The sequence below is a fragment of the Lysinibacillus sp. EB271-A1-10B genome (assembly GCF_058791335.1).
Window position 1 is genome coordinate 255,583 of record NZ_JBYTDL010000003.1, and the last position, 57,671, is coordinate 313,253.

A 57,671-nucleotide genomic window follows, 5' to 3' on the forward strand; every position below is an offset into this window, starting at 1 on the left:
CCTGGATTGAATTTTCCGTTTTGATCACCCGTAAAAACGCCGATTTTTCTAAGTGCTTCTGCAGCACCCGCATATTTAGACGATGGTGTTATATCTGGAAAACTTGAATTAGTGTTACTAGTATCTAACTTTAACTGCTTAGCTAGTTTAAGAGCTACCTCTCCACGTGATGCATAAACGCTAAAGTCGATTTCTGCATCTTTTACTTCTCCTTCAGAGAAGTTTGCTACGCGTTTTGCCCCTACGTAACGAGATCCCCAGTAATAAGGATCATTAAGTTTGTCGATTTTTACTCCAGAACTTGTAGTAGCTGAAATAAAATTGCTGTCACCTATGTATATGCCAACATGGGAAACGCCGCTTCCCGAAGTATTAAAGAATACAAGATCTCCAGACTTTAACTGAGCTTTCGCAATCGAAGTACCTTGCTGATATTGAGAACTCGATGTACGTTGTAGTGAAATACCTAACTTAGAATAAACGATTTGTGTATATGCTGAGCAATCTACACCTGTCTTAATATCCGTTCCTCCATATTGATAAGGTACACCTATATATGATTTTGCTGTATTCGTTAAATCTTCTACTGTTGCTGCTTTCGCATCATGAACACCCATGCCTGTGAAAAACATAAACGATGCAAAAATGGGAAGTAACCATTTTTTCTTCATGTAAACTTACTCCTTTCAAAAAGCTTTCAGTTTTTAATAAAGTAAGAATAGCATGAAACAGCCATGAGTTATTTTTCAATCATATTACTGATTACCGTTAAACAGCAAAATTGAAACCTTATTTTTAAATGTGTAAAACTTCTGCAATAATCATGGGCAATTTTACTAAAAATATTTTAAATAAATGGTTATTGAGGGTTTAAAGGGTTAATTTAGCGGTTCCATCCAACATAAAAACGTTAAGTGATTCATTGCTTTTCCACATATAATCCAATCTAGTGCTTTATGGCACTGTTGTCCTTTTTAGTTTATCGCCTCGTTTAATAGCTAGATTTTTATACTTATATACGAAGACTTTCTTTACGAGCTAGTTTACAAAGGGGGAAAAAGCAACTTTCATCCCCATTGTATTTTCATAAAGACAATTGGACATTCTCCATAAATTTTTCATATTTTTTATTTATACTAAATAATTGATGTGTTTAATTAAATAAGGAAGGATTGGTGAATGGCTTTGGCAGGAGAATTGAATTTGTTTCTTTCCTTTGCAGCAGGGTTATTATCGTTTATTTCCCCTTGTTCATTACCACTTTACCCAGCATTTCTGTCGTATGTTACGGGGATGTCCTTTAATGAACTAAAGGATGACAAAGGCGTATTTCATCGGAAAGCTTTGATACATACACTTTTATTTTTATTTGGTTTCTCTATAATTTTTTTGGCATTAGGACTCTCTACATCTTTTATAGGCACTCTTTTTATTATGCATAAAGATTTGCTGAGACAAATTGGCGCTATTATTATCGTAATATTTGGTTTGATCATTTTAGGTGTTTTGAAGTTCGATTTTTTACTTTCAGATAAGAGAATACAGTTTTCGAAAAGACCTAAAGGATATTTTGGTTCTATTCTTATCGGTGTGGGCTTTGCTGCTGGATGGACTCCGTGTACTGGTCCAATTCTTGCCGGAGTGATTGCATTAGGCATATCCGATCCTAGTAGAGGAATGTTATATATGCTATTTTATGTACTTGGTTTCTCTATTCCATTTTTAGTTATGTCTCTATTTATTGGGAATATGAAAATGTTTCAAAAACGAAGTTCTCTCTTTATGAAAATAGGTGGTGTGTTAATGGTTATTATGGGAATCATGTTATATTTTGATATGATGACTAAAGTGATCGCATTTTTAACACCGTTTTTAGGAGGATTTACAGGATTTTAGACGATATATAACGCGAGATAAGGAGGAGCATGCAATAAGGTGAATAAAATCTCTACTAAATTAGCAGCTAGTTTTTTTGTTGTCGTGCTAATTATGGAATTATTTCTTATGTTTTACCTACATCGAAATATTATTAAGTCGAAAGTTGAAGAAGAACTAGTCAGTTTATTAGCAAATGGAGAAAATCATAGAGATGTATTACTCGAGAATTATTCAGATATGACTATAAAGCATATCGTGTTAATGGAAAAGAATAAAGATCGAGAAGTCATGATCACAGATAAAAATGGGCGTATTATTGGTCGTTCCACTTTAAATAACACAATAATAGAAGAATACATGCCTTTAGTAAAAAATCTAAGTAAAAAAAAGGATCAAATACTAGTAGCAGACTGGCGAAACTCCCCATATATAGTCAGCGCGCACCCTTATAAAATAAATAACAACCAATCTGGTTATGTGGTCATGTTTCAAAGTACAAGTGCTATCAAAGAAATGGTTCATAATTTGAATAAACACTTTTTCATATCTGGTATTACTAGCATTGTTGTTCTTCTTGCTATATACGCATTATTATCGAAAGTTCTAACGAGACCATTAATCCGTATGAAAGCAGCTACTGAAAAATTAAGTCATGGTGACTTTAATGTAAGTCTAGCTGATATAGGAAAAGACGAACTTGGTGAGTTAGCAAAATCGATTCAGAAGTTAGCCGATGATTTAGAAAGGTTACAAAAAGAAAGAAATGAATTTCTAGCATCAATAGCGCACGAATTAAGCACACCCTTAACCTATTTAATTGGGTATTCAAAAGTAGCGATGAGAGAAAATTTGAACGAAAATGATCGAAATCACTATCTTGAAATTATTACAGAAGAGTCAAATCGAATGAAAGAACTTGTGAAAAACTTATTAGAATTAGCAAAAATGGATCAAAACACGTTTAGTGTGTTAAAGGAATATTTTTCTGCACATCTATTTTTAGATCATATATGTAAACGAGTTGCTCCTTCTTTTGACATGGATAACATAAAGTTAATTCTTGTTTGCGAAGAGGATTTTGACATATACGCAGATTCCATACGACTGGAGCAAATCATGCTAAATTTATTAGATAATGCTATGAAGTATTCAGATAAAAACACGAGAGTAATAATAGAAGCAATGAAACAAGAAGAAAGAACAGTAATAAACGTAATTGATGAAGGGATCGGTATTCCTTCAGACGAACTGGAATTGATTTTCGAAAAATTATACAGAGTGGAAAAATCACGTTCGCGAACTTTTGGGGGTTCAGGAATAGGACTTGCTGTAGTTAAAGAACTAGTCGAGGCCCATGGAGGTACAATTAAAGTGAAAAGCAATTTAGGCAAAGGCAGTACATTTACAATCACAATATAGAAGGGGATAGGAATATAAATGAAAACAATTTTATTAGTTGATGATGAACTAAGAATGTTGGATTTAGTAGAATTATTTCTATTGCCATATGGTTTTAATTGCATAAAGGAAACAAGTGGCATTAACGCAATTGAGCTCGCAAAGAAAGAAGGCATAGCTCTTATCATCTTAGATGTTATGATGCCCGAAATGAATGGATGGGAAGTTTGTGAAGCGATCCGCGAATTCTCAAATGTTCCAATTATTATGCTAACGGCACGATCCGATAAAGTAGATTTAGCAAAGGGTCTAAATACAGGAGCGGATGATTATATTTCGAAGCCTTTTGACGAACGAGAGTTGGTTGCAAGAGTAAATGCGATACTACGTCGAACTTATCGTGATGAGAATAAAATTATTCGTTACAAAGATTTCACATTGGATAAAGAAACATACTCCTTACACTATCAAGATTTAACTGTTCAGCTGACATTAAAAGAATTTAATATTATAAAAACTTTAATTTCTCGACCATCTAAAACGTATACTAGAGAAGAATTATTACGTTCTGCATGGGAATATGATGCTGATATCGATACACGAACAATAGACTCTCATATTCGAAATTTAAGAGAAAAATTAGTGAATGCTGGTTCTCCAAGTGATAATTTTATTAATACCGTTTGGGGAATCGGATATAAATGGGGGTAAAGAAGCGCAATGTATCTATAAAATAATGTTATTTAGATGTCCATTAGTCAATTTTGACATGGATATCTTTTTTTATTGTCCGAAGGGCTATCATGATGTTTTTTAAGTATGATCTTGTAACTCCATAATTTCTTCATATTTATTTGCTACAGTTAGTTTGTATTGAAATGCAAGGAGGAAACATCATGAAACCTAAATTTTTGATTACTTCTCTATTAGTGAGTAGTGTGATCATTGGAGGATGTAGTGCTAGTAGTTCAAAATCAGATGAAACGATGGACCATTCTAAGATGACAAAAGAAGAAATGTCGAATATGGAGGGGATGGATCATTCCAATATGTCGGGAAAAGATATGGAAGCAATGAATGGACACGAAAGCCACACGAATCCATTAGCATTAAATCATTCGACTGGAGAAAATGAACTAGCTCTTCCACCTTTACTAGAAGCTAAAGATGGCATTTTTACCATTACTGCACAAGAAGGAACAAGTGAAATTTTCAAAGGCATTAACACCGAAACATATGGCTATAATGGCTCGTATTTAGGTCCTGTCATTAAAGTGAATGAAGGCCAAAAAGTAACGTTTAAAACAAACAATCAACTATCAGAGCCAACGACATTTCATTGGCATGGTGTAGATATACCAGGAGAAGCAGACGGAGGTCCACACCATCTATTACAACCTGGAGATACGAAAAATGTGAAGTTTACAGTAAAACAAGGAGCATCCACATTATGGTTTCATCCTCATCCTGTAGGAGCGACTGCAGAACAAGTATATAAAGGGTTAGCAGGATTAATATACGTGGAAGATGAACATTCTAAAAAGCTAGACTTACCGAGTGAATATGGGGTGAATGATTTCCCTTTAGTATTTCAAGATAGAAAATTTGACGATAATAAACAATTAAACTTTAAAGCTGCAATGAATGAGGATGGTACTATAGGTGATACTTTGTTAATAAATGGCACAGTTAATCCTAAGCTAACAGTTGGCAAAGAAAAGGTCCGTTTACGTTTATTAAACGGTTCAAATGCTCGTAACTATACATTTAAATTAAATACTGGAGATTCATTTCAACAAATAGCTACTGATGGTGGTTTTGTAAATAAACCAATTTCGATGAATGAACTATCATTAACGCCAGGCGAACGTGCAGAAATTATTGTTGATTTTTCAACATACAATGAGTCAACGGATATAGCTTTAATGAATGAAGAAGACACTAAATTACTGTTATTTAATATCGTCGATAAAAAATCAGCAAACTCTAGTAATTCTCCAAAAAACTTAAATAATTATGTAGTAACCGATGAAGAAAGAAAATTGCCTGTTTCTAAAAAGCTGGAACTTTTCGGAATGGGGAAGATGGTCACTATTAATAATAAACAATTTGATATGAATCGAATCGACTTTACGCAAAAACAAGGAGAGACTGAGATATGGGAAATTTATAACAAACCAGATATGATGGGTGGCATGACACATCCATTCCATATACATGGTACTCAATTTAAAATTCTCTCCATCGATGGGAAAGAACCACCGACAAACGAATATGGTTGGAAAGATACTGTCGCAATAGATGCTGGAGAAACAGTAAGATTAGCTGTGAAATTTAATAACAAAGGCATTTACATGTTCCACTGTCATATTCTTGAGCATGAAGAAAATGGTATGATGGGGCAAGTTAAAGTGGAATAGTACTAAATAATTAATGGAACGAAATGTCTTACGGTTTGAAGCCCTTTACAAAATGATGATTTGTAGAGGGCTTTTTCTATTGAAAATTAATAAAAATGCTAACATAAGACCAATTTACTATATTTTAACAAAATGGTTTTGTGGTATAATATCCCTAAGAAAGGAGTGGTAATTTTGGGAAATCGAAATCATTTTAACGTAATAAAATTTCTAGTCAGCTTATCTGTTATATTATGCATGATAAGTTATCCGGTTATTACCTTTGCTGAAACACTTGATACTCAGCCTAGTGAAAAAAGCAATTCGAATGACATTGACACGGGTATAGCAAACTTGAACTACAATAACAACGAGGTTTTAGCAGCGAAAGGAGAGAAGATTGATAGTTTCGTTCCAAGAGAAGGTATTAACTCAAATGATAAATTTATAGTGGTGGAACGAAATAAAAAATCACTTACAACCTCACCAGTGGATATTTCAATTATCGATTCTATGGCGAATCGAACTTATCCAGGTGCATTACAACTTGCAAATCAAGCTTTTGTAGACAATCAACCTAGTTTATTAGTGGCGAAAAGAAAACCGCTAAATATTAGCATAGATTTACCTGGCATGAAAAGAGAAAATACTACGACCGTGGATAATCCTACATATGGTAATGTTTCTGGTGCAGTAGATGAGCTAGTATCTACTTGGAGTGAAAAATATTCAACAACCCATACTTTACCCGCTAGACTACAATATTCAGAGTCTATGGTTTATAGCAAATCACAAATAGCAAGTACGCTAAATGTGAACGCCAAAGTTCTTGATAATTCACTAGGAATTGACTTTAATGCCATCGCTAATGGAGAGAAAAAAGTGATGGTTGCGGCATATAAACAAATATTTTATACCGTAAGTGCAGAACTACCTAACAATCCATCAGACCTTTTTGATGACAGTGTGTCTTTTGAAGAGTTAACACGTAAAGGGGTAAGTAATGACGCTCCTCCCGTTATGGTGTCAAATGTAGCTTATGGCAGAACAATTTATGTAAAATTAGAAACAAGCTCTAAGAGCAAAGATGTACAAGCTGCATTTAAAGCCTTACTAAATAATGTGAATACGAATGTAGAAACTAGTGGACAGTATAAAGATATTTTTGAAGAAAGTTCTTTTACTGCTGTAGTATTAGGTGGAGATTCACAACAGCATAATCAAGTTGTCTCAAAAGACTTTAATGATATTAGAAAAATAATTAAAGAGAATGCAGAATTTAGTCTTAAAAATCCAGCATACCCAATATCCTATACAAGTGTTTTCTTAAAGGACAATTCAATTGCTGCTGTCCATAATAATACAGATTATGTCGAGACGACATCTACAGAATACTCTAAAGGCAGCATCATCCTTGATCATTATGGAGCATATGTCGCTCAATTTGAAGTTGCATGGGATGAATTTTCATATGATGAAAATGGTAAAGAAGTGCTATCTCATAAAACTTGGAATGGAAACTGGAAAGACAAAACAGCTCATTTCTCTACTGTAATACCACTTCCACCTAATTCGAAAAATATAAGAATTTATGCGAGAGAATGTACAGGTCTCGCATGGGATTGGTGGAGAACAATTATTGATGAATACAATGTTCCATTATCTAAAGAAATAAAAGTTTCAATTGGAGGAACTACATTACACCCAACAGGTACTATTAATTAGGTACCTATCATGATTCAATCTAAACTAGGACTTGAAGCGGGTGAATTGTCAAACTAAGTATTAAAAATACGATCATCCATCCTGGATAAACAAACGGCTGAGACTCTTGTTATACAAGAACTCAGCCGTTTCTATGTTCACAATTAGAAAGAACACCCACAAAGAATGTAGCAAGTGTTGTAGAAAGAAATTTTACCTTTATTACATAATACGGAAAATGTTTTGTAACGTAGTTTAAACGAGCTCGTCGAATGGTAAGGAGGGATGTGCATGAAAACATATTTTTTATATGTAGTAGCTCTTTTAGGACTTACTTTTATAATGGGATGTTCAAATGGATTGTCGGGAGAAAAGCCTCCTAAATCCTTTATAGAGATTGAAAATAAAAAATTTGAAACTACACTCGGTACTTATTGTTGGCAAAATGGATGTGTTGATACTGCTGGACCAATTGAACTTTTAGAAGGCCAAAAGCCCATAAAAGTTCAATCAGGTGAAACTATAACGCTTGTAATGGACTATGAAATAAAACCGAATGAATTTCATGTTGCACAAATAAGTGGTAACAAGGAAACTGATGTCGTGGTCAAAGACAATCGTTTTACTGCACCTACACAACGTGGCGTATATTATTATTCTTATGGCGTTTGGTGGATGGATGAAAAGCAGGCGAATGTATCTAATGGCGACGCTTTCTATGCCTTTGTTTTAGAAGTAGAATAGCTATAAAGCGCGGTATGGATCAACTACAGGTGAAAAAGTTGTGAATATGAATGGGGGAAGCGATGATCTCGAAGCGGTGTTATGGTTAATACCTAAAGAACTATTAAGCCACCCCCATTTAAAGGAAAGCATTAAACTTGGCATGCGTTGATTCAAATTCATTTGTCATCACTGCTTTAAATTAATCATAGAAGTAAAGTAGTTATACATAAATGGAGGGCTTTGTAATGAAAAAAAGGATATATATTGTAAGACATTGTGAAGCACAGGGGCAACCACCAGAGTCACAACTTACGGAAAAAGGATTGATACAAGCAAACTATTTATCTGAATTTTTCTCAAATAGAGAAATTGATCGAATTATTTCAAGTCCTTTTTTACGTGCAATTCAGTCAGTAGCACCGATTCGTGAGGAAACAAACATAGACATAGAGATTGATGAACGTTTATCAGAACGTACACTAAGTACTACGGATTTACCTGATTGGTTTGAAAAACTTAAAGCAACATTCAATGATTTGGAGCTGAAATTTCAAGGTGGAGAGTCAAGTAAAGAAGCTATGAGCCGAATAGTAACAGTTGTAGATGAAATTTTTAAAAGTGAAGCTGAAAACACAATAATCGTTACTCATGGAAATATAATGTCTCTTCTGCTAATGCATTATGATAACAGCTTTGATTTTGATTGCTGGAACAGCCTTAGTAATCCTGATGTGTTTGTATTATATTACACAAACAATGAAGTAAATATGGAACGTTTATGGCAAGAAGAACTAATAGAAAAATAGTAAATTTAGGAATGTCTCCACTCACCAAAGTTTAAAACAAAAAAGCAGATTTATTCTACCCGTTTTGTAGAGTAAATCTGCCTTTTAGTTTTAGCCGCAATGACCTTTGGGAAAGACTGTTTTCTCAAATCTTCAACTAAGCACCCGGGCTATACGTTTATATAGCTAGCAAAAGTGAAAATAGTGTAATTCTTAATTTTGTCATACTCTATTTTGTACTAACGATGATTTCTTGGGTATTTCGAAAAGTGGAACAGAAAATAAAAGCGGTTCGAAAGCTATAGTTACTATGATAGAAGAATAGGAGCCGATGCAAAAGGTGAACGACTTTATAAGGTTCATCTAGCTGGGGTAAAATGTCTATTTTCGTGAAGATTAATCTTGGTCTAAGGCAACTTATTTTTACGCTCGAATTTTATTTAGTAATGGTGAAAAAGATTGCTGTAGACCCACTCGATATTCGTCTGATATCATAGTTGAGTATTAATTGGAGGAAGAAGAGTAAAGAGTATTTGAAAATAATTCTTCCCACATTTTTTATGGATAAAACTCTTACTCGGAGGAGATATAAATGGTTAGTGAGAGAGAACAAATTAGCAAAAAGGTTGCATGGATTGCACTTATATCCAACGTAATTCTTATGGTAGGTAAAATCTTCTTTGGTCTTTTTGGGGGAAGTGAGGCCGTTTTTGCAGATGGTATTCACTCTGGAGCAGATGTAGTTGCTTCGATTGCTGTGCTAGCGGTGGTTGGTATTTCTAATAAACCACCTGATAAGGATCATCCCTTTGGGCATGGTAAGGCGGAGGTTATTAGTGAAGCAATCGTTGGAATTATTTTAATATTAGTTTCACTATATATTTTAGTAGAAGCAATTTTAGCATTTTTTGATAAACCTAGCGTACCACAATACAGTGCATTGATTGCAGCTATTATTTCTTACATAGCGAAAGAAATACTATATAGATACTCTATAAAACAGGGGAAAAAGTGGAATAGTAAGGCGATTATAGCGATTGCGTTAGATCATAAAGGTGATATTGTTGCTTCACTTGCTGCATCTATTGGTGTCCTCTTAGCGATAATAGGAAATGCCATTGGATGGACATTTTTGTTATACGCTGACGCTATTGCCAGTGCTTTAGTAGCTTATTTTATTTTTAGAATCGCAATGGAATTAGTTAAACCTTCTGTTGACGTTTTAATGGAAAAAAGTGTAGATCAGGAACTTTTAGACGATTATGAAGCTACTATTCATGAATTTAATCAAGTGCAACGAATAGACAAAATTCGTGCAAGAGAACACGGTCACTATAAGCTTCTCGATATTCGTCTATCCCTTAATCATGATTTAACAATTAAACAAGGTCATGATATTGCTCGTGACATTAAAAATGCGATATTAAAAAAATACCCCGATGTCGGGGAAGTCCTTATCCATGTAAATCCATACTATATGGAACCTAATCAAGAGTAGTGCTACCGAGTTGCACAGCTTGAACTGGTGGCCCTACTATCTATGCAGCTATTGCTTGTTTTATAGCTTAAATAAATGTTGCGTCCATATGATAAAAACAAGAAGCCTTCGAATAAAAGGCTTCTTGTTTTTCTTTGCTTATCCTGATGGTAATACAATTGTAGAGCGCTTAGAGGGATTCAGGGTAGAGAGTACTACTTCACATATTTATATATCTACCGCTAAACTGTTAATACCTTATCGAAAACTATTCATATAATAGAACATGATTGTAGGAAGGTAAAAAAACGATTTATTGAGCGCAGTTAGGGAGTCTTTTAGCAATGCTCATTACGTATGGATTGTTGCTATATTAGAAATAAGATAATTTCTAGATATCCAAATAGCCTTGATCAAGTTTTTTAGAAGTAATTTATTTTTGTTCTTGATAATTAATGGCCTCTTTAAATTCTTCGGTAGTGTAGATATTATAAAACATATTTCTACTATTTACGTTTGCTATTGTCCCTGTAAATGTATTGTCTATCCATAAATAGTATTCATCATCGTTTAGTTTGATCTTATATTGCGGGACTACATTGTTATCTACTTCACCAAACTCTCTAGCCTTTTTAAACGTTTTCTCTATAATTTTAATATCCTTTGCATCGGATATTAACTGTAATGTGTCGGATTTTTCTTCTTCGAAATTAATTAATTCTTGAATTTCTATCGTTTTTGATTTTTCTTCATTACTGTTACAAGCCACTAACCACATAGTACAAATAAATAAAAACAAAATTGTTTTTAACTTCACCTTACCTTCACCTCTTATATACTATTTCTTCGCCATAATCGTTGAATTAATATATTCCCTTATAAGCACTTCTTCACATTGTAAGAAAACACCTGCTTTATCCGACAATTTAAAATTCTACTTATCTAAAATCAGGGAGCAACAACCTATAGTAAAAGAGCTATTAAATAGTTCTTCTAGATTTTATTTAGTTTCTTCATCAAATACTTCATTCAAAATAATCTTATCAACATTTTTTGCTTTCATTTTTGATGTAATTGATGGAAAGTAGCAGTTAACTTAATTGCTTATTGATGTATCTGTATGTATATACGTATGCATTATTGTATTGTTTAAAGGCTGCCAAGATACTTTGAAAAAGCAAGTATCCGTGAGAAACAGTGTTTGAAAGAAGTGGTTATGGTGTTATGTAGTTAGAGACTACTTTTTGTAAATATCAAAAAAGAGTATAAAAGCGAATTTTTTCATATTAAAATTCCAAAAACATTCGTGTTATTGCTATAAAAGTGCGATTTGTCCATCGGCTGTATACTTTTCAGATGAAATAAAACACGAATATTAAATTTGAAAATTATTTAACGTAATTAAAAAATGCCATAAGTGATGTAACGTGAAGCGGGTGGGTGGAAGGTCTGTCTTTTTTATCACATTTTTAAAAATATCATGCAAATCGTGCGGATCTAATGATTTGAAACTAGTTCTGATGGATCTGAACTTGAACTGATCTTAAAGTTGCTTGATCAGTTACTAGAAGCGGGATAATGTGTGGGTGAAGAGACAATATCCAAATAAGTTCAGAACGGCTCAGACGTAGGGATGCAGCTGTACCTATATGCTGACCCAATTGAGAATGGATGTCTTTTGGGGGCATTCAAAATCGTCTGTCCATTCAGCAGTATAGTAGGATAAGATCAGACGCTCCTAAAAAGTGAGTACCTGGTCTTTTTGTGTTTAATTTATCTAGCTTGCTTTTTTTCAAAATTGCTACGAACCTTAATGAAGGGTTAATGATAACCCGACCAAAAAAACATCTTCGTAGATTAAAGCGCACAGATGTAATTGCGTTGGAAATAATCAATCTTTAGTTTTATTAAGGCGTAAAATCAAATTGGAATTTAAGGGGTAAACCGTTTTGAAATTAAGCCAACGATAAAAGTATAAATCGCCCTAAAACGGACAATTTAATAGTTATTGGAGGAACGTACATTGGCAAAAGAAAAGCTAAAGAAAGAATTAGAAGTACCTGAAGAAAAAGAGCAAAAGAAAGAACAAAATGAAAATAAAGAAAAGCAGTAAAAAATGAATGCTATCATAAGCTTCAGATCGTGGTAAATAACAAAAAAGCCATAACGCGGTCGTTATAGCTTACGTATTGTTTACACTATATATTATTTTGTTCTAATTTCAGTTTATTTAGCTATGAAGGATAGCAGAGTGCATTAACAACTTGGGGCGATGCATGCAACAGATTGCTATCCCAAAACAAGTGTATGTACTTGTATTTAAAAACATTACAACCGTGGAAATGTAAGAAATGAAATTCGAGCTTTTTCTTAAAATTAGGCTGTTTTCGTATAGATTGTTGCTTATACGAATTTGATAAATGTCGAATATAATGCGGGTTCAAGGAAGCGTTTGATATTGTAGAGATATGTTTATGAAGTGGCTATGGAAATAAAGAATGCAGACCAAAAAACTTTATTTAAGACACTAGAACAAGGTCTCTATCTAAAAGATGTGATTAAAACGTCGAAGTGCAGATATAAAAGAATTAACGGCTGAATTATCATACCAATACCGATCATCATCAACGTCTTATTATTCTCTCTTAAATCACCCGATTCTTTTTTCATCGCTTTGTAATATTTTGTCGTCATAAACACGCCGCACATCAATAAAAAGGCGACAACAATAAACGAAACGTTGTACGCTCCTAAGTCTTTACTCGTTTGGAAAACCGCTACTGCATTAAAATATATAAAGGCTGCAAGTAAATAAGGGGCTCTTTCTTTCCTATGTAATTTTCTACTTTTCTTATTCGCCACTTTATACCGATGCATCAGATCTTCTTGCGACACATACTGCGTAACAAAGGCTTCCGCTTGTTTTGCATATTTTTTTTGAACCTTGACCGTATAAAAAAGCTCGTATACTTCAGACGACGGCTTTAAAAAGGTTTCGATATCTACTTCCAATGGGACATTACTTTTCTCTAAGTATTCGAGAATTGTCTGGACAGTATCTTCAAATGGAATGTTACTTGTCTCTAAGTGTTCGATCATTGCCTGGACGGTCTCTTCTGGCGGAACGTTCCCTTTTTCTCTGTGTTCAATAATTGCCTGGGCAGTATCTACTGAATGTCCAATCAATATTTTCTTTTTAAACATACTAAGCACCTCTTACGAAATAAGTTAAATAACGCTTAATTATACTATTTCATTCGACCTTTCTTGCAATCCAAAATATAACATACTCTTTTAAATATAGGCCCCTCGTTCGATTAACAACAATCATTAAGAAATCAGCCTAAAATTAAAAAGGCCACTTCCTAAAAAGAAAGTGACCAATACTAATTAAACACTCGCCATCTGGTTTTTCAATTTAAAAAAATCCTTATGAACAATGTTATACAAATTATAACCAATAGAATTAAAGTTATAATAATTGTGAGAAGTCCTCTAACGATAGCAGTTAAATTTTTTACATTCTTCAATCCATAATTGGCAAGAAAAAAAGTAATTATTGTTGCTACTAATAAAAATATTAGGGGATCTACGTGAAAGTAAGATTCAAAAAATAGTGTGAATTGAGTAGAGTTAATTGTGATAAAGAAAACTATTAGCCAGCATAATGACAGTAGGAATGACAATAAATTTAGATGTATAACTGTGGATTCCTCCTTTTAATATAAAGTGAATTGAAGAAGGAGAAGCGTATAATAATTATTGCGTCCATAAGGAACTGCTTTATCTTAACACTACTATTTATATGATTTAATAACTAAGGTTGGTTAGTTCATGGCCTTAAGAAATGAAAAAAGAGTGACAGTACTATAGCTCTTTATTCCAGTTATAAAGGCAAAGAAAAAAAGCAGAATAGAATAATCTATTCTGCCTCTGGTTTTTCGCTTTTTTCCATTTCCTCTTTCTTACTTCTAAGTAGCAATGCAATGAATAAAAAACTTGCTACCCAAAAGGAAAAGAAAAAATTCTCTAGTAAAGGCAAATTATTATTTTCGAAATAATCCCAAACCGATGTCAATAAAAACAGTGTTACAAAAAAAGCGATGTATAAACATTTTCCGAATTTAGTCATTTAAAGCACCTCGATATGTAATATAAATAAATTTTTACGTTTATAGGGGCAGTGGATGGATTGACCCACAAATGGGGAGGTCGTGACGGTCAACTAGCGCCACAACCTAAGTGCGTGCGAATACACTCAATACTAATGTGTACATATTTATGTTTTCTATACATAAAGAAGCCGCAACGTCGTCACACCCACAATGGAATGCTAAATACTCGATTTAATACAGTTATTACAAATCAAACCATTGACATTAAAAAAATTTTTTACTATTATTTAAAAATAGACCGGTCATTATAGAAAAAGGGAGGAGAACAATGAAAAAAAGTTCGACACGTGATCATTTGCTTGAAGTAGCTACAAGACTTTTTCATTTGCAAGGTTATCAGGCTACAGGTTTAAATCAAATTTTGAAAGAATCAGGGACACCAAAAGGTTCTCTTTATCATTATTTTCCTGATGGGAAAAATCAACTCGTTAAGGAAGTTGTTGAGTCGTCATCTCAACGTTTACTTGCTAACATTCAAATACACTTAAATTCTGATCCAAATCCAACAATCGCGGTGCAAAATTATTTGAATCATTTGAGTGAAAACTTTAAAAACCTAGACACCCCCGATATGTTAAATATGCCACCATTTGCATTGATTTCAATGGAGTCAGCTTTTGAGAACGAAGAAATTCGGGTAGTTTGTCAAGAAAATTACAGCAAGGTGCAACAGCACTATTATAATAAGTTTGTTGAATCAGGTATGGCTACAGATAAAGCAAAGATACTTGCAGTATCACTTAACGCAGCTATCATAGGTGTTTTAGTATTATCCATTACAGAGAAATCGAATGAACCTATTAAAATGCTTCAAAAAACAGTTCCAAGTTTCTTTTTATAAGAGCTTAGGACTTATTTTTTGAACTTAAAATATATAGACTGGTCTAATATTAGGATCGTTAATACGATTTATAATAAAATTATATAGACCGCCTTAAAAGGAGTAATTATGAATACAGAACAGCAACGAAACCCAAAACCAATGATTGCATTATTAATGATTGCAGCATTTGTTGGCCTTTTTGGAGAAACAGCCATGAATATGGCTATGACTGATGTGATGAGAGACTTCGGCATCAGTGCGCCGAGTGCACAATGGTTAACAACAGGTTATTTATTAGTATTGGGGATTTTAGTACCCATTTCTGCCCTTATTATTCAATGGATCTCAACACGTTGGATTATTATTATAGCAATTTCATTCTCCATTGTTGGTTCAATTATTGGGGCATTAGCACCAACATTTTCAATTTTATTACTATCACGTGTAATTCAAGCAGTTGGTACAGGATTAATTTTACCACTTATGATTAACGTTATTTTCATGGTTGTACCATTCGCAAAGCGCAGTGCAACAATGGGGATTATGGGAATGGTCATTACACTTGCTCCAGCAACTGGGCCAACAATCGCTGGCATTATATTTTCTGGATAAGCATTGCCCTATATATCGTTATTTTCTTTACCTTTATGCCAAAAGTGTACAATGTCACAACACTAACAAAACCGAAAATCGATTTTTTATCTATCGTTCTTTCAACAATTGCATTTGGTAGTATTATCTATGGATTAAGTACTATTTCAGAAGATTCTACACTGGCAACAATCATTATAGTTGTAGGTATTGTAGCTCTTTTACTTTTCATATGGCGTCAACTTACAAGTAAGCATCCGATGATTGATTTACAAGTTTTCAAATATCGCAATTTCACTATTGGGTCAGTTTTAATATTTATTGTATTCTCATTACTTTTAGCAATTGCGATTCTTATGCCTTTGTATTTAAAAGGATCTTTATTACTTTCAGCGACGAATGCTGGGTTAGCGATGTTACTTGGAAACATATTGAACGCCGTCTTTGCTCCAATTGTTGGTAAAACTTTTGATCGTGTTGGTCCAAAATTTTACTTGCGATTTGGGTTCTTATGCTTAGTTATTTCAACAAGTATATTATTCTTTGTCATTAGCGCCACAACACCACTTTGGTTAGTTATAGTTTCATGTATGATTTTCTACGTAGGTGTATCAACAACTATTATTCCAGCGCAAACAAACGCACTTAATGATTTACCAAAAAAATTGTATTCACACGGTTCCGCTGTCATAAACACACTTCAGCAAATTGCAGGTGCAGCAGGTACCGCATTAGCAATTACACTTATGACAAGAAGACAGCACAGCTATACAGTAGAGCATTCTACTGCAACCCCTGAAACACTAGTTGCAGTAGGCACTCAATTTGCATTTGGGGCTATAGTGATTGTGGCCGTAATCGGTCTACTATTAGCATTTTTTGTGAGACGCCCAGAAAATAACTGAACACATATAAAATAATAGAATCAAACGCTAGGATCATTGGTAAATCATTGATCCTGGCGTTTTTAGTTACCCTTAAATTTGAAAAACAGCGTTATGGTATTCTGATATACATACGAATAAATGACAACAAGAAGATCGCGGGTTATTGTAGGCGGTCATTCAGCTATCAATACTTTTTTATTATCTCTGGTTGAATTACAAAAAGAGAATCCTTCAGCGAAACTTTCTTGGATTATGCGTAAAAATTTTGTTGAAGAAGTATATGGTGGGGAAGAGAAAGATGCCTTGAAAGTATGCGGGGCGCTAGGTATACGTATTCATGAATTAGTAGATGCAGGTAAGATTGAAGTAGTGACACCATTTTATATGGCAACAGGTTTTGAACAAGTTTTATAGATATAAATTTTTCACCTAAATATTACATTGACAACGATAATCTTTACTGATATTCTTTTTGAGAATGATTATCATTGTCGATTAAAGAGGGTAAGTATTTCGAAAAGTAGTTGTGGCATGTACATAAAAAAACCTGGAAAAATGGCTATACCCTTATCGGAAAAGAGGGAAGATCTTTGAACTCGTCAAGTTGAAAATGTGAAAGAGTTTAAAAACCAAAGGAATAAAAATTAATAGTAAGCAAGAATTATACAGAGGAGGGCAAACCTTCCCAAATAAACGGTAGAGGACAATTAAGCATATGAAATTATTATCAACACGATTTGGAGAGCAAGCCTTTCAATCACTAGTTACTTTAATGCGACTGCTTTTTGGGATTGGCTGGCTTTTTGCGGGTATAACGAAAATTACAGAGAAAAATTGGTTTAGTGAACCAGGAATATTTATTAAAAATTACTTAATGATGGCACTAGACAAACCGAATGTGCCAGAATTTTATAAGTATTTCATCGAACACTTCGCATTAAAGCATATTATGTTTTTTAATTACACGATTCCAATCGTTCAAATTATTATCGGGATTGTTCTGATAGTAGGATTAATGATCATTCCCTCTGTTCTTATTTGTCTTTTTATGCATATAAATTTTATTCTTTCTGGGAATATGAATTTAATTAGTTTAACTCTTTATACTAGTGCATTTTGTATATTGCTATTTTTAAACAAAAGTTATGTTTTAAGCTTAGATCGTTACCTTGGGATTGAACATCGATTTAAAAACATAAAACAAAAGGTTAGAAAAAACATTACGTATACACCATCAAAGGCTTCTTAGAGTAAACTGCTAAAGTGTTTTTAGTAATGTCCTACCTATATTTGCTGAAGCCAAAGGTGGGAGTATGGAATGAAGCACATTCTCCAACTTTACACTTAGTAGCAGAAGAACATAATTAGTAACTGCATAATTTTAATGCCCAGGTTTCAATTATTATTGAGCCTGGGCATTTGTGTTGATTATAACTTCTCTAAAATTTTTATTAGGGCTGTTAAAACAATTGTAGTGATAGCTGCAATTATTAAAATTCCAATGGTAGATAACTCAACAGAAGTAAGGTGGAGAGTTTTCATCCAATAATATCCTACAACTATAGAGATAAATGACGTCAAAACAGTGATAATAAAACCTAGAAAGCCTAATTCTTCTATTTTTTGTTCAGTTAAACCTACAAGGCTTAATACTTTAGTGAAAATACCAGCAATTATAAATAGCGCAATTGATAATATAAATAATGAACTTATTCTTGAGTGAGTAATTTCATTAGGCATGAAATTAACTAGGACCATCATTATAAATGCAGGTAGAAAGATTGGTAATATTAAACCAGCAATAATAGCTAATGAAGATAAATATTTATTTTTATTAGGGTTGCTCATAAATCCTCCGAAAAAATAATATAAAAATGCTGATTCATTATATCAAATCGCAGTAATCAACTGGACTTTATTATTTTTTCTGATAAGAATCACATTTTGCATGTATAGTGGGTTGAAGGAAATCATGCAACGTTGCATTTTTTGTTCTAGGCATTTCACAACCTGTAGTTAGTCAGCATCGCGAAAATTAAAGGATGCAGGTATTATTACTGAACGTGTTATAGTTTAGCGAAGGTTCAAATGCAGTTGATAAAGGGCATTTTAGTTCAGATTGAGTCTTTAAGTGGATGTAATTGTGGCACCGATTGGGCTAATTATGATGATGTATCCACCGTTGGCAAAAGTAAAATATGAGGAAATGTGGCGTGTGTTTAAAGATTAGAAAGTTCTTTTTCTTTTCATTTATAGTTAGTTGTATTATAAGAGCCATGTACATGTATAGCGTAGCATGGCTCTTTTGGTTTTTACAATAAATAACTGTTCCATTAAAAAACAAAAGTTGGATAATTTAATGGTTGTGTCCTTCATAGTCTTTTTTTATTGAGATGAGACAAGCAGGAACTTAACTGGTTTATCTCGGTAATTGTACCAATAATGTGTTTTTCGAGCATCAAACATTTTAGATTCGTTTTCTTTTAAAACATATTCTTGTTCCTCAATAATAACGGTTAATTCACCTTCTACAATATAAAGAAATTCATGACCGTCATGTGAAAGAGCATTTCCCTCATTTTCTCCAGCTTTTAACGTAACAAGGATCGGGAAATAGGAAGCACCTATACTACCATCTGATAAGTCCGAATAATGGAATTGGGAACGTATTTCGTTTAATTCTTCATTGTTAGTAGTAAAGAAAACACTTGGATTTACTCCTAAAGCATCTGAAATTTTCTTCAAAGAGTCTAATGTTACATTGGATTTTCCTCTTTCAACCTGAGATAAGAAGCTAATAGAAACTCCTGTTTGAGAGGCAAGCATTTTTAAAGTAAATTGTTTTTCTTTACGTATTCTTTTTAATGTCTCCCCTAGAAAATCTGATGTCATTTTATCAAGCTCCTTTATTGCTTATAATATTTTATTCTATACACGTTTCAATAGAAAGTCATAATAAAAAAATAATCTACATTATTGACAGATAATTCAGGCGATTGTAAAGTAAGAACAAGGAGAAATTGAAGTTCCACTTCAATTTTGAACAAAGGGGGAAACTATATGGGTGCAAAACAAATGAGAAAGATTTGGATTGCTAGTTTAGTAGGGAGTTCAATTGAATGGTTTGATTACTTTTTGTATGGTACAGTTGCTGCACTCGTTTTTAATCAATTGTTTTTTGTGAATGAAGATCCAACAGTAGGTTTGTTACTTGCTTACGCATCATTTGCTTTATCATTTTTTATTAGGCCGTTTGGTGGAGTAATTTTCAGCCATATTGGAGATAAGATTGGCCGTAAAAAAACATTAGTATTAACGTTGAGTTTGATGGGGATTGCAACTTTTGGGATGGGGTTACTTCCTACATATCAAGCCATTGGCATCTGGGCTCCAATATTATTGATTACTTTAAGATTAGTGCAAGGGTTAGGTATTGGTGGCGAATGGGGCGGAGCACTTTTACTTGCTGTAGAATACGCACCAAAAGAAAAAAGAGGATTATATGGAGCTATTCCGCAAATGGGTGTAACGATTGGTATGGTATTTGGAACTGTTGCATTGTCTATTATGACTTTACTTCCTGAAGGTTCTTTTATGACATGGGGATGGCGTATACCATTTTTAATAAGTGCATTTTTAGTTTTATTTGGTTTATGGATTCGTAAAGGAATTGATGAGACGCCTTCATTTAAAAAAGTTCAAGAATCAGGTGAGATTCCAAAACTACCAATTATAGAGACGTTGAAAAACTATTGGCGTGAAGTATTAATTGCTATTGGAGCCAAGGTTGTAGAAACAGCACCTTTTTATATTTTTGGGACATTTGTTGTATCCTATGCAACATCAAATTTAGGTTTTTCTAGAACAGTCACGCTAACTGCCGTAATGATTGCAACAATTATAACGACGATTTTAATTCCAATAATGGGGAGCTTATCAGATAAATATGGTCGCAAAAAGTTATACATTATTGGAACTATTGGAATGATCCTATTTGCATTCCCTTATTTCTGGATGTTACAGCAACAATCGGCCGTATTACTTGTAATAGCTACAATCATCGGTCTAGGCGTTATTTGGTCGCCAATTACAGCCGTACTAGGTACAATGTTTTCAGAAATTTTCGACGCAAAAATTCGTTACACAGGGATCACATTAGGATACCAAATTGGTGCAGCTGTAGCAGGAGGAACAGCTCCATTAGTAGCAACAGCTCTTTTAGTTAAATTTGATAATTCTTATGTACCGATTGCGCTATATATTATCTTTACAGCAATCGTTTCATTAATCGCTATTTGGGCTGTTAAAGATCGTAGTCAAGAGACTTTAGATACTGACATACAAAAAGATTCTAAAATAGAAGATACGGAAAAAATCCCAGTCGGGACTATGGAGTCGTAATGATAAAATTCATTGGAGGGTTTTTGATATGTTGATATTAAATGAAGATCAAATTATGAAAAGCTACAGTATGAAAAATGCTATAGAGGACATTAAGAAGGTATTAATAGCAAAAGAGGAAAACAAAATTGTGAACATGCATCGTACTGTCATAGATTTTCCTGATTATGATGCGTCTGCACTATATATGCCAAGTGCCGATTTAGTAAGTGAAGTTGCAGCTGTAAAGGTGGTTACCATTTTCCCTAAAAATTCTCCAATGGGGTTACCAACAACTCAAGGTGTCTTATTACTAACTGATGCAGAGAATGGTACACATATGGCTATGATGAATGCCTCGTATTTAACTCGACTTAGAACGGGTGCTTTGAGTGGAATTGCTACTGATTATTTATCTAAAAAAGATGCAACTATACTAACAGTAATCGGTACAGGTGGGATGGCATTTGAGCAAGTACTAGGGGTATTAGCTGTAAGATCTATAACTAAAATATTACTAGTCAATAAAACAACATCAAAAGCACATCGTTTTGGTAATAAATTGGAAGAGCACGGTGTGGAGATCCCTTTTGAAGTAATAGAAGAAGTATCTGAAGCAGTAAAGCTAGCGGATATTATTTGCTGTGCTACTAGATCAACTAGTGCCGTTTTAGATGGAGATCATTTAAAGCCAGGCGTTCATATTAATGGCATAGGTTCATATTTACCAAGTATGCGCGAAATTGATGAAACATCGATTTTGAAGGCTAAGAAAATTGTAGTAGATGATTATAATGGTGTAAAAAATGAAGCTGGAGAATTTATTCATGCTGTTGAAAAAGGTATATGGTCATTCGATAATATATATTGTGAACTTGGTAAACTTGTCACAGAAACTAGTAAAGGTAGAGAAGATGAAAACGAGATAACCATTTTCAAATCAGTAGGTGCAGCTTACTATGATTTAGCAGTCGCAAAAGGAATATTTCAAAAGGCAAAGCAACAAGGAATCGGTATTGAAATTGATGTGTAATTTAAGGTACAAAAGCTCTTAAGGAGATGCTTAATAGATAATAAAGTTCGTTGAAAGTAACCTCTTTGCGTATTATATCTGCAAGAGGTTATTTTTTTATTTTTCGAAAGAGAATGGAATCAGGGTTTAGAGAATTTATTTAGATTAAATTACGTGGATAATCATGAAAATTATAAGGAGAGCATTACAATGCTTCATGCTGTCGAGGATGTTGGAATTAATCATATTAATTCTAATGGTGGTCATAACTAAATGCTGATCACCCAAAATGATTTTTAGTTTACATAATATTTATATCTTATTCACATATTACTAATTATCGGATTCTTCTCATAGTCTTAGATTTTTCGACTTATTAGCAATGAGAATTAGCGATACATACGTCGAATACACTTTAAAAGTGATCATTAAACAATGTTAAAATTCCTTAAGTAATGCTCTTTGAAAAGAGAGAAATTGAAGTAATATATAGTTAGAGACGATTGATTGCAAAAATTCCTGGGAAACGGTAATTAACGAACAACTATCAATAAAACTACATAGAATATTCGTGTATATATAATGAAAGTGCCATTCGTCTAGCAGCTAGATGCTACATCAATCGACACGAATATTATCTTTAGGGAAAAGTCTCGAATGGAACTTTTTATGACCTGACCCATAACATTAATGAAACGGAGGGAATCGTAATAAAACACTTTAAAAATAAGCGTTATTGGATACTTATGCCACCATTTTTTATCATTACAATATTACTTATTGTGCAACTTCCTAGCGAATATAAACACTATTCATTTTTAGTAGTCATTATATTTTGGGTGGTTTTAAAAAGTTGGGATTTCTACTCAAAAATTAAGAACGAAGTAAAAGAAGAGAACTCATCTAAAAAATAGGAACGTTCGAGCGCTTTTGTTATGTTCTTCAAATTGACCTGAGCGTAATCCATGTAACCAAGTACCCGTCAATATGATTCTCGAATCGTCTGAGCGCTGTTCTGTGGATCACTAAAAAATATAACCAGTTTCGTAAGGCACTGATTTTATCGAAAACAGTTCTTTAGACTGCAGCTTTCTACTCGAATGGAATTTATACTATGCTAAGCAAATGGAGGAGAGGCATTTATGGTTAAACAATTGATTGTTGGCGACGCAATGCATGAATTGGCTACTACACGTCGCATTCTGGAACGCTTATCCGAGGAACATATGCCATGGAGACCACATGAGAAATCGATGATGCTTGTCGAGCTGGCCACACACCTGATCAACCTGCTGAACTGGCAAATCGCAATTCTTCAGTACCCAGAGTTTGATCTTTCGACCGTGCCACTGCGACGGAAGCCTTTGGAAAAACAATCTGACGTTCTCGATGAGTTTGACGCAAACATCGGTAAATTGAAAAATTTTCTGACCGAATGTGACGAGAAAACGCTCGGTGAGGAATGGACGCTGCGCCATGGTGACCAAATCATCCGCCGCGAGCCCGAGCAACTGCGTTCCGCACTTTCGGATTAAACCACATGGTCCACCACCGGGCATAGCTCGGGGTATACTTGCGCCTACTTGATATTTCGGTGCCGGGCATCTACGGTCCCTCGGCCGACGAGGAAGCCCAATGAACTAAGTTTTTCTGCAAAATGTATGACAATAAGTGCATCTACTAATAAATGGCTGTTCTTCAACGACAAAATTAACAACTACTGATAACTGAAACAACACAATACGAGGAGTATATTGAAAAAAAGGAATTTCTGATGATGGAAATCGTTTTTTTTACTTTAAAAAGGAATATTGCAATTTTGTTAGAGTCTAAAACATGGTATTTAGAACGGATTTTTCAATCGCTAAGTTATAACTAGTATTATGATTTAAACTTTTATAATCAAAGTTTAAATAATATTAATTAGCGTAAATTATACATTAAAGTGTAATAATGGTATTGTATAAAAAGATAGACTTTTCACTTAATTCAAAAAAGGAGGAGTTTTCATTATGATATCTTTTTCTAAACCAGATGTAGAACAGTTTTTACGAACATTTTCGATTGGGGATTTTGCGATTAGTCCAGATGAAAAACAACTAGTTTTCAGTACTAATTTAAGTGGTAAGTATAATTTATGGGCCATGAATTTACCAAATACGTTCCCGACACCGCTTACTTTTATTGACCAGAGCTGTAAAGGACTCCTCTATGATAAACAAGGACGGTTCATCATTGCCGGTTTTGACCAGAATGGGGACGAAAATACGCAGTTTTATGGACTTCCGCTTCAAGGTGGGACAATGAAGAAAATTATTTATGAAGAAGGAACCCGCAATGCTATGCCAATTTTATCAGAAGATGGGAACAAGCTATACTATACATCTTCGAAAGGAAATCCTACGTATTTAAATGCATATGCCTATGACTTAGTGACCGGTGAGGAAGAAACAATTCTTGAGGGAAAAGATGCGCCCACTTTTTTAATCGATTTTAGCCCTAATGAAGAGGTAGCCCTCTACTATAAACATTTTGCTAATACGTATACACTCCTATACGCCAAACGAGGAGAGGAACATATTCTCCTGACACCGCCAACAGATCAGCAACATACTGTCAGTGACGCAGTTTTTGTATCCAATGAGCTCATCTATTTATTAACGAATTACAATGCTGATTTTACGTATTTGGCTTCGTATAATTTAGAGACAAATGAGTTTGTAAAATTGAAGGATTTGGAGAATGAAAGCTTTACTTCGTTGAAATATAACAAAAAAAAGCAGTGCCTGTATGTAATTAGTGAAAAAGGTGTAGAAGATCGTTTATACATGCATGATTTGCTATCGAATAATTGGGAAGAACTAGATTCACCATGCAGTGTCATCGAAAAGCTTATCGTCACAAAATCCGGTAGTTTGTATTTATTAGGAAGAGGGGCTACGAATCCGCATAATATTTATCAATTTAAGGAAAATGGATGGGCATCTTTAACGGGATACACAGTTCCAGGTGTAGATCAAAGCGAATTAGTTGAGCCGGATGTGATTACTTATTCTTCCTTTGACGGACTTGAAATAGAGTCCTTATTTTTCAAAGCTAAAAAGGAAAATGATAATGGTGAAATCATCTTTTGGCCGCATGGTGGTCCGCAAGCTGCAGAGCGTAAATTTTTTAGAGCTTCCTTCCAATTCTTTTTAAATCATGGCTATAGCATCTTTGCTCCGAATTTCCGCGGTTCGACAGGCTATGGATTGGCTTTCATGAAAATGGTAGAAGGAGATTGGGGACACGGCCCACGCCTTGATAATGTAGCTGGTCTCGACTGGCTCATTGATAATAACTACGCTGAAAAAGGCAATATCTTATTGATGGGCGGAAGTTATGGTGGATACATGGCCTTATTGCTTCACGGTAGACATTCTGAGTATTTCAAAGCCGTAGTGGATATATTTGGTCCATCTGATTTGTTCTCATTTATCAACTCGGTTCCTGAAGACTGGAAGCCAATTATGGATCAATGGGTAGGAAATCCTGAAAGAGACAAGCAAAAACTCATTGAATACTCACCATTAACGTATCTAGAAACCATGGTCAAACCAATGCTCGTAATCCAAGGAGCGAATGACCCACGTGTTGTGAAAGAGGAATCTGATCAAATCGTGCAAGCTTTAAAAGATAAAGGGCGTGATGTCGAGTACATGCTTCTTGAAGACGAAGGACATGGGTTCTCTAAAAAAGAAAATGAAATTGCTGTTTATCAAAAAATCCTCTCATTTTTTAATCAATTCGTTGGATCTAAAGTGAAAGCATAACGATGTGTATCACTCCGATTGGGAAGAAAACTATTCTTTAAGTAATGAGTGTGTAAGTTGATGGAAATACTGTTTGAAATTAAATGAAAAGACTAGGTTCTACTATGATAGAACCTAGTCTTTTTCATAAACCAACAAACATCCCTTTTGTTACCACATAAACTCCACACATGTTCTAGTGAGGGATCAAATCCACTTGAAGATATTTCAGTAAATCATATCAAGTTGTCTCGGATTTTCAGGGTGGATTGTGAAGCCTGTGCGGAAACCACAGAAAGGAGTTACTCTCCTTGAGATTAGTACAGTTCAAGTAAATTCAGTACTGTAAAAATACAGGTAAGTGCTGATTTGTTTGCAAAAATTCCTGACATATACAATTAACGAACATTTTCGGTGTAACCATTACGAATATTCGTGTTTAAATAATGAAAATGCCATTCTTTCATCGGCTGGATACTATATCAATCGAATAAAACACGAATTTTATCTTTTGAAAAGGTTTAAATGAAACGGGGGGATAATAAAACACTTTAGTTGAACAGCAATTAGGTTTATTAGGTTAATACAAAAAATTGAAATAATAATCGGTGATAAAGCGAAATAAGAGTTTTTACTATTTTTAACCAATCAAATATATTGAGGTGATTAGTGATGACACTTAAATGGCTGTGGATATTGGTTATTGCGTTTAGCTTACTAGAATGGATTTCAATCCCATTCATAGGTGCATTTACAGGAAAATTATATCAATTAGTTGAAGGTGTATTAATAATTACTTTTATTATTTACCCATTATTTTTCGTGACTTCTCTTTTACTATTACAAAGGGGAATTAAAAAAATTGGTGCAGTAATTTTGCTTATTCCACTAATCGTGTATGCACCCTTGCTAATAAATCTTCAAACATTGCTTAAATAATGTACTTATTGAGCTAGCTGAACAGTTTAGTGAGATAAATTCAAAATACATCGAATAAAAGGACGGGGCAAAATTTAAATTTCGATATTTTAGTTGTCTGTTTATGATGTTGGTCTTACTTTCTGCTTGTAATACTAGAATAGAACCAAAGGAACTTTTAGGAGGAGTATATACAATTGTATTGGACTCTATTATGGAATGAGATGAAGCTTTAAGTAGTAATATGAAATTCATAGCTATTGATATGAATAATTTTGAGGACGTAGAGGAATACAATGTCTAAAAAGTTCTTGTCCATATACAATACAAATACAGAGGGTATTATGGAGAGTGGACGTATTCAAGCCCCTACTCCAATGCAAATAATTTTAGTTTACATAATGTCACTACTTTCTAATTATCGAAAGCTTCCTATAATTTATCGTTCAAAAGGGAATTTTTCGTTTAAATAATGCTAATTATCGTTTAATGTGGATTTGTCCAATATGTATGAAAATTATTCATAAGTGTGAACAAACTAAGCTGGTTGATACCTTCTCTTACCAAAGGATAAAAAGTTGATATGGAGTTTGAATAAAGATTGATCAAAATGACAGCTTTCTTTATTAATAACTGTTTATATTAATAATAATTCCAAATACATTGAAAAATAGTCCTTAACTGTCATATAAAAACAGTTAAGGTTTTTTATGAAAATTCTTTGATATATTGGTAATGTATGTTATATTACAAATATAACATACATTATACAGAGAGGAGGGTGGATTGCTTTGATTTTTCATTTAGAGTTTGAGTCTAAAACACCAATTTATATACAGCTTATCCATTGTATTATTGCAGGTATTGCAAAGAAGGAGCTTGTTCCAGGTGAACGATTACCATCTGTTCGCTCATTGGCAGCAGATATAGGAATCAATTTACACACGGTGAACAAAGCGTATAAAGAGCTGGAACAAAAAGGATTTATTCTAAATCATCGTCAAAAAGGAGTTCTGGTTAATCCAGAAGGAGTTCCAAAGGCAGATGTATCTTTTCAGGAAGAAATGAAAGAAATATTACATCCCCTTATTGCAGAGGCCATTTGTCGAGATGTAAATAAAGAAGATTTTATGAAGCTTTGTGAAGAGATTTTTACTTCATATGTTCAGGGGGGAAGCTAAACGATGGATCATATCATTTGGATGTCAATTATTTTATTCATACCTATTTTTATTATTTTGATTGGTATGCCGTATTGGACACGACGTACAGAGAGTTTTGGAGTTTCTATTCCGTCTGATGTCTATATGGATAAAAAACTAAAAAAAATGCGAAAACAATATGCTTCAGTTATGACAGCTTTTAGTATTGTTATACTATTTATTTTTTATTTAATCGTAGGAAAGCATTCTCCAAACGATGGAGAGACAATGGGGATTGTTTTATCGATAACTATACTTGGTTTTATGATTATTTCATTTTTAATCTATTTAGTATTTCATAAGCAAATGAAACAACTGAAAGAAAAGGAGAAATGGAATGAACAAAGACAACAGAAGATTGTACTACAAACAAATTTTTATCAGCAAAAATTAATTTATTCTAATTACTGGTTTTTAATTGCTTTTGCTTTAGTAGCTGTCACGCTATTTATTACCTTTACGCAGTATGGAAAAATTCCTGAACGGATTCCAACACAATATGATTTATTTGGTGGGGTTACCAATTGGACAGAAAAATCATATCGATCTGTCTTAATCATGCCAATAACACAAATCTATATGATTGCATTATTCATGTTTATTAATTGGATGATTGGTAGATCAAAACAACAGCTGAATGCTCAAAATCCAGATGGATCAATAGAACAAAACATTATTTTTCGTAGAAGATGGTCGGTTTTCCTAATTGCTAGTGGAATCTTGCTTACAGTTCTTTTTAGTGTAATCCAGCTATCATTTATTTATTCGATTTTAACAACTTATATGACTGTAATTTCATTAATGTTTCCAGCAATCATGATTATTGGTGTGATTGTACTTGTCATTACAACTGGACAGGGTGGAAGTCGTGTGAAAAATGTAAGAACGGCAGATGGTACAGTAATAAATCGTGATGACGATCACTATTGGAAGCTTGGTCAATTTTATTTTAATCGAAATGATCCCTCATTGTTCTTAGAAAAACGTTTTGGAGTTGGCTGGACAATAAATTTAGCAAAGCCGCTTGCTTGGTTAATTTTAATCGGAATTTTTGTAATAGCTGCTGGCTTACCAATATTACTAAGTAAATAGAGATTTCAAGACCATCTGAAATGTTAGCCTTACTCTCCTAAATTCCCATTTTCATTATAATAATAATTGCTCTTGTCATTGGACTTTTCACTCAATGGGACACGCTTTCAAAGATGCAGTAAATTCGTAAACGGTTAGACAAAGCTCTTTTTTGTTTTATCAGAAAAATTCACTCTTATAACAAAACTGGGTTGCTTTGTGTATAACAGATTTATTATGTATAGTAACCAATGCAGTTTGGAGGCGAGGTTATGATCTAGATTGGCAATATACATATGAGAGAGCCCGATATATCCAATTTATGTTAATTTCAAAGAAGGAGAAATATAATGAGGAAAATAATTTTAATGGTATTGGTAATGGTACTTTGCTCTGTATCAGCTGCTTCTGCAAATGAGGGAATGTTGACACCTTCAGGGATACCTTATGCTGAACTAAAGGATCGCGTGGATAAATATGCATCTAAATTCATTGGGACATCTACTGCTGGAGCAAATGTGTTAATTGTGAAAGACGGAGAAATTTTCATGAATACGTCTTATGGCTATGCAGATGTTGAAAATCAAATAAAAGTCACAACAGATACTGTTTTTGAATGGGGATCTGTTACGAAGCTTCTTGTGTGGACCAGTGTAATGCAGCTTGTAGAGCAGGGAAAGTTGGAATTAGATGAAGATATTCGCACGTATTTGCCGGACGGATTTTTGACAAAACTGCAATATGATACCCCTATTACGATGTTGAATCTTATGCACCATAATGCTGGGTGGGAGGAGAAATCTACAGATTTATTCTATAAGTCAGCGGATGAAGTAAAGCCCTTAGAAGAAACGCTTCACATTATTGAGCCTTATCAAGTGCATGAGCCAGGAGATGTGGTCGCCTATTCGAACTATGGTGTGGCACTCGCAGGGTTTATTGTAGAACAGCTCGCGGATCAGCCATTTTATGAATATGTTAATGAACATATTTTTTCTATTTTGGAGATGAAGGACACAACGATTCATCCTACACAGGAAGATAACCTAGATATAGCAACGAACAGAGAAGCAGTTTATGGATACAGTGTTAATAGCAACGATGAATTTAGTATTTCAAAAAATAAACGGGTATTTATTGGTTTGTATCCAGCTGGTAGCGCAATTGGTACGATTACGGATGCAGCGAAATTTATGGTGGCGCTCATGCCAGCAGATGGCGTGAAAAGTCCCTTTTTTTCAAAACAATCGTACATTAGATGAAATGCTGACGACGAGTGATTTCTATGGTGATGGCTTTCCTCGAAATGCGCATGGTTTTTGGGAAGGGCTATATTCAGTAGATGTATTGGAACATGCAGGAAATACAGATAGTTTTTCGAGCAATTTCACTTTTTCAAAAGATGAGCATTTGGGTGTAATTGTCATGACCAATCAAAGGGGTGAAGTAGGGCTGAGTTATGGCTTACCAAAATTCGTGTACGGCGAGTATTCTGCAGTGGATGGCAATCAAGTACTGCCAAATACGCAGGAGCTTGAAGGAAGTTACATTATGGCAAGACATCCCTATAAAGGTTTTAACAAGTTGTACGGGGCGCTAAGTATTAGGGATATTGATGCGACAGATTCGAACAAACATATTTAATGTTTTTGGGATGACATATGAACAAATCGCTTCGTATCTTTATAAATCTACAGATGATCATAATATATATCTTCATATTACGTTGAACGATGGTGAAGTGGAAAAGATCTCAATGCCGACAATTGATATACTACCGGTCTCTCAAAGTACGAAAATCTTTAATATGTTCAGTATCGTGGCAGTAGCTTTCAGTGTCCTATACACTCTCATTGCTTTACTAATCGTGTTGATCCAAGCGATAAAGCATCGAAAAAAAGAAGTTCAATTTACAGTGATGAAGAAGTGGGAAACGCTATTACTCTTAGCGGGTATTGTACCTGTTATTAATTTCATAATTATAACTTTCAGAACTTTTAATTATACTTCTTATACTGCGCTGAATATTCATTTCTTGGTGAACTATGCGTATATCGCCATCGTAGCAATTAGTCTAGTGTCCCTGCTAGTGCAGTGGAAGAAAACGACAACAACGCGTGGTCAAAAAATCGGCTATGTACTTTCTTGTGTCTCTGCGCTACTACTGGTTGTCTTAATTTTTAGCTGGGAGCTTTATTATTAAATTGACTCTATTATATCCTTACTTTTGTAATTTTCGCTTCAAGTCAGTGAGTTCTAGGGGAGTAAGCAATAAATAGGATTAGAAGAAACTAAAACACATCATAAGATAAGGAGATGAAAGAATGGGAATCCTAGATATTAAAAATTTTTCAAAAGTGTATAAAGGTCAAAAAAAAGCTGTCGATAACATAAGCTTATCTGTAGAAAATGGCGATGTTTTTGGATTTATAGGTCATAATGGAGCAGGGAAAAGTACAACAATCAAATCAGTAGTAGGAATCCTAGATTTTGAGGAAGGCGACATCTACATTGATGGGCATTCTATTAAGAAAGAGCCTCTTAAATGCAAATCGACATTTGCTTATATTCCTGATAGTCCCGAATTATATGAACATTTGACAGGAATCCAGTATTTAAATTTTGTAGCAGATATTTTCGGAGTTCCGGAAGATGTTCGAGTAAAGAGAATAGAAGAACATTCTGGAATGTTTGGAATAACAGAAAGTCTTGGAAATCTAATATCCTCTTATTCTCACGGAATGAAGCAAAAGTTAGCAATAACTGGGGCTATTATTCATGAACCAAAGCTTTTGATTCTGGACGAGCCATTTGTAGGTCTTGATCCAAAAGCAGTAGTTGTTTTAAAAGAGATAATGAAGAAAATGACTGCTAAAGGGAATGCAATATTTTTTTCTACACATGTCTTAGATGTTGCAGAAAGGCTTTGTAATAAGGTGGCTATGATCAATCATGGAAAGCTAGTTTATAGTGGTACGATGGATGAAATCATACAAAATCAAACATTGGAAGAGTTCTTTATGAAGGAGTTAAAAGATGAGACATTTTCTAATTCTTCTAAAAGTTAGGATTATTTCGCAAGTAAGACTTAATACCCTAAAAGGTAAAGCCAGTATTGGTGATAAAATGGTTATTATCGGTATACTTCTTCCGTTTGTTATCGTGCTAGCGTATATTACAGGTCTTGCATATATGCTGAATGAATATAATATGAGAGAACACATACTTGCATATTCATTTTTATTGAGTACTGTTCTATCATTGTTTTTCGCATTTTTTAGTGCTAGTGATGAATTATTTGGAAAAAGAGATTATGATACATTAATGTCACTTCCTATTAAAACGTCCATAATAGTTGTAAGTAGATTCTTTTATATATATTTCTTGAATACGGTAGTATCTTTAATAATCATGCTTCTAATGGGAGCAGTATATTTCTCTACAGGAACAGTAAACGGAGTTTTTTGGATAAAGATACTGATTGGAATACTTACAGTTTCATTAGTACCATCAATTGTAGCGTCAATTGTTAGTATATTAGTTTTAGAAGTTTCATCGAGATTAAAATATTCTCGTGCGGTTTCTTCAATTAGCTATATGTGTATTATTTTATTTTTAGTATTAGCACCCACATTGAGTGGTTATAAATTAGATCCAAGTGATATGAAATTGATATTAACAAATATATTGAATCAGTTTAACCAAGTGTATCCAATGTTTTATTTGTATAATAAAATACTGGTAACTGGAACAGTGGGAGATTTTCTTATATATATAGCAGTTTCATTAGTGTTAACAGTGATTTTCATTATTGGTCTTTCGTTTGTATACAAACGACTAAATACTAAAATTCGATCAATGAGTAGTAACAAAAAATATGAAGTAAAAACATTAAAAAGATCAAGTATTTTAAAAGCATTATATATAAAAGAAATCAAGCGACTATTTTCGTCCACAACGTACATAATGAACAAAGTGTTCGGAATGATCATGATGGTTATTTTTACGATTTCTTTAATGATTTCAATCACAAAAGTGATGGAAAATATGCCGATCGATAATATTAATACAGTAGAGATTCTGTATGGAGTAACACCGTATATAATGTCATTGATGGTATGTCTATCAAATACAAGTAGCGTGTCTTTTTCACTTGAAGGAAAAAATATTTGGATAATCAAAACTTTTCCATTGTCGAAAGAATTGGTTGTAAAGAGTAAGATACTTGTTAATCTTACGGTTACAATACCTCTTACGATTATAAACGGAATAATAATCGGAAGAGTGTTTGGGGCAACATTATTTGATTCCATCATATTAGTACTTCTTCCATGTGCATTTGCAGTATTTTCAGCAATATACGGAGTTGCTATTAATTTAAGATTTGTAAATTATAGTTGGCAATCAGAACTCCAAGTAGTAAAGCAGAGTGTATCAAGTTTATTGGGGATGTTCGGTGGAATAATTCTGGTACTCATTGCAGCAGTTCCAAAAGTACTATGGTCTGGTTCGATAGCAGGCATATATGATGTTGTTACTATTTTAATTTTAAGCATAGTAACTAGCATGTTATATGCTAAAACGATAAATGGTGAGCCTATTTAATTTGGGAAGAGCAGTGTGAAAACGAAAATAATCAATAATACTGAAGAAAGTAAGCTAAATAAAGACCGCAATTAATTGAAAAATCTGTGAGAATGGAGATTATTATGAATAAATCTAAAAAGTCAGTACGTATTATTCCTTGGATATTTTGTGGCTTGTTTTTGGTGTTATCAATTATTGGTGTACAAAATATATCGGATGAGATTCCTATTACCTTCAAATTAAACGGTCCCAATTGGTACGGCAGTAAGTATTTTATCTTTATATATCCTGTATTGTCTTTTTTTATAGGGACTACTGGAACGTTAGGTGGAGTAGGGAAAAAGAAAAATACTAAATTAAAAGGAAACTTAGCATTTATTATTATTGGGAACTTAATAGTAGGTGGACTTGAGGTTTATACAATCTTATCATATTGGAATATGTAAATAGAGATATTCGTGGGCTTCAATTTAAAGATAGTATAAAAAGCTTTATGCATTCGATTTGTAGACATGAATTTTAGTTTACATAATATTAATATCTTGGTCACAACTTTCTTATTATCGGATGTTCCTATAATTTATCGTTCAAAAGGGGATTTGCGAACTGGACAAGATGAAGAGAATACACTGACAAAAACAAAGATAGAGAAACTCATTTACCAATATGGGTAGAGGTCGAAAATGTTTCGATCGATGTTAAGTCGAAAGAAGTTGCTTTAAAGATTCTTACTTTATTCAAATAGGAAACTACCTGATGCAGTGTAATGTTATTATACAATCTGAGAATAGAAATTATAAAAGGGTCACTAAGTTAAGGTGACCCTGAATGAGGGAGGATGTGACGGTCAATCAACGCCACAACCCAATAAGTGCGAGCGATACACTCCATATAAATTTGTTCAGGTAGAGGTTACTTATACATAAAAAAAACGCAGCGTGGTCACACGCTACAGCAAACTAATGAACATTATTAGAAAGAATAATCAAAAGGTATTGTTTAGAAAGGACAATAAAATACGGCTAATAAATGTGAGGTTTATTTTGTAATAAAGAGTATAGCAAGGATTAAGAATGGAATGTCCATATTACTTTACATGTGAGCTAATAATAATAAGTGTTATTCCCGTAAATAGGCAAATGATTCTCGCCACAGGAATTTTATCAGCTAGTCCAAATAATGCAATTGCTGTCGTTACGATTAAAACAGTTGGACCAACCAATGCAAGCATTGTATTAATATAGAATGCTTTTTCTAAATTATTCAACTTTAGCATCAACAATCCAGCACTTACTTCAATACTTCCAGACAATACACGTAAAATAACCATAGCAAGAACCGATTTTTCTATAATTGTCATCATCCTATCTTTATAAATAATTTTCGCTTATATTATAATTCCATCATTAGGATAATTATAGCGTTCTGTTTTAATGAATTACTAAACCAATATATGTATTATTCTTATCAAATATTCAATTAGGCTTTATAGTGTTAATTTTATAGGTGATTTTCTAGTTAAAAGTTCTTCAAAGAATTTATTAATGCAATCAGTTTTATAAATCCATTTTCTGTTTTTAAAAGGAAATAGTATAGATGCATATAATAAAATCCTAAAGATTTATGGGAAAGGTAGTACTTTTACAAGATGCAGGCTTTACATTTAGTTCAGAAAAAAGCAAAAAAATCGCTATCTTCACTGTAATGTGAAGGGCGATTTTTTAAACTTAATCTTACTAATAAATTTCATGTTAAATAACCAAATAACTTACAGTTACTATTCGTGTTTTAAAATTGTTAATCCATTTTTCTTGCCAGAAGCAATTAATTGTTCCGCTTGTTTTTTTGAAACAGGTTGATTTGGCAATTCAGTTGCAGAAGTGACAGGTCTAGCGATATCACGAATGACATTTTCAAAATCAGTTGATGTAAGGGATAAAATCGCTTTTACAGTATTTGTTTTTAATTTGAACGTATGAGATTTCCCTCTTGGTACAAAGATTGTATCACCTGCAACTGCATGAATTTCTTGCTCCTCTAAAAAGAATGTAATTTCTCCTTCAACTATACGCCAGATTTCATCTTCATTTTCATGAATATGAAACGGCGCTTCTAATCCTTTTACTTCAATAAATTCAAATACTGAGAAATTCCCGCCAGTTTCTGTACTTAATAATAAAGGTTTTACGCGAGCTCCTAAAAAAAGATAATCTTCATTCGTCAATAATTCAGTCATATCATTTTCCCCTTTATTGATAACGATGTGTAGTAGTTTAATAAAAAGATTTGTCACGTTCATCATTTTATATATTAAATGATAGATATTCAAGTGGAACACCTTCGGAATTGACTTATTCTTAGTAAAAGACGGAAATAGTTTGATTTTAAGGGTATAGATATAATATTTATAATTAATACAAATAGGTGAGAATTCATGACATATTTACGTATGCATTACCAAACTGCTTATCGATACTGTAAAATAGTGAAGAAATCATCTTTATATTAGGAAATAAGATATTTCTAATAAAAGATAAAATCAATTTTTTGCAATTATAACAAACATCAATTAATATATTAAATGATAGGGGATTATTATGAAATACTCATTAAGAAGAATTCGATTAAGCTATATTGCCTGGTTTCGTTACACCCGTTTTTTTAACCAAAGTATGACCTGTAGCAATCGTCATTTAGCCAAGTGGGGATTACGGACAGGTCAGTTTGATATTATTAGTCATTTAAAAGAAGGTGAACGGGTTACGCAATCAGAATTAGCGAACCGTCTTGTAGTGACCAATTCAAATATTACCCAAATCTTAAGCAAACTAGAAGTAGCAGGCTTTATTCAACGTGAACAAGAGTGGAAGACAAAATATATTTCACTTACACCAAAAGGCGTTGCACTACGAAATGAAATTGTCCCTGCACAAGAGCAATTCCGAGCAGGGCAATTTGAGAATTTAACAGAAGATGAACTTGAACAGTTGATCCAGTTACTAAAAAAGGCGAATCAAGGAGTGCATGAAGAGTGAATATTTTACGAAATGAACAAGCATATTCAAACGGTGGAGGCGTATTTTCCCTACAAATTCATCGACCAGGTTTAATCGATGGAATCTTTGAAAAAGAGGATCATGCATTTGGTCCACTTAGCCGAATTGACCACGCAAAAATTGGGAAAGGTACAATGATTCGTATGCACGAACATATTAATGATGAAATTTTAAGTTATATGTGGCAAGGCGAAATGCTACATGAAGATTCATCAGGCTTGAAAGAAACTTGCTCACCAACAAAGCTAATGCTAATGGGTGCTGGGAGAAGCTTCTTCCATGAGGAATCGACACCAACAGGCCCTGTTGAAATGCTACAAGTATTTATACGTCCGTCTGAAAAAGATTTTGAGCCTCGCGTTCAATTTGCGGAAATGAAACTACCAGAAGTCAGTGACTGGCGTTTAATTGCAGGACCAACAGAAGCGAAAGCCCCACTTGAAATTCGTCAGCAAATCATTGTTTATGATGTACACGGAAAAATAGATGAAGCCTTTACATTACCGATTGTGGCAGGCTATACGCCTTGGCTATATGTAATGGATGGCGAAATTATGGCACATGGGGAAAGCCTATATAAAGGCGATGCAATTTCAGGTACTGCGGAAGAGTTAACAACAATACAAATAACAAAAGATTCAACCGTTGTTCTATTCCTAGTCGACCTAAAGGCCCCAATGACACTTGCTGGTAATTTTAGTGGTGTCAAACGATTTTAAAATATAAAAGGTAACAGGTCTGTCTCAATAAAGTGACAGACCTGTTACTTTTTAGAAAGAGTAGGATCTGGTATCGACAGTCACCACTTAGGTTTCCAAACCTGTACAAAACTCAACAGGCAAGAGACTACCTAAAAGTGCCATTGTCATTTGGAAGGTTTTTCCGAATAGTATTAATATAATGTTCCCGATTGGTTTGAAGTTTTTTAAAAAGGAAAAATGTCTGCACATAGTAAAGAGCAGACGTTTTTTTGTGGAGATATCTTGATATGAAGATGTACCATTTGAAATGTAATTTCCTAAATTTAATATGGGACTTAGAAATATATTAGTTATGTGGGCGTATTAACAATACATAAAAGAAACAGTTATTAAATAAATAAAAAATTTATTTCCGTACTATTGCAATTAAACAATAGGGAGCATAATATAAGTGTATAGTTATATATTGATTTAATCACCTGCAATTAATTGGTGATTTTATTTTCAATAATATATAAGTAAATGGTTATATAAGGAGCGCAGATAGGATGGAAAATACACTAATTGAAAAACAATTAAAAGCAACAGCTGACTTGAATCGCATTAAATTACTTGCATGTATGAAAAATGGGGAGGTATGTGTATGTGATTTTGTGGATGTCTTAGGCATTTCACAGCCAGCAGTTAGTCAGCATCTTCGAAAATTAAAAGAGGCAGGCATTATTATCGAACGAAAGGTTGGTACATGGAAACATTATCGTTTAGTTGAGGAGCAGACACCACTTATGAAAGGTATTTTAGACCAAATTGAGCCATTAAATGGATGCAATTGTGGCTCTGACTGTACACACATAGGGGAGGAAAATTAATGGATAATGATTCTTTAACAAAACAGCTTTCGTTTTTAGATCGCTATCTCACTCTTTGGATTTTTGTTGCAATGGGGATAGGCGTTTTATTAAGTATTTCAATGCCTAATATTGGTGAAGCATTAGAGTCTATGTCAGTTGGCACGACATCTATACCTATTGCCATAGGGCTGATTGTTATGATGTATCCACCTTTGGCAAAAGTAAAGTATGAGGAAATGTGGCGTGTGTTCAAGGATTGGAAAGTTCTTTTATTGTCACTTTTCCAAAACTGGTTACTTGGTCCGTTTCTAATGTTCTTCTTAGCCATTATATTCTTGAGAGACTATCCAGAGTATATGGCTGGGCTCATTATGATTGGGTTAGCTCGATGTATTGCAATGGTAATCGTATGGAATGATTTAGCTCGTGGAGATCGCGAATATGTAGCTGGTCTAGTTGCATTTAATTCTATTTTTCAGATTGTAACATATTCAATTATTGCTTATTTTTTCTTAAATGTATTACCTGGTTGGTTTGGATTAGAAAACTTTAATGTATCCATTTCTATGTGGGAAATTACAAAAAGCGTTCTTATTTACTTAGGGATACCATTTGCTGCAGGATTCCTAACACGATTAATAGCTATAAAAACAAAAGGGAAACAGTGGTATGAGGAAAAGTTCTTACCAAAAATTTCACCACTTACTTTAATAGCACTTCTATTCACAATTGTGATGATGTTTGCATTAAAGGGTGAAAAATTAGTCGAACTACCACTCGATGTTGTACGAATCGCTATCCCATTATTCATTTATTTTGTTGTGATGTTTGCAGTTTCATTCTTTTCTTCACGTAAAGTAGGTGCATCTTATCCTGTCACAGCAGCCCTTTCTTTTACAGCTGCAAGTAACAACTTTGAGTTAGCAATTGCTGTAGCTGTAGGTGTTTTTGGACTTCATAGTGGGGTGGCTTTTGCTGCTGTTATTGGTCCACTTGTCGAAGTGCCAGTACTTATTGGACTTGTTTGGGTTGCCTTACGTTGGCAAAAGAAATATTTTAAAACCATTAAATTATAGGAGTTCTTCAATTAACAGAAGTCACAATTCATGCAGAAGAAGAGAATGGCGAATTGGGTTTAGTCTTATTAGGATATTCACCAAAATCCTGCTGATGAAGTTGATATTCCACATGAGTAAAGGTGAAAAATACATTGTCACAGCAATTACATAAGCTGATAAATAGGAGGATGAAAACATGACAGTAAATCATGCCAGTGTGTTAACAAAAGAATACTTCATTTCCTATTTGACCCTTATTATTACTAGTAGAGATTATACAGTAGCTCAAGCCAATTCATTTGCTTTTGATTTCTTCTTTAAAGGGGATAAAGATCGCTATGGTTCTTCAACATGGTGCCAATTCGAGAAAGCAAAAATAGAAATTGAGAAAAAAATGTGTGAGATTGAAGCATATTAATTCCAAGTTATAAGTATAACTGCGTCTAGCTTAATGCTAGACGTAAAAAATAAACTGTATATAAGGAAATGCTTATATTGAAACTTTATAGAAAAGAAGGGTTTATTTATGAAAACATTTAATATAATTCAGCAAAATAATTCTTGCTGTACTACTAATAACATTAAAGCACAAGAGGCTTTTAATGATTTAAATACGAATTTACCTACTGTAATAATTGGTGCTGGTCCAATCGGGTTAGCTGCAGCTGCTCATTTAGTGGAACAAAATCAATCCTTTATATTACTAGAGGCTGGGCGTGAAATAGCTCATAACATTCGCACTTGGGGTCATGTTACACTTTTTTCTCCATGGCGATATAACATCAATAAAGCTGCTAAAACCTTACTTGAGGAAACGGATTGGCAAGAACCTAACTTAGAAACATTACCGACTGGACATGAATTAATTGATCTCTATTTAAAACCTTTAGCAGCGTTAGCACAAATAAAACCTTTCATTCAATTAAACTCGAAAGTAGTGGGCGTTTCACGTCAATTAAATGATAAGATGAAATCAAAAAATCGTGTAAATCAGTCCTTTATTATATATATTGAAACGGAAGACGACATAAATGTCATTGAAGCTAAAGCTGTTATTGATGCAACAGGTACTTGGGGAAACCCAAACCCAGCAAAGTCAACAGGTATTTGGCTTCAAAATGAAAAAATATTAGCAGGTCGCATAGAGTATGGTATTCCAAATATTCATACGAATACTAAAAGATATGCTAACAAGAAGATCGCGGTTATTGGAGGCGGTCATTCCGCTATCAATACTTTATTATCTCTGGTTGAATTACAAAAAGAAAATCCTTCAACGAAACTTGTTTGGATTATGCGTAAAAAATCTGTTGAGGAAGTATATGGTGGGGAAGAAAAAGATGCCTTGAAAGCACGCGGAGCGCTAGGTGTACGTATTCATGAATTAGTAGATGCAGGTAAGATTGAAGTAGTGACACCATTTTATATTTCAATGGTGAAAAAAGATGAAAAAATAAATATTGTTGGTACTACAAATGGAGAACAAACAGTATTAACAGGATTCGATGAACTCATTGTAAATGCAGGGAATCGACCGGATTTTTCAATAAACAGCGAACTACGTCTTTCCATCGATAATGTAACAGAGAGTGTGCAAGCATTAGCACCACTCATTGATCCTAATATGCATAGCTGTGGGACAGTACGAGCGCATGGAGAAGAAATATTAAGACAGCCGGAAAAAGGTTTCTATATTGTCGGAGCCAAAAGTTATGGACGCGCACCAACATTTTTAATGGCTACAGGTTTTGAACAAGTCCGATCAATAACTGCCTATTTAGCAGGCGATGAGGAAGCTTCGCAACGTGTGGAATTAGAGCTACCAGAAACAGGCGTATGCAGTAGTAATCTTTCCAATCAATCCAATACATGTTGTTAATTATTCGACTGTTAGCAATTGCTAGCAGTCCTCTTCTAAATAATAAGGAGGAAATTGAATGGCAACATTGCTTATTCGAAAAATGGAACACAAAGATTTAAAAGAGGTATTAAACATCTATAAAGAAGGAATCGATACTGGGATGGCCACGTTTGAAACATATGTACCGAGTGAACAAGTATGGGATGAAAGACATCATGCAACTTTACGCTTTGTAGCAGAGGAACATAACAGAGTGATTAGATGGATTGCCATCTCACCTGTCTCTACACGCACTGTATATTCTGGAGTTGGGGAAGTAAGTGTTTATATATCAAATAAGAGTAAAGGGAAAAGTATCGCCTCCAAGCTGCAGCACCACAAAATACAGATAAAAATTTTGTGAGTTTTTTGTTCGTTAAATTCTTCAAATCATCTTATTCACTTTGATTTTAAACGTTAAATAGTAGTTTGAAACACACCAGAGAAATAGCATTCAATTTTTCCATTCACATTTCATCAGTAATTGATCTCCATTTAATTTTGCAGATAAATTTCCATCCATCTTTATCATGAGGCTTTTTGCAATATACAATCCTAAACCTGTACTTCTCTTTGTTCTTGTTTGATCAACTTTATAAAAACGGTCAAAAAGAAGGGGGAGGTCTTGTTCTTTTAATTCTTTGGCAGGATTCATTATGTTAAGTTGAACAGATGACGAATTTTTAACAAGTTGAATAGTAATATTGCCACTCGAATGTTTAATCGCATTGGAAACTAAATTTTCTATTACACGTTTAACAGCTGATGAATCGCCTGTAATATAAATTTCATCATCTGGAATAAGGATTGATGGTTCGATCTGTGCTTTATTGAAATCATCATAAAAACCAATTAACACTTCAACTAGCAGTTTATTTAATTTGAGGTTCTCCACCTTTAATGGATAATCAGCTGATTCAATAGTCGATAATTCAAAAAACTCATCTAATAAAACCTTCAATCTCAGTGCTCCATTTTTAATGTTCTTTTGGTATTTTATCCTTTTCTCAAGACCTATATCATCGGATTCTAAAAATTGTATATAACCTAAAATAGACGTCATTGGCGTACGAATATCATGCGAAATATTTGCAATTGCCTGCTTCATTTCATTTTCAGTTCTTAATTTCTCAAAAATTGCTTCATTTGTTAAATCAATTTGGTCATTAATATTTTTTGCTAAATTCTCAAGATCTTTGTCATAAAATGTTAGATCTATTTTCTTTGAGATTACTTTATTGTTTAACTGATTTAATTGTCGAGTAACTCGTTTTAGTTCCAGTTTCAATAAGTAAAAGCGAATGAGGATAAAAAATACAGCTATAACAGATATAATTACTATATAGATCATCATTTCACTCGCCTTTCTTTTTATTATTTATTTAATTTCTTTCTTTTGGAATGCTAATACTCCTAGTAATCCAAATATCACATAAGTTACAATCGGGACTATCGCTAATTTAAATACTTCAATGCTTTCCAAAGCATTTATATTAATGAAGTCGTATGATAACTTAAATACCGAATAATTATAAATATATTCAAATAAAGTGATCTTACTAGCTAACATGAACATTACACCATCAAATAGAAGGAATATTAAGATTAGCAAGCCAATCGTTTTTCCACTATCTGTAAACATTGTTGCAAATAACATCATTATTGATGCAAATGCTGCAGCATATAACATAGTAAAAATAATTATTTGAGCAAAGTATTTTAAATCGGGCATATCGTTAAATTGAGAAAGAATAGCCCCAGTTCCTGTCATACCAATTGGTAATATTACTGAAAAAATGATTGCCCCAAATGAAAATACCATTAATTTGGAGATATAAATTCTAATTCTGCTATTGCCCGAAGATGCAATACTTTTCATAGTACCCAAAGAATATTCACTAGCGATAAAATAACCAGCTAAAAGACATGGGATTAATTTTAACACGTAATTGTTCTTACCAATGATAGTTAGAAATAATTCATTAACGCTAATTTGCTCTGTTCCATAAATACTCGCTATTAGAGGAAAAAGGGCAGCAATTAACATCAATGCCAATGTCAGTTTTTTAAACGATGTATCCTTTTTTAACTTAAATAGTTCTGATTTTAATAGATTACCCATGCTGAATTCCTCCAATAAGCTTTGTAAAGTAACTTTCTAAATCTTGACCCATTGACTTAAACTGTTCAATGATTAACCCTGCGTTAACTAATGCTGTAGAAACTTTGGTTGGTTGATCAAGATACTTATATAGTCTAATCACACCATCTGGCATGACCTCGAAATCATTAGTAGAAAGCACAGTTTCAATTATTGTTGCAGCTTTTTCGGTATTATCTACTTTAATATGGAAATATTGCTGACATTTATCTTCTAGCTGATGAAGTGTCATTTGCTCAATCAATTCTCCCTTATGAATGAAGCCATAATGAGTAGCTAACAAATGAAGTTCACTTAAAATATGACTTGATATCAGTATAGTAACGCCTTTTTCACTATTGAGCTTTTTTAATAACTCTCTTATTTCTACAACTCCCATAGGGTCTAATCCATTAATGGGCTCATCTAGAATTAAAAACTCTGGATCTCCTAAAAGAGCAATCGCAAGAATAAGTCTTTGTTTCATACCTAAAGAAAAATTCTTCGCCTTCTTTTTCCCCGTATCATGAAGACCAACAAGTGCTAGTGTTTTTTGAACACATTCTTTACCTGGGACGCCTTTTAAAAGTCTATGTGCTTCCAAATTCTCAGCAGCTGTCATATGTGGATATATTGCAGGTTGCTCAATCGTAGCACCGATACGCTTTCTAGCTTGAATTAACTTCCTTTCGTCCGTTTCTCCAAATAACTCTACAGTACCTGATGTGGGCATTGCTAATCCAGTCACTAAACGAGTTAGCGTGGATTTACCAGCACCATTCTGCCCAATAAAGCCGTAAATAGAACCTTTTTCAATCGATAGATTCACTTTATTTAAAGCAACTTGATGTTTATATTGCTTTGATAATTGATTTGTCTTAAGTACACAATCTTTCATATACTTACCTCCCTTACTTGATATACTTAGTATAGTAAGAAGAACATAAGAGAAGCTTAAGTTAAATCTAAAGAAAACCTTAAGATTTAAGACGGTAGCCCATTCCCCAGATTGTTTCAATATATTCAACACCGGGGCTAGCCTTAGAGAGCTTACTTCTTAAATTGCTCATATGAACATTAATGGTATTATCATCACCATAAAATGCTTCATTCCAAACATTTTCAAACAAGTTCTCTTTCGTGAAAATTTTGTTAGGTGATGACATAAGAAGGACTAAAATATTGTATTCACGAGCTGTAAAAGCGAGTGATTTCCCCTCAACAACTACTTTTTTAGCTTCTGTATCAATCACTATGTTTTTGCACCTTAATTCTTTTTTCATCGGAAGTTCCTGCAAACGTCGATATCTTCTCAAATGAGAGTCAATTCTCGCTGATACTTCATCTATATCAAATGGTTTCGTAATATAGTCATCTGCCCCCGATCTTAAAGCATCAATTTTAGCTTGCTGCTCCAGTTTTGCTGAGATAATAAGGACTGGAGTGTTACTTTGTTCAGCTATTTTTGACAGTATTTCTTCTCCATTCATACCAGGAAGCATTAGATCGAGTAATACCATATCCCAATCTTGCTTCTCCAAGTAAATCATGGCTTCTGTTCCTGAGAAAGCTGGCTGTGAAGCATATCCACTTTTTTCAACGATCCTACATAATAATTGATTTATATCATTGTCGTCTTCAACAACTAATATGTTGATTAATTGTGCCACCACCATCAACTCCTTTAACTATGAGGCTTGATTATATTACTTAATAAATCATTCATAATCAAACATATTATTTTAACCCAATTTGTCTGTAAATTACTCTTAAAATCATTGAAGGCACAATGCATGATGAATAATTTTTTTTATTGAAGAGAAGATACGTTCGTACTATCAACAAGCCCATTCAATAAAAGCTTCTTTCGGGGGAGTACCAGGGGCTTTACTTGAAGACCATTGAGCTGCTTTGACAGCTCTCTTTTCTTATTGTAGGAAGAAATTACATATATAAAATAAGGCAATACATTGTTAAGATTTGATAGGTAAAGTATTCTATGGAATGAAATAGGAACGGTGGCGTTTCTCCAACAAGTGAGGAAGTTTTTTTACTAACAGAGCAAGTTAGCTCAAAAAAAGCCTAAAATAAAGAAAGTAATAAATAGTTTGAGGAAATTCATCATTTAGCATGAAATCCAAATTATCGACCATGAGCGATTTCGGGTGGAAGAGTAGCCACTTATAGACACTCAACTAATGATTTAGTTATTTTTCATAATAGTAAAGAAATCGGATCTTTCTATAAACCCAAAAATGGTTTTAAATATTTTCAAAATTTAAAGTGAGTTGGTGAAAAAAATGTTTACATGTAAAGTTTGTGGTTTTGATAAATTAGAATGGCCGCAGTATTTAGAAGATGATGCACCAAACTTTGTAATTTGCGATTGTTGTGGTTTCCAATCTGGATATGATGATTTAGATCAAGGTTTAACTTTTGAAGAATATCTAGATAAATGGATTAAAAGAGGGGCTACATGGGTAGATAAGAGTAAAAAACCAAAAAATTGGTCTCTTGAAAAGCAATTGAAAAATATTAAGAAATTAAATATTTAGAGTCAGTAAAAATTAGCAAGCGTTTAGTTAGTATTGGCTAAAGTCCTGAGAGATAATTTCTCTCAAAAGTTTTCCTCTACAAAATAAATGAATAATCCTTATTAAGCTAACGGAGTTCGATTGTTCAATTAGAGCAATTTCTTCTTATGCTAACAGAGTAGGTTAGCATAAGAATATAACAATAGTTGTAAAAAAATGGAAATGAGGTGAATTCAATGGGGAATGTTAAGTGGATAAATGGAAGCTATAAAGAGGATAACCGTATTTTTGATTCGGAGTTTGAAGTTAAAGAATGGACAGAAGCATTATATCCAGATTTTGTTGCCTATTTAAGTGATAAAAATAATGTAGGATATGCAACACCTGATGAAAAGGTAATTAAATATTTAGCATCCCTTTTTCCTCAATGGGCTGTTTATAACAACTTGCAAATCGGTGTCTGTACAGGAAAAACAGAAATAAATGGACAAATCATCTATAAAATTTGGACAGTAAAATAATAATTATTTTCGCTAACGGGGCAGGCTACTTTAATATGGAAAAAAAAATAAACTGTTTAAAAGCTATTCTTAATCGTGTTCTAAAGGAGGTCTATCAATGAGTTCAATTAATGAAAAACTGGTCCTGTTACATAATGATATGATAAGCATGGGTGGGATAATAGACTTAGACTGGTGTGGCAAATTATTTTATCCCTATTATAAACATTTTAATGACGATAATTTCAGATATAGAGCAGGTTCACTTACTGCTTTTTGGGGACTTCTCTTAGAGTGGGAAGACGAAAGTGGATTTCCATTCTATACAGGTGTTGAAGAATGCGACTGTCATCATTTTGATAAGTACCTTAAAGAGTTTTTAAAATATTCTTCCGACATAAAGAAGCAATACCCGAACATTTATCTTATTATCATTGAATCGCTAAACAAACTGAATAAAAGAGAGGTTTGGGAAAATGAATTTCCTCACATTACAAGTGACCTATTTAGTACGATTAGAAAAGAATTGCTGGAGACTGATGTTCAAAGATTAAACGGTGAGGTTTATGATCTTGCATTAAAAGAAGCAGGAATGTCTTTTAAACTCCCATGAAAATAAAACTCTTCAATTTCGGAATAAAGACAACACGAAAGCAGACGCAGCCCATTTGTTTTTTAGAATTTGCAGCGTCAAGATAGGAAAGAATTATCTGTTGGATTAGGAGGCATCCGGTTCAACGATTGTGTAGCTTTTGTTACAATACTACATGCTTCGCTTTTGTTTGGTAAGGGTTTAAAAACTGCTAATTTTTCAAAAGACAATCAGTTAGAAATAATATATGTTGAGAATGGTAGTAAACAAAAAATAACAGCAAATTATTATATTGAAAAAGATTCTGTATTATATATTTCTAATACCTAGCTAAAAAACACGAAAATTAATGAAAGTATTAAATTATATTGTAAGTAGCAATATAAACAAGTATTTTTAAAATTTTAGTAAACAATATACAATAAGATTTGGTCAGGGTAATTTAGTATCTATTGTGAAGAAAAGTGGTCCAGGAGATAGAAGAATTTTTTCATTTGAATATGCAATAGTTACTTTCAAAAATGGGAAAAAAACTGTTAAAGAAAAAGCTTGGCATTATCATTTAGGGAATCCTAATGTTCACTATGTTTTCAGATGGAATGGTCAGTATATAAAAGGATATACATTTACTGGTGAAAAGAAATATATGTGGGTATGGTAAAAGGAAAATATAAAGGAGTTAATTATGGGGTTTTACTTTGAGTATGTAAATATTGATTGTGAGAATGTCCAAGATTATTTAGAAAAGATGCCTTTTGCTATCAAAGAATTACCTCAATTTCTTATTGATATTTCTGGGCTTTATATACCTGAATGTAATGAGAATTGGTTTCCTTCTTGGATTAAAAAGATAAATGGATTTCCACTGTACTTTTTCATTGAAGTTGAAGATTACATGAAAAAAGAATTCAATTCATTTTGTGTTCAATATGCATTTAATCCTAAAAACTATGATTTAGAAGGAAAGTATAAAATTATAGAAGTTGTAAATGAAGGCAAATTGAAACAGTTGTTTTCTTTAGTCATACCAATATCATGTGCAGGGGATCTAGTATTGTGGGTCACGCAAAAAAATATATTCTTTGAGAAGAATAACTCAAATAGTAAACAAATTCGCATGCTAGATGGTCAAAATATTTTTTGCATAGGACACGATTGCGAAAATTTGCTTATCTTGTCAAATGACTCTAACTTCAAAAATGCTAAAGAAATGTCCAATACTTTTCCAGAAGGTACAAAGTATGAAGATAATAACGGTTAAATAGGTTTTAAAAAATAGTTAAAGAAAATGATGAACATCAAATTCTCGATGTTCATCATTTTTTACTTTTAACAACACACATTATAAAAAAGTCGGAATGACTAACTGTGTAAACTTTGTGTCCCGTTTTTTTCGAAATTACGAATAAATTGCGAATGTGCGTACTTGGTGTTCTTTTACAATTATGGGGTGTTGGCGTATAAGCCCTCCCTCAAGCCAAATGATTTTAGTTTACATAATATAAATACCTTGGTCACAACTTTCTAATTATCGGATGGTTCCAATAATTTATCCTTCACAAGGGGATTATTCGTTTAAATAATGCTAATTATCATTTAATGTAGATTTGTCCAATATTCATAAGAGCGAACAAACTAAGCTAGTTGATACTATATCTTAACAAAGGATAAAAAGGTGATACGGAGTATTTTTCCTTATCAACTTTTTTATTATTATGAAATTATTTTGTGGATAGTTTAGTCAAATTAGTTAGTAGCAACATCGAATACGGAAATTGAATTAGCTGAAAAATGCTGACAGCAAACTTCGTATTTGTCTGGGGTTGAAATAGGGGATAGGAAGATTACCATTCAGACGTTAGAAAAGATTACTGAGGGCTTGGAAAAAGACACCAAGTCGTATCTTTAAATTTGACACTCTAAGCTTCGATAATAAGTATTTTGAAAAAAAGAGTTGAGTATGATCTTGCAAAATCTAATAGAAGATAAAAGGAAAAAATTACTAATGAGATATTTAATACATACAAATATTGAAGGGATAAGGAAAAGCTGTAGTCTAAAGTTGTAGAACAGGAGGTGCTCATCCTATATTATGTAAAATCAAGAAACACGGAATACTTTTATTGTGCGCTGTGAGAGCAATCGAGATGGGCAAGGGTACGTGTTACTGAATCTCGATTGCTCTCACAGCGTTATTATTAATGTAAAAATTCAGTAATTAAAGTATGGCTTTCGGAGTGAATTTATTATTTGCTGGCTTATTAGCGGCATTCGCACCGATCGATTCTATAATCCTATTAATCGTTGCGCTTTCTTTCCTTGGGTTGGGCTAGAAATTTGGAATAAGTGGTACTGCTCCTTATCCAAATTTCTATATAGGGATTGTGGCATAAATCAGGATATTTAGTTGAACATCGGGAAAGATACTCCTAAAAATGATTATGTGTCGGGACCCCATCTTTTTGTTTGTTCGTATTTTTTCGTTAAAAAGCGAATGGGAACCCTAGATACATTATTTTAATTTTGCTAAACGACTTGTTAACGGTTCACGCCAATCCTCTGCTAGTTCTGGAACAGCTACAATTTTCTCCATTGCCTCAATATCCTTCCGTCTATGAAAATATACTTCGTTAGAAAATAGAATAGAAACTGAGTCAGGATGACGTTCTAGCAGTTTTATTTGTGAATCTTTACGAACGATACCTTCTTCAAGAACGCGACATAAATAACCAGTATAACCGGTCGCTACAATGCGAGGTAAAATCCCAGGAATGCCAAGTCTTTTTGAAATGGTACTGCATGGGATTCGGCTTTGTGTAACTTGAATAATGGCCTCTCCTAATTGATATGTATCCCCGATGAATACATCACATTCTAACATATTTGTTACAGTAATGTTTTCACCAAATGTAGATGGAGGGAGCTTCGTTTGAAATTCTTGTTCCCACTGTGCGTAATGTTCATAAGGATAGACGCAAACTGCTCGATCAGGCCCACCATGGAACCTTAGGTCAGCTACACCGTCTCCCAGAAATCCATCTTTTGATAGGAAAACCTCTTCAGCAAGTTCTTTACAGATACCTGTTGTCATTTCTTTATTTACTGCATATTTCATTGGTTTCGGTTTACCAATGCTAAAATGAACAAGTTCAATTCCCATATATGTTCTCCTTTAATACTGTTTTCAATATTGTTGTAGTTTTGAAATACTCTTGTTTTTATAAAAAATTTTGTTCACTTCTGTGTCCTTATGCCATTAAAGCATCCCTTTGTTGAAGTTCATAAAAATCTTTTTTCATATCCCAAATCGCCTCCTGATATCCTCATTTTATACAAATATAGAAGGCTAATAAATAAGTTTAATAAGGATATTTGATTGTTTGTATTTATTATATAAAGAATTTAGGGTATTCTATTTTATAAAAAAAGGTCGTATAATTTATGGACCAAATTGATAAAAATATCGTGGGATTATTACAGTCAAATGCAAAAATTTCAATGAAGGATTTAGGGAAAGCCGTTCACTTATCTTCTCCGTCAGTAACTGAGCAAGTATGGAAGTTAGAGGAGCAACAAATTATTGAAGGTTACCATGCACATGTTTCTCTAAAAAGCTAAACCGTCCAATTTCTGCACTAATATTGTTTACATCAAAGGATTATTACTTTAAAATACAATAACTTAATAACTTAATAACTTAATAACTTAATAACTTAATAACTTAATAACTTAATAACTTAATAACTTAATAACTAAATTATCTGATTAACAAAAGTAATAAAAATTTCATTAAAAAGGATTGAAGTAGTATGGAATTACGGCATTTAGAGTATTTTTTAATATCTATATACCGGGGCTTCATTAGGGCCAACTGCTGACCAATCAATGGCTGAAGCTGACATCATTAATTTACGTGTTCCTTACCAAGCTAACCCTGTAATGCGTGGGAAAATCAATGCAGGTGAGATATACTATATTGACCAACATGTATCACATACAGCAGAAGAAGTAAGAAAAGGGTCATTAGGAAACATTGATTATGCAATTATCGAAGCAGCTGCGATCACTGAAGAAGGTTATATTATTCCAACTGGTTCTGTGGGGAATTCACCCATCTTTGTGGAACAAGCTGATAACGTTATCATTGAACTTAACACTACTGCTCCTAAAGCGTACGAAGGCCTTCATGATATCTTTGTACCAAAGAATCAAGGTGAGCGTAGAGAGATTCCACTGTACAAAGTTTCAGATCGAATTGGAGAAATTGGAATCAAAGTTAATCCAGATAAAGTAAAAGGAATTATATTATCAGAACAGCCTGATATTCCTTCACCGTTATTTGAGCCAAATGAAGAAACACAGCAAATTGCAAATAACTTATTAGAATTCTTAGCTGGTGAAGTAGAAGCTGGAAAATTGACAGAATCATTAGCTCCATTACAGTCTGGGGTAGGGTCTGTTGCTAATGCAGTTTTAAATGGTATGAAACATTCTCAGTTTAAAGATATCGAAGTTTTTTCAGAAGTATTACAAGATGGTATCTTTGACTTGATCGATGCTGGTGTAGTTAAATTTGCAGCTGGTACTTCGTTCTCACTTTCGAAGAAGCGTGTTGATTCACTAGCTGAAGATTTAGAAAAATACAAAGGGAAAGTTTTGTTCAGACCTCAGGAAATTTCTAATCATCCAGAAATTATTCGTCGTTTAGGCGTTATTTCATTTAACACTGCGATTGAAGTAGATATTTACGGAAACGTAAATTCAACTCACGTTAGCGGAACAAAAGTGATGAATGGAATTGGTGGATCTGGTGACTTTGCTCGTAATGCTAGAATTACAATCTTTGTAACGTCTTCCCTAGCAAAAAATGGAGCTATCTCAACAATCGTTCCTTTCGTATCACATATCGACCATACAGAGCATGATGTAGATGTAATTGTGACAGAGCAGGGATATGCTGATCTTCGTGAACTTCCACCGGTGAAGAGAGCAGAAAAGCTTATCGAAATCGCACATCCTAAGTATAGACCACAATTACGTGCTTACTTTGAAGAAGCAAAAGAAAAAGTGGGTGGGCATACACCACATATTCTTGAGAAAGCTTTTTCTTTCCATACAAGCTTAAAAGAAAAAGGTACGATGTTAATTGAGAAAGAAAAGATAAAAAAATAATTTATGAGACTAAAAAGGGGTGCATATGTAATATGTAGCCCTTTTTATATTTTTTTCTGAAATCCAAATTTAAATAATTTTTAAGTGCTTCATTATAGATTTTATCTATCATTATCATAGAAATGATACAATAGACGAATGATAAAATTCTCTTTACACTGAAGATAAGTTCATAAAGAACTATCAAATTGTAAAGGGGTTTTTTTTATGATGTTTCAAGAAATAGCAGGCATTAAAATTCCAGATTCTCAATTGGCGAAAGATGCAGTAGATATTTTACGTGAGCATGGAAATGACTTGTTGTGGAATCATTCGAATCGTGTGTTTTTATTTGGTGCAGTCAACGGAAAAAATGCTAAACAGAATTATGATTTAGAGTTGCTGTATGTTAGTGCATTATTCCATGATTTAGGCTTAACAGAAAAATTTAGTAGCCCAGATTTACGATTTGAAGTGGACGGTGCAAATGCAGCAAGAAGCTTCCTACAGCAGTATCAAATTCCAGATGAATCGATTCGTCTAGTATGGGATTCGATCGCATTACACACTACACCTGGCATTGCAGAACATAAAGAGACTGAAGTAGGATTACTCTTTTCAGGTGTTGGCTTAGATGTGATGGGGGATGGATTTGAACAATTTCCTGCGCACCTACGTGAAGAAATTATAAAAGCCTTCCCTCGTAACAATTTCAAACAGGAAATTATTCCAGCGTTTTATGGAGGCTTTAAGCATAAGCCAGAAACTACTTTTGGTAATATGAAAGAAGATATTGTTCAACATTTTAGACCGGAATATAAAAATAAGAATTTCTGTCATTGTATCTTACATTCACCATGGTCAGAATAAGAAACCGCAATAGCAGCGTAACGAGGTAGAAAGTTTGAACATTTGTATAGGGTTATTCTTTGAATTTTTAAACGTTGTAAACCCGTATTTTTCTGACCACTAAAGGAGTAAAAGAAATTTAGGTAGATGACGACTGTTCAACAATCGGGCGCTTTCATGGAAACATGGAAAGCGTCTTTTTAGATTATTCAATGATTGAGATTTATCAATATCTTAGATTATTGAATATTCTCAGTAGACAAATATAGTTTTTAATTTCCCAAAATGAAAACAAAAAAAGGAGAGTTATTATGTCAACCCAAAAAGAACCAATTCAATTTCCAAATAGCAAACAAACACAGTTTGCAAAGGGCGTAACGCTAATCGACATTGTTAAAGAAATCACAAGACTAGCGAAAAAAGCCGCTGCGGAAAGTGTAAATTGAAGTGAATTATATTGTTAGAGCTAATTGTCCGTAAATAATCCTAACAAAATATAATAAACGAATTATATTGCACCATTTGTTCTGAAACATTCGTGTTTAAGAGATAGAAGTGCTATTTGTCCATCGGCTGAACACATCAAGAATTAAATAAAACACGAATATTATATTTAAAGTTGTCTATATGAAACTGAACGGAAATGTGGTAATCGATTTGACGAATGTTAATCCGAAGTAAGGAGAGGTGGAGTCAGATTTATGCGGATACAGCGATAAGGACAAACATACCCAAACCACGCTTTTTGGTGCATTTTTACTTCAACTTACGTGGCAGAATAATGAAAAATCAGTTAATATTAAAAATAAACATTTTTGAAAAGAAAAGGGGAGAAATTTATGTTTTCTAATGAAGAAAGAGAGTCTATTTATAAAGTTATTTATAATAGGAGAGATATTCGAAGTTTTTTATCAACTCCTATCCCTGAAAACATTATACATAGAATATTAAATGCAGCTCATCATGCACCTTCAGTAGGATTTATGCAACCTTGGAACTTTATTTTGATTTCCACTGACAAAATTAAAGAAAAATTGGCTTGGGCAGCAGAAAAAGAAAGCCGAGCATTAGCTATTCATTATGATGGGGAGAAAAAAATGAAATTCCTTGATTTAAAAATTGAGGGTTTAAAAGAAGCTCCTATGACTATTTGTGTTACATGTGACCCTACAAGAGGAGGTTCCCATGTATTAGGACGAAATTCAATTCCTGAAACAGATATTTTATCAACAGCCTGTGCTATTCAAAATATGTGGTTAGCAGCTTGTGCTGAAGGGCTTGCGATGGGGTGGGTAAGTTTTTATAAAAAGAATGATATTAGAGACATTTTAGAAATACCACCACACATCGATCCCATTGCTCTTATATCAATCGGTTATACTGAAAATTACCCAGAAAAGCCCATTTTAGAGTTAGCTAATTGGGAAAAAAGACGTTCTTTAGAACATCTTATTTTCGAAAATAAATGGGGACAAAACTAAAGACTTAATAATCTATCAGGGTGCGTTAATTGAATAATGTTGAATTGCATAGGCAACTCTTTTTTTTATTGAACTAACGAAGTAGTTTAATTTAAGAAGGACTTTTTGCATTAAAGTTGCTAACTGAACTTATAAAAGTTTCTCCTTATTACTCGGGTGTATATCACCTGTTTTAATGCTTATAACCTCTACTCGAATTGTTTCACTTACCAAATCGACTTGTTCCCAGATCAATGAAACGAGCTCAGAACGCCTCAGACCTGTTGTTGCTAACAATTTAAACCATTATCTCATTCCGCATCGAAAAACGTGATTTGGCGCGTTCTAAATAGTCAAATAGCTGCTTTAGATCCGTTAATGTCATATAAATAGGAAGTATCATCGGCCTTTGGCGATTCAATCCCGCGCGTAAAATCATTAGGAAGGTATCGTTCAATTAAACAATATTTGGCGAACTATTTTAAGGAAGAGATTTTTCGGTTCACTTGCAAGTATAAAACCTCCAGATATCGTATTAAACTATAATTATTATCTGTACAAAATCATCCCATTATCGTAAAAAAGGGGATTATTCGTTTAAATAATGCTAATTATCGTTCAATGTAGATTTGTCCAATACTCATAGAAATTATTCATATTAATGAACTTAAATAGTTGTAACAGAAATATGATACAAGTTTCATTGAAGAATAATTATATTGATATTTATTGAGGAATTCATGAAGAGTCGAACATTCAAATATGTATGTTCGACTTTTTTTATTCATTCAGATATATAATTGAACAGAAATAAATCAGAAATCAGGTTAATTTTAAATATTGCGAATAAAGTATTTAATACTTATAAAAAAAAGAGAAATAAGCGAGAAATGACTTTTAATAACCACTCAGTAGAGTAAGAAGAATAATACATTATCATTAAAGAGTGCGTTTTATTATCTGAGCATACTCTAATGTTATGTCAAATAACAGGTATCCGTACTAATAATAAATATTAAAATCTAAGCGTTTTGCTTACTATTTACATTGTTGATTAATTGTTGAAATCAATCCGATTTAGTATGCTATTTACAATGTTATTATTTTTTTATCTTCAAAAACGGAACCCTTTAAACTTTGACAAGGGGTATTATTTTTAGAAGTCTCTAAGTAAGTCTGATTAAATCTAATATGTATATAGAATAATTTAAGAGGTTGATTACATTGATGAAAAAGGGAAAAAAATCAAATTATTTAGCGAAGATTTCTTTGGGAGTTATGAGTGCAGGATTTCTCATAACGATTCCATTTCAAGAAACCCTTATGGGAAAATTATTGCAAGGGGGATTTGAGGCAGGACTTGTTGGGGGGTTAGCAGATTGGTTTGCTGTAACAGCTCTTTTTCGCCACCCAATGGGTATACCTATCCCACATACCGCATTGCTTCCAAAAAACCGGAATAGAATGATTACAGCTCTTATAACCATGCTTGAAAATGATTGGCTCACTAAAGAAAGTATTAAAGAGAAAATCCAACAAATTAATTTTGCAGATAAACTAATACAACTTGCTGAGAAAGAATTGTCATCCGTAACTTTCAAAAGAAGAATGTGTTTAGTTCTTAAAGAGATAATTAATTTTGTAAATGTAGAAAAAATAGCTCCGTTTATGGAAAAGGTCTTAAAGGAATATCTTCATTCTTTAAAAGTAGAAAAAGTTCTTGAATCTATAATTACCCAAGCACTTCACAAAAAATTAGATGAAAAAGCATTGAACTATACCTTGACTGAAATCGAAAAGTGGATGTCAAAAGAAGAAGCAAAGCAGAAAATAGGAAGAATAGCCAAACAATTACTAGATAATATCGAAGCAGATGGCTTTTTAAAGATGGCCATTAGTTCTTTTCGTAATTTAATTACCGAGGAAAAGCTCGGAACTATGCTTCAACCATTTATGCTTAAAAAAATCATTCTTTTACAGAGTGATGATAACCCCTATAGGAATTTGATTCTTTCTCGAATTAGAGAAGAGTTAGAAGGCATACAAGATAAGGAACAATTAATGGTTGAAATAAATAATTGGAAGGAAACACAAGTAAACAATTGGAACACGGTAGATCAAATTACAGAGATTTTAAAGCAACTACAGAAGAAGTTGATTCTTCTAGTCGAAGATGAGGATTTTATTGATAAGTATGTGATCTCACTTATTCAAAACTTTATAAATAGCATAAAAACGCCTGAAAAAATGGAAAGTATTGAACATTGGATTCAAAAGCAAATTTTACACTACCTTGATAAGAACAATTCAAAAATAGGTGTTCTTGTCAAAGAAAATCTGGAAAAATTAGATAACGAAACTCTTATTACTATGATGGAAAATAACATTGGTAAGGATCTACAATGGATACGAGTGAATGGTGCAATTTGCGGGTTTTTCATAGGAATTATCTTAACAATCTTGAAAACTATTATATAGGATCAGTTCGTCAGGTAATCCTAATCCTGGTTGAAATTGTAGCTGATGGAGTTTATGTACGCAGGAAAGGGAATATATGCTATCAGTGTTTCATGGGGAGAATCACTGAACGCTCTAATCCAAAGTGTTAGCAACAAACCTATTGAAGGAAGTTTAACAATCAATCCAATAAAACCATTGCAGAAGAATTTTGGTCAATCCATATGAATACGGTAGCAGCAGCGACGTTTTATTCAGATAAAGATAGCTGATATACGGGTGCATAAATTAATGGCAAAGCAAAAACACAATCGGTTTAACGTGGTGAATTGCAACTGTATCGTAAGAAATATCACGAAGTAGCAGCAAATGGCTACGATGGATTTTCTTTATCAATTGGAATTAACAACTAATCATTTTTATAAATCCAATTTCCATTCCTATCTATTTGAAATAGTTATATAGTTATGACGTTTGACTTCGTTATTGAATATAAAGTGTTCAATTAAACTTTTAATAGCTATTACTATGTGGAAACTTTGTTTATTACAAATGAAATTGTAATAAACAATATGCTACATGGATGGCCGATAGGGCAGAATAATGGAATTAAGTTTA

Annotated in this window: 53 protein-coding genes and 4 pseudogenes (1 of these 57 running past the window's edge); 43 read left to right on the forward strand and 14 right to left on the reverse strand. The window is 33.4% G+C overall.

Annotation, left to right across the window (positions count from 1 at the left end; all coding sequences use genetic code 11):
* Positions 1–671: the 5' portion of a C40 family peptidase gene (locus AC3WSK_RS06525; RefSeq protein WP_492413192.1), read on the reverse strand. It extends 235 nt beyond the left edge of the window; only the first 671 of its 906 coding nucleotides appear in the window; it begins with the start codon at positions 669–671; its stop codon lies off the left edge, out of view.
* A 508-nt stretch (positions 672–1,179) separates the two neighbouring features.
* On the opposite strand from AC3WSK_RS06525, the gene AC3WSK_RS06530 reads away from it, so the two are divergent.
* The 8 genes from AC3WSK_RS06530 (at position 1,180) to AC3WSK_RS06565 (ending at position 10,388) form a co-directional block, all read left to right on the forward strand.
* A complete protein-coding gene (locus AC3WSK_RS06530; RefSeq protein ID WP_492413194.1) occupies positions 1,180–1,896 on the forward strand; it encodes a cytochrome c biogenesis CcdA family protein in 717 nt (238 codons plus the stop codon).
* A 39-nt stretch (positions 1,897–1,935) separates the two neighbouring features.
* Positions 1,936–3,297, forward strand: a complete 1,362-nt coding sequence (locus AC3WSK_RS06535) for an ATP-binding protein (RefSeq protein WP_427483693.1) — start codon at positions 1,936–1,938, stop codon at positions 3,295–3,297.
* Positions 3,298–3,315: 18 nt separating this feature from the next.
* Entirely contained in the window at positions 3,316–3,987 is a 672-nt protein-coding gene (locus AC3WSK_RS06540; RefSeq protein WP_492413197.1) for a response regulator transcription factor, read from the forward strand.
* 185 nt (positions 3,988–4,172) lie between these two features.
* Positions 4,173–5,696: a multicopper oxidase family protein gene (locus tag AC3WSK_RS06545; protein ID WP_492413199.1), complete on the forward strand. Its 1,524-nt coding sequence runs from the start codon at positions 4,173–4,175 to the stop codon at positions 5,694–5,696.
* A 237-nt stretch (positions 5,697–5,933) separates the two neighbouring features.
* The gene (locus tag AC3WSK_RS06550; RefSeq protein ID WP_492413374.1) at positions 5,934–7,400 is read left to right on the forward strand and encodes a thiol-activated cytolysin family protein; all 1,467 of its coding nucleotides are present in this window, start codon (positions 5,934–5,936) and stop codon (positions 7,398–7,400) included.
* A 270-nt stretch (positions 7,401–7,670) separates the two neighbouring features.
* The gene (locus AC3WSK_RS06555; RefSeq protein WP_492413201.1) at positions 7,671–8,123 is read left to right on the forward strand and encodes a hypothetical protein; all 453 of its coding nucleotides are present in this window, start codon (positions 7,671–7,673) and stop codon (positions 8,121–8,123) included.
* Between the two features lie 227 nt (positions 8,124–8,350).
* On the forward strand, positions 8,351–8,911 hold the full coding sequence (locus tag AC3WSK_RS06560; protein ID WP_492413203.1) for a histidine phosphatase family protein: 561 nt from the start codon (positions 8,351–8,353) through the stop codon (positions 8,909–8,911).
* Between the two features lie 571 nt (positions 8,912–9,482).
* Positions 9,483–10,388, forward strand: a complete 906-nt coding sequence (locus AC3WSK_RS06565) for a cation diffusion facilitator family transporter (RefSeq protein WP_079562573.1) — start codon at positions 9,483–9,485, stop codon at positions 10,386–10,388.
* 412 nt (positions 10,389–10,800) lie between these two features.
* Here AC3WSK_RS06565 and AC3WSK_RS06570 read toward each other — a convergent pair whose 3' ends face one another.
* From AC3WSK_RS06570 to AC3WSK_RS06580, 3 genes are all read right to left on the reverse strand, one after another.
* Complete coding sequence (locus AC3WSK_RS06570) at positions 10,801–11,184, reverse strand: hypothetical protein (RefSeq protein WP_492413205.1); 384 nt, start codon at positions 11,182–11,184, stop codon at positions 10,801–10,803.
* A gap of 1,724 nt (positions 11,185–12,908) precedes the next feature.
* Positions 12,909–13,571 carry a hypothetical protein gene (locus AC3WSK_RS06575; RefSeq protein WP_492413207.1) on the reverse strand — a complete coding sequence of 221 codons (663 nt, stop codon included), beginning with the start codon at positions 13,569–13,571 and terminating at the stop codon, positions 12,909–12,911.
* A gap of 718 nt (positions 13,572–14,289) precedes the next feature.
* A complete protein-coding gene (locus AC3WSK_RS06580; RefSeq protein ID WP_079562581.1) occupies positions 14,290–14,499 on the reverse strand; it encodes an RNA polymerase subunit sigma in 210 nt (69 codons plus the stop codon).
* Between the two features lie 311 nt (positions 14,500–14,810).
* On the opposite strand from AC3WSK_RS06580, the gene AC3WSK_RS06585 reads away from it, so the two are divergent.
* From AC3WSK_RS06585 to AC3WSK_RS06600, 4 genes and pseudogenes are all read left to right on the forward strand, one after another.
* Positions 14,811–15,383: a TetR/AcrR family transcriptional regulator gene (locus AC3WSK_RS06585; RefSeq protein ID WP_079562582.1), complete on the forward strand. Its 573-nt coding sequence runs from the start codon at positions 14,811–14,813 to the stop codon at positions 15,381–15,383.
* 207 nt (positions 15,384–15,590) lie between these two features.
* Positions 15,591–16,861 (forward strand): annotated as a pseudogene (locus tag AC3WSK_RS06590) (DHA2 family efflux MFS transporter permease subunit).
* A 120-nt stretch (positions 16,862–16,981) separates the two neighbouring features.
* Entirely contained in the window at positions 16,982–17,257 is a 276-nt protein-coding gene (locus tag AC3WSK_RS06595; protein ID WP_492413210.1) for a hypothetical protein, read from the forward strand.
* Positions 17,258–17,558: 301 nt separating this feature from the next.
* The gene (locus AC3WSK_RS06600) at positions 17,559–18,092 is read left to right on the forward strand and encodes a hypothetical protein (protein WP_427483681.1); all 534 of its coding nucleotides are present in this window, start codon (positions 17,559–17,561) and stop codon (positions 18,090–18,092) included.
* Positions 18,093–18,271: 179 nt separating this feature from the next.
* Here the strand turns inward: AC3WSK_RS06600 and AC3WSK_RS06605 are convergent, their stop codons facing one another.
* Both AC3WSK_RS06605 and AC3WSK_RS06610 read right to left on the reverse strand, forming a co-directional pair.
* Positions 18,272–18,691 (reverse strand): hypothetical protein, encoded by a 420-nt coding sequence (locus tag AC3WSK_RS06605; RefSeq protein WP_079562585.1) that lies wholly within the window; start codon positions 18,689–18,691, stop codon positions 18,272–18,274.
* A 537-nt stretch (positions 18,692–19,228) separates the two neighbouring features.
* Complete coding sequence (locus AC3WSK_RS06610; protein WP_079562586.1) at positions 19,229–19,735, reverse strand: helix-turn-helix domain-containing protein; 507 nt, start codon at positions 19,733–19,735, stop codon at positions 19,229–19,231.
* A gap of 168 nt (positions 19,736–19,903) precedes the next feature.
* On the opposite strand from AC3WSK_RS06610, the gene AC3WSK_RS06615 reads away from it, so the two are divergent.
* From AC3WSK_RS06615 to AC3WSK_RS06675, 13 genes and pseudogenes are all read left to right on the forward strand, one after another.
* The gene (locus tag AC3WSK_RS06615; protein WP_079562587.1) at positions 19,904–21,244 is read left to right on the forward strand and encodes an MFS transporter; all 1,341 of its coding nucleotides are present in this window, start codon (positions 19,904–19,906) and stop codon (positions 21,242–21,244) included.
* A 28-nt stretch (positions 21,245–21,272) separates the two neighbouring features.
* Positions 21,273–22,256 carry an ornithine cyclodeaminase family protein gene (locus tag AC3WSK_RS06620; RefSeq protein WP_079562588.1) on the forward strand — a complete coding sequence of 328 codons (984 nt, stop codon included), beginning with the start codon at positions 21,273–21,275 and terminating at the stop codon, positions 22,254–22,256.
* A 1,121-nt stretch (positions 22,257–23,377) separates the two neighbouring features.
* Positions 23,378–23,874: pseudogene (locus AC3WSK_RS06625) on the forward strand (DinB family protein).
* A gap of 373 nt (positions 23,875–24,247) precedes the next feature.
* On the forward strand, positions 24,248–26,047 hold the full coding sequence (locus tag AC3WSK_RS06630) for a S9 family peptidase (RefSeq protein ID WP_492413213.1): 1,800 nt from the start codon (positions 24,248–24,250) through the stop codon (positions 26,045–26,047).
* 651 nt (positions 26,048–26,698) lie between these two features.
* Positions 26,699–26,965, forward strand: a complete 267-nt coding sequence (locus tag AC3WSK_RS06635; protein ID WP_079562590.1) for a hypothetical protein — start codon at positions 26,699–26,701, stop codon at positions 26,963–26,965.
* A 770-nt stretch (positions 26,966–27,735) separates the two neighbouring features.
* Complete coding sequence (locus AC3WSK_RS06640; RefSeq protein WP_079562591.1) at positions 27,736–28,125, forward strand: GntR family transcriptional regulator; 390 nt, start codon at positions 27,736–27,738, stop codon at positions 28,123–28,125.
* A 3-nt stretch (positions 28,126–28,128) separates the two neighbouring features.
* Positions 28,129–29,238 (forward strand): DUF1648 domain-containing protein, encoded by a 1,110-nt coding sequence (locus tag AC3WSK_RS06645; RefSeq protein WP_492413216.1) that lies wholly within the window; start codon positions 28,129–28,131, stop codon positions 29,236–29,238.
* A 329-nt stretch (positions 29,239–29,567) separates the two neighbouring features.
* Positions 29,568–30,479, forward strand: coding sequence for a serine hydrolase domain-containing protein (locus AC3WSK_RS06650; RefSeq protein ID WP_492413218.1), 912 nt, complete (start codon positions 29,568–29,570; stop codon positions 30,477–30,479).
* A gap of 1 nt (position 30,480) precedes the next feature.
* Positions 30,481–30,861 carry a hypothetical protein gene (locus tag AC3WSK_RS06655; protein WP_492413220.1) on the forward strand — a complete coding sequence of 127 codons (381 nt, stop codon included), beginning with the start codon at positions 30,481–30,483 and terminating at the stop codon, positions 30,859–30,861.
* A complete protein-coding gene (locus tag AC3WSK_RS06660) occupies positions 30,833–31,420 on the forward strand; it encodes a hypothetical protein (RefSeq protein WP_492413222.1) in 588 nt (195 codons plus the stop codon). Before AC3WSK_RS06655 ends, AC3WSK_RS06660 begins: the two co-directional genes overlap by 29 nt.
* Before the next feature lie 127 nt (positions 31,421–31,547).
* Positions 31,548–32,285, forward strand: a complete 738-nt coding sequence (locus tag AC3WSK_RS06665; protein ID WP_492413376.1) for an ABC transporter ATP-binding protein — start codon at positions 31,548–31,550, stop codon at positions 32,283–32,285.
* Complete coding sequence (locus AC3WSK_RS06670; RefSeq protein WP_492413224.1) at positions 32,254–33,822, forward strand: permease-like membrane multi-spanning protein; 1,569 nt, start codon at positions 32,254–32,256, stop codon at positions 33,820–33,822. Before AC3WSK_RS06665 ends, AC3WSK_RS06670 begins: the two co-directional genes overlap by 32 nt.
* 104 nt (positions 33,823–33,926) lie before the next feature.
* Positions 33,927–34,250 (forward strand): hypothetical protein, encoded by a 324-nt coding sequence (locus AC3WSK_RS06675; protein ID WP_492413226.1) that lies wholly within the window; start codon positions 33,927–33,929, stop codon positions 34,248–34,250.
* 641 nt (positions 34,251–34,891) lie between these two features.
* On the opposite strand, the gene AC3WSK_RS06680 is transcribed toward AC3WSK_RS06675, so the two are convergent.
* Both AC3WSK_RS06680 and AC3WSK_RS06685 read right to left on the reverse strand, forming a co-directional pair.
* The gene (locus AC3WSK_RS06680; protein WP_079562595.1) at positions 34,892–35,167 is read right to left on the reverse strand and encodes a YqhV family protein; all 276 of its coding nucleotides are present in this window, start codon (positions 35,165–35,167) and stop codon (positions 34,892–34,894) included.
* A 414-nt stretch (positions 35,168–35,581) separates the two neighbouring features.
* A complete protein-coding gene (locus AC3WSK_RS06685; protein ID WP_427483676.1) occupies positions 35,582–36,040 on the reverse strand; it encodes a cupin domain-containing protein in 459 nt (152 codons plus the stop codon).
* A gap of 361 nt (positions 36,041–36,401) precedes the next feature.
* Between AC3WSK_RS06685 and AC3WSK_RS06690 the strand changes: the two genes are divergently transcribed.
* From AC3WSK_RS06690 to AC3WSK_RS06720, 7 genes are all read left to right on the forward strand, one after another.
* A complete protein-coding gene (locus AC3WSK_RS06690; protein ID WP_079562597.1) occupies positions 36,402–36,839 on the forward strand; it encodes a MarR family winged helix-turn-helix transcriptional regulator in 438 nt (145 codons plus the stop codon).
* Positions 36,836–37,579, forward strand: a complete 744-nt coding sequence (locus AC3WSK_RS06695) for a pirin family protein (RefSeq protein ID WP_427483675.1) — start codon at positions 36,836–36,838, stop codon at positions 37,577–37,579. Before AC3WSK_RS06690 ends, AC3WSK_RS06695 begins: the two co-directional genes overlap by 4 nt.
* 530 nt (positions 37,580–38,109) lie before the next feature.
* Positions 38,110–38,430 (forward strand): ArsR/SmtB family transcription factor, encoded by a 321-nt coding sequence (locus AC3WSK_RS06700; RefSeq protein ID WP_079562599.1) that lies wholly within the window; start codon positions 38,110–38,112, stop codon positions 38,428–38,430.
* Positions 38,430–39,488 carry an ACR3 family arsenite efflux transporter gene (gene arsB, locus AC3WSK_RS06705; RefSeq protein WP_492413230.1) on the forward strand — a complete coding sequence of 353 codons (1,059 nt, stop codon included), beginning with the start codon at positions 38,430–38,432 and terminating at the stop codon, positions 39,486–39,488. The genes AC3WSK_RS06700 and arsB overlap by 1 nt, the downstream gene beginning before the upstream one ends.
* 178 nt (positions 39,489–39,666) lie before the next feature.
* Complete coding sequence (locus AC3WSK_RS06710; RefSeq protein WP_079562601.1) at positions 39,667–39,888, forward strand: hypothetical protein; 222 nt, start codon at positions 39,667–39,669, stop codon at positions 39,886–39,888.
* Between the two features lie 108 nt (positions 39,889–39,996).
* A complete protein-coding gene (locus tag AC3WSK_RS06715; protein WP_492413232.1) occupies positions 39,997–41,349 on the forward strand; it encodes an NAD(P)-binding domain-containing protein in 1,353 nt (450 codons plus the stop codon).
* A 58-nt stretch (positions 41,350–41,407) separates the two neighbouring features.
* Positions 41,408–41,734, forward strand: coding sequence for a GNAT family N-acetyltransferase (locus AC3WSK_RS06720; protein WP_492413233.1), 327 nt, complete (start codon positions 41,408–41,410; stop codon positions 41,732–41,734).
* 90 nt (positions 41,735–41,824) lie between these two features.
* On the opposite strand, the gene AC3WSK_RS06725 is transcribed toward AC3WSK_RS06720, so the two are convergent.
* The 4 genes from AC3WSK_RS06725 to AC3WSK_RS06740 all read right to left on the reverse strand — a co-directional run bounded on the left by AC3WSK_RS06725 (position 41,825) and on the right by AC3WSK_RS06740 (position 45,180).
* Positions 41,825–42,724, reverse strand: a complete 900-nt coding sequence (locus tag AC3WSK_RS06725) for a sensor histidine kinase (RefSeq protein ID WP_346426992.1) — start codon at positions 42,722–42,724, stop codon at positions 41,825–41,827.
* Between the two features lie 24 nt (positions 42,725–42,748).
* Positions 42,749–43,492, reverse strand: coding sequence for an ABC transporter permease (locus AC3WSK_RS06730; RefSeq protein ID WP_079562604.1), 744 nt, complete (start codon positions 43,490–43,492; stop codon positions 42,749–42,751).
* Positions 43,485–44,408, reverse strand: coding sequence for an ATP-binding cassette domain-containing protein (locus AC3WSK_RS06735; RefSeq protein WP_492413236.1), 924 nt, complete (start codon positions 44,406–44,408; stop codon positions 43,485–43,487). The genes AC3WSK_RS06730 and AC3WSK_RS06735 overlap by 8 nt, the downstream gene beginning before the upstream one ends.
* A gap of 79 nt (positions 44,409–44,487) precedes the next feature.
* A complete protein-coding gene (locus AC3WSK_RS06740) occupies positions 44,488–45,180 on the reverse strand; it encodes a response regulator transcription factor (protein WP_492413238.1) in 693 nt (230 codons plus the stop codon).
* A 630-nt stretch (positions 45,181–45,810) separates the two neighbouring features.
* Between AC3WSK_RS06740 and AC3WSK_RS06745 the strand changes: the two genes are divergently transcribed.
* The 5 genes from AC3WSK_RS06745 to AC3WSK_RS06765 all read left to right on the forward strand — a co-directional run bounded on the left by AC3WSK_RS06745 (position 45,811) and on the right by AC3WSK_RS06765 (position 48,397).
* Positions 45,811–46,065 (forward strand): hypothetical protein, encoded by a 255-nt coding sequence (locus AC3WSK_RS06745; RefSeq protein WP_079562606.1) that lies wholly within the window; start codon positions 45,811–45,813, stop codon positions 46,063–46,065.
* A 215-nt stretch (positions 46,066–46,280) separates the two neighbouring features.
* Positions 46,281–46,565, forward strand: a complete 285-nt coding sequence (locus AC3WSK_RS06750) for a hypothetical protein (RefSeq protein ID WP_492413240.1) — start codon at positions 46,281–46,283, stop codon at positions 46,563–46,565.
* Between the two features lie 97 nt (positions 46,566–46,662).
* Complete coding sequence (locus AC3WSK_RS06755; protein WP_492413242.1) at positions 46,663–47,157, forward strand: hypothetical protein; 495 nt, start codon at positions 46,663–46,665, stop codon at positions 47,155–47,157.
* A 433-nt stretch (positions 47,158–47,590) separates the two neighbouring features.
* Positions 47,591–47,797 carry a hypothetical protein gene (locus tag AC3WSK_RS06760; protein ID WP_079562610.1) on the forward strand — a complete coding sequence of 69 codons (207 nt, stop codon included), beginning with the start codon at positions 47,591–47,593 and terminating at the stop codon, positions 47,795–47,797.
* 24 nt (positions 47,798–47,821) lie between these two features.
* Positions 47,822–48,397, forward strand: coding sequence for a hypothetical protein (locus AC3WSK_RS06765; protein WP_492413244.1), 576 nt, complete (start codon positions 47,822–47,824; stop codon positions 48,395–48,397).
* A 1,251-nt stretch (positions 48,398–49,648) separates the two neighbouring features.
* Here AC3WSK_RS06765 and AC3WSK_RS06770 read toward each other — a convergent pair.
* Positions 49,649–50,296: an MOSC domain-containing protein gene (locus tag AC3WSK_RS06770; RefSeq protein WP_079562612.1), complete on the reverse strand. Its 648-nt coding sequence runs from the start codon at positions 50,294–50,296 to the stop codon at positions 49,649–49,651.
* A gap of 281 nt (positions 50,297–50,577) precedes the next feature.
* Between AC3WSK_RS06770 and AC3WSK_RS06775 the strand changes: the two are divergent.
* The 5 genes and pseudogenes from AC3WSK_RS06775 to bluB all read left to right on the forward strand — a co-directional run.
* A pseudogene (locus AC3WSK_RS06775) lies at positions 50,578–50,795 on the forward strand (Lrp/AsnC family transcriptional regulator); the annotation flags it as partial.
* Positions 50,796–50,979: 184 nt separating this feature from the next.
* Positions 50,980–52,308 (forward strand): annotated as a pseudogene (gene scpC, locus AC3WSK_RS06780) (succinyl-CoA:acetate CoA-transferase ScpC); the annotation flags it as partial.
* Between the two features lie 210 nt (positions 52,309–52,518).
* Positions 52,519–53,157 carry an HD domain-containing protein gene (locus AC3WSK_RS06785; protein ID WP_079562640.1) on the forward strand — a complete coding sequence of 213 codons (639 nt, stop codon included), beginning with the start codon at positions 52,519–52,521 and terminating at the stop codon, positions 53,155–53,157.
* A 290-nt stretch (positions 53,158–53,447) separates the two neighbouring features.
* Positions 53,448–53,582 (forward strand): hypothetical protein, encoded by a 135-nt coding sequence (locus AC3WSK_RS06790; RefSeq protein WP_427483670.1) that lies wholly within the window; start codon positions 53,448–53,450, stop codon positions 53,580–53,582.
* A 393-nt stretch (positions 53,583–53,975) separates the two neighbouring features.
* Positions 53,976–54,617: a 5,6-dimethylbenzimidazole synthase gene (gene bluB / locus AC3WSK_RS06795; RefSeq protein WP_079562615.1), complete on the forward strand. Its 642-nt coding sequence runs from the start codon at positions 53,976–53,978 to the stop codon at positions 54,615–54,617.
* Positions 54,618–54,746: 129 nt separating this feature from the next.
* Here the strand turns inward: bluB and AC3WSK_RS06800 are convergent, their stop codons facing one another.
* Entirely contained in the window at positions 54,747–54,893 is a 147-nt protein-coding gene (locus tag AC3WSK_RS06800; protein WP_427483669.1) for a hypothetical protein, read from the reverse strand.
* 930 nt (positions 54,894–55,823) lie between these two features.
* Here AC3WSK_RS06800 and AC3WSK_RS06805 point away from each other — a divergent pair.
* Positions 55,824–57,074: a DUF445 domain-containing protein gene (locus AC3WSK_RS06805; RefSeq protein ID WP_492413378.1), complete on the forward strand. Its 1,251-nt coding sequence runs from the start codon at positions 55,824–55,826 to the stop codon at positions 57,072–57,074.
* Positions 57,075–57,671 lie beyond the last annotated feature (597 nt).

Bases quoted from the DNA above. Each gene is read 5' to 3' on its own strand.
- AC3WSK_RS06530 (WP_492413194.1), top strand. From the start codon at position 1,180: ATGGCTTTGGCAGGAGAATTGAATTTGTTTCTTTCCTTTGCAGCAGGG.
- AC3WSK_RS06540 (WP_492413197.1), top strand. From the start codon at position 3,316: ATGAAAACAATTTTATTAGTTGATGATGAACTAAGAATGTTGGATTTA.
- AC3WSK_RS06545 (WP_492413199.1), top strand. From the start codon at position 4,173: ATGAAACCTAAATTTTTGATTACTTCTCTATTAGTGAGTAGTGTGATC.
- AC3WSK_RS06550 (WP_492413374.1), top strand. From the start codon at position 5,934: ATGATAAGTTATCCGGTTATTACCTTTGCTGAAACACTTGATACTCAG.
- AC3WSK_RS06555 (WP_492413201.1), top strand. From the start codon at position 7,671: ATGAAAACATATTTTTTATATGTAGTAGCTCTTTTAGGACTTACTTTT.
- AC3WSK_RS06560 (WP_492413203.1), top strand. From the start codon at position 8,351: ATGAAAAAAAGGATATATATTGTAAGACATTGTGAAGCACAGGGGCAA.
- AC3WSK_RS06565 (WP_079562573.1), top strand. From the start codon at position 9,483: ATGGTTAGTGAGAGAGAACAAATTAGCAAAAAGGTTGCATGGATTGCA.
- AC3WSK_RS06575 (WP_492413207.1), bottom strand. From the start codon at position 13,571: ATGTTTAAAAAGAAAATATTGATTGGACATTCAGTAGATACTGCCCAG.
- AC3WSK_RS06580 (WP_079562581.1), bottom strand. From the start codon at position 14,499: ATGACTAAATTCGGAAAATGTTTATACATCGCTTTTTTTGTAACACTG.
- AC3WSK_RS06585 (WP_079562582.1), top strand. From the start codon at position 14,811: ATGAAAAAAAGTTCGACACGTGATCATTTGCTTGAAGTAGCTACAAGA.
- AC3WSK_RS06595 (WP_492413210.1), top strand. From the start codon at position 16,982: ATGACAACAAGAAGATCGCGGGTTATTGTAGGCGGTCATTCAGCTATC.
- AC3WSK_RS06600 (WP_427483681.1), top strand. From the start codon at position 17,559: ATGAAATTATTATCAACACGATTTGGAGAGCAAGCCTTTCAATCACTA.
- AC3WSK_RS06605 (WP_079562585.1), bottom strand. From the start codon at position 18,691: ATGAGCAACCCTAATAAAAATAAATATTTATCTTCATTAGCTATTATT.
- AC3WSK_RS06610 (WP_079562586.1), bottom strand. From the start codon at position 19,735: ATGACATCAGATTTTCTAGGGGAGACATTAAAAAGAATACGTAAAGAA.
- AC3WSK_RS06615 (WP_079562587.1), top strand. From the start codon at position 19,904: ATGGGTGCAAAACAAATGAGAAAGATTTGGATTGCTAGTTTAGTAGGG.
- AC3WSK_RS06620 (WP_079562588.1), top strand. From the start codon at position 21,273: ATGTTGATATTAAATGAAGATCAAATTATGAAAAGCTACAGTATGAAA.
- AC3WSK_RS06630 (WP_492413213.1), top strand. From the start codon at position 24,248: ATGATATCTTTTTCTAAACCAGATGTAGAACAGTTTTTACGAACATTT.
- AC3WSK_RS06635 (WP_079562590.1), top strand. From the start codon at position 26,699: ATGACACTTAAATGGCTGTGGATATTGGTTATTGCGTTTAGCTTACTA.
- AC3WSK_RS06645 (WP_492413216.1), top strand. From the start codon at position 28,129: ATGGATCATATCATTTGGATGTCAATTATTTTATTCATACCTATTTTT.
- AC3WSK_RS06650 (WP_492413218.1), top strand. From the start codon at position 29,568: ATGAGGAAAATAATTTTAATGGTATTGGTAATGGTACTTTGCTCTGTA.
- AC3WSK_RS06655 (WP_492413220.1), top strand. From the start codon at position 30,481: ATGCTGACGACGAGTGATTTCTATGGTGATGGCTTTCCTCGAAATGCG.
- AC3WSK_RS06660 (WP_492413222.1), top strand. From the start codon at position 30,833: ATGCGACAGATTCGAACAAACATATTTAATGTTTTTGGGATGACATAT.
- AC3WSK_RS06670 (WP_492413224.1), top strand. From the start codon at position 32,254: ATGAGACATTTTCTAATTCTTCTAAAAGTTAGGATTATTTCGCAAGTA.
- AC3WSK_RS06675 (WP_492413226.1), top strand. From the start codon at position 33,927: ATGAATAAATCTAAAAAGTCAGTACGTATTATTCCTTGGATATTTTGT.
- AC3WSK_RS06680 (WP_079562595.1), bottom strand. From the start codon at position 35,167: ATGATGACAATTATAGAAAAATCGGTTCTTGCTATGGTTATTTTACGT.
- AC3WSK_RS06685 (WP_427483676.1), bottom strand. From the start codon at position 36,040: ATGACTGAATTATTGACGAATGAAGATTATCTTTTTTTAGGAGCTCGC.
- AC3WSK_RS06690 (WP_079562597.1), top strand. From the start codon at position 36,402: ATGAAATACTCATTAAGAAGAATTCGATTAAGCTATATTGCCTGGTTT.
- AC3WSK_RS06700 (WP_079562599.1), top strand. From the start codon at position 38,110: ATGGAAAATACACTAATTGAAAAACAATTAAAAGCAACAGCTGACTTG.
- arsB (WP_492413230.1), top strand. From the start codon at position 38,430: ATGGATAATGATTCTTTAACAAAACAGCTTTCGTTTTTAGATCGCTAT.
- AC3WSK_RS06710 (WP_079562601.1), top strand. From the start codon at position 39,667: ATGACAGTAAATCATGCCAGTGTGTTAACAAAAGAATACTTCATTTCC.
- AC3WSK_RS06715 (WP_492413232.1), top strand. From the start codon at position 39,997: ATGAAAACATTTAATATAATTCAGCAAAATAATTCTTGCTGTACTACT.
- AC3WSK_RS06720 (WP_492413233.1), top strand. From the start codon at position 41,408: ATGGCAACATTGCTTATTCGAAAAATGGAACACAAAGATTTAAAAGAG.
- AC3WSK_RS06725 (WP_346426992.1), bottom strand. From the start codon at position 42,724: ATGATGATCTATATAGTAATTATATCTGTTATAGCTGTATTTTTTATC.
- AC3WSK_RS06730 (WP_079562604.1), bottom strand. From the start codon at position 43,492: ATGGGTAATCTATTAAAATCAGAACTATTTAAGTTAAAAAAGGATACA.
- AC3WSK_RS06735 (WP_492413236.1), bottom strand. From the start codon at position 44,408: ATGAAAGATTGTGTACTTAAGACAAATCAATTATCAAAGCAATATAAA.
- AC3WSK_RS06745 (WP_079562606.1), top strand. From the start codon at position 45,811: ATGTTTACATGTAAAGTTTGTGGTTTTGATAAATTAGAATGGCCGCAG.
- AC3WSK_RS06750 (WP_492413240.1), top strand. From the start codon at position 46,281: ATGGGGAATGTTAAGTGGATAAATGGAAGCTATAAAGAGGATAACCGT.
- AC3WSK_RS06755 (WP_492413242.1), top strand. From the start codon at position 46,663: ATGAGTTCAATTAATGAAAAACTGGTCCTGTTACATAATGATATGATA.
- AC3WSK_RS06765 (WP_492413244.1), top strand. From the start codon at position 47,822: ATGGGGTTTTACTTTGAGTATGTAAATATTGATTGTGAGAATGTCCAA.
- AC3WSK_RS06770 (WP_079562612.1), bottom strand. From the start codon at position 50,296: ATGGGAATTGAACTTGTTCATTTTAGCATTGGTAAACCGAAACCAATG.
- AC3WSK_RS06785 (WP_079562640.1), top strand. From the start codon at position 52,519: ATGTTTCAAGAAATAGCAGGCATTAAAATTCCAGATTCTCAATTGGCG.
- AC3WSK_RS06790 (WP_427483670.1), top strand. From the start codon at position 53,448: ATGTCAACCCAAAAAGAACCAATTCAATTTCCAAATAGCAAACAAACA.
- bluB (WP_079562615.1), top strand. From the start codon at position 53,976: ATGTTTTCTAATGAAGAAAGAGAGTCTATTTATAAAGTTATTTATAAT.
- AC3WSK_RS06805 (WP_492413378.1), top strand. From the start codon at position 55,824: ATGAAAAAGGGAAAAAAATCAAATTATTTAGCGAAGATTTCTTTGGGA.